The organism is Thermus sp. FJN-A (assembly GCF_054655095.1).
On sequence record NZ_BAAHSC010000209.1, the window covers coordinates 1 to 41,199 of the forward strand.

Below are 41,199 nucleotides of genomic sequence, written 5' to 3' on the forward strand. Positions count from 1 at the left end.
GTTCCCATGGTCATCCGCAGGAGGAACAGCCGGCGGTATCTCCCTTGGATGCAGTACCTGGCCATCGTGGGGCGGAGGGTGGTGGAGACGGTGGGGAGCATGCTCCATCACCTCTTCCCCAGGCGCATCCACGCCGTGACCCAGGAGGGTTTCGTCATCAAAGTTCTCACCTTCGTCCTGGCCCATAACATCAGTCTCCTGACCCAGAAGATGGCTGGGTAGCAACTTGGGTTATCCTAAACCCAGCTCTCATGGGGTGTGTGCTAAAATCCCTTCGTGCTTAGGGCTTTCCGGGTTACCCAAAGAAAAATGGCGCGCCCGAGAGGACTCGAACCTCTGACCTTCGGCTCCGGAGGCCGACGCTCTATCCAGCTGAGCTACGGGCGCACTCAGCGGGAGCTATCCTAGCACGCACAGGAGGAGGCGGTCAAGTGTTTGGCATCAACAAAAAGGTCATCACCATCCTTTTCGGTCTACTGGCCTTGGCCTTTGCCGTGGGGGCCATCCTCCTCTTCACCCCCCAGGCGGGACAGCAGGCGCGGGGCAAGCCCGTGCTGTGGGTGAACGGGAAAGCCGTCCACGAGCTGGACCTTCTCCGGCTCCAGGGGAACGACCCCCTCTATGCGGCCAACCCCGAAGGTCTCCTCAAGACCTTGGTGGACACCCACTTCCTGGAGCAGGTGATCCTCACCGAGGCCCTCAAGCAGGATGCGGCCCGGGTCCGGGTGGGGAGCGCCGAGGTGCGCAAGGAGTTGGACCGCATCAGGGAGCAGTTCGGCCTTAAGGAAAAGAAGGCTTACGAGCAGTTCCTCAACCAGGTGGGCTTCACCGATGCCCGGCTCCGGGCCGAGATCAAGACCCAGCTCCAGATCCAAAAACGCCTGGAGCAGATCCGCTCCTCGGCCAAGCCCACCCCGGAGGAGGTGCGCTTCTACTTCGAGGCGCACCGCGACGATTACAAGGGAGAGGCCCGGGTGAAGGCCAGGCAGATCGTGGTGGACGACCCGAAGCTGGCCGAGGACCTCCTGGCCAAGGCCAAGGCCGGGGAGGACTTCGCCGCCTTGGCCAAGGCGCACTCCAAGGTGGGGGCGGAGCAGGGTGGGGCCCTGGGCGCAGGACCCGGAGAAAGCGAGCCCAAGCCCGTGACCAAGGTGGTCTTCCCCGAAAAGGTGGCGGAAGCGGTCTTCGCCACCAAGGGGCCGGGCCTGGTGGGGCCCATAGAGGCGGGCGGGCGCTACTACCTGGTGCGGGTGGAGGCGTACCTGCCCCCCAAGGCCCCCTCCTTCGAGGAGGTCAAGGACCAGGTGGAAAAAGACGCCCAGGAGGCCAAAGGCAACGGGGCGCTGGAGGCCTACCTGGAGGACCTGCGCAAGAAGGCCCAGGTGCGCTTCGCCGAGGACAGCCCCTACCTTTACAAGAACCCCCCCGTGGCCAAGGTGGACGAGAAGGAAATCCTCCTCTCCCAGGTTCTCCAACCCGTCTTCTCCAACCAGCAGACCGCGGCCCTCATCCAGCAGGGTCTAGGGGAGCTGGCGGTGCAGTTCTTCCTGCCGCAAACCCTGGAAAACCTCATTGACCGGGAGCTTCTGGCGCAGGCAGCCAAGAAAAGCGGCCAACCCTTCCTTGGCAGCAAGGACGAGATCGCCCAGGCCTACTTGCTGTACGAGACCCGGGACCTAACCGCCACCGAGGAGGAGGCGCGGAGGTTCTACGCGGAGAACCCCGCCCTCTTCACCGTGCCCGCCAGCGCGGAGGTGGTGGGGGTGGTCTTCAAGGCCGAGGCCAAGGCCAAGGCCTTCCGGGAAGCCGCCTTGCGGAGCGGGGACCTGCAGGCCCTGGCCAAGGCTCAGGAGGGAACGGTCACCGAGTACGGGACCGTGAACCCCAACCAGCTTCCCGCCGTGCTGGACAGGTTGGTCTTCAAGGTCAAGGAATCCTTCCCCCAGGGCCCCTTGGGCGAGGTCAGCGAGGTGGTGAAGCTGGAGGACGGCACCTTCGCCGTGCTCCTCATCAAGAACCGCCGGGCGGAGGTGCTGAAGCCCTTTGCCCAGGTGGTGGAGGAGGCCAAGGAGGGGGCCATCAACAAGAAGCGACAGGCTAAAGCCCAGGCCCTGATCCAAGAGCTTCGAAAGGCGGCCAAGATCGAAAACCGCCTGAACCAGGTCTTGGCGGAGCTCACCCCCAAGACCGAGGAGAAGAAGGAGACCCCGCCCCGGGAAGAAGCCCCCGCTAAGCCCTAGGGGGAAAGGCGCCGGCCTCCTTAAGCTCAGGCCATGAACCTCCCCAGGCTCCTCACCCTCTACTACGAGGAACGCCCGGACCCCGAAGACCCGTGGCAACGGGTGGCCTTCGGCACGAGCGGCCACCGGGGCACGAGCCTCAAGGGCACCTTCACCGAGGCCCACGTCCTGGCCATGGCCCAGGCCATCGCCGACCTAAGGGGTTCTTGGGGGGCCATGGGGCCCCTTTTCCTGGGCAAGGACACCCACGCCCTCTCCGAGCCCGCCTGGGCCACGGCCTTGACCGTGTTCGTGGCCAACGGCCTCGAGGTGCGCGTGGAGCCGGAAGGAGGCTACACCCCCACCCCCTTGGTCTCCCTGGCCATCCTGGAGCACAACGCCATAAGCCAGGCCCCGGCGGATGGGGTTCTCCTCACCCCCAGCCACAACCCCCCGGAGGACGGGGGGTTCAAGTACAATCCCCCCACCGGGGGCCCGGCGGACACCTGCATCACCAAGGCCATTGAGGAACGGGCCAACCTCCTCCTAAGGGAGGGGCTGAAGGGGGTGCGGCGCCTTCCCCTGCGGGAGGCCCTGCGGCGGGCCAAGCCCTACGATTACGCCGGGCTCTACGTGGAAAGGGTGCGGGAGGCGGTGGACCTGGAGGCCATCCGCGCCTCCGGCCTCAGGATCGGGGTGGACCCCTTGGGAGGGGCGAGCCTCAGGGTCTGGGAACGCCTGGCGGAGCGCTACCGCCTGAGCCTGGAGGTGGTGAACCCCACCCTGGACCCCACCTTCCGCTTCATGCCCCCAGACCACGACGGCCGGATCCGCATGGACTGCTCCAGCCCCCACGCCATGGCGGGCCTCTTAGCCCTCAAGGACCGCTTTGACCTCGCCATCGGCAACGACCCCGACGCCGACCGCCACGGCATCGTGACCCCCAGGGGCCTCATGAACCCCAACCACTACCTGGCGGCGGCCGTCCACCACCTCTTCACCACCCGGACCTGGCCGGGGGCCAGGATCGGCAAGACCGCCGTCACCAGCGCCCTTCTGGACCGGGTGGCGAAGGCGCTCGGGCGGGAGGTGTACGAGACCCCCGTGGGCTTCAAGTACTTTGTGGATGGGCTTCTTCAGGGCTGGCTGGGCTTTGGCGGGGAGGAAAGCGCGGGGGCAAGCTTTCTCCGCCTTGACGGCAGGCCCTTCTCCACCGACAAGGACGGCATCCTCTTAGGGCTTCTCGCCGCCGAACTCATGGCCAAGCGGGACCAGGCCCCAGACGCCCTCTACGGGGAACTGGCCGGGGCCTTGGGCCGTCCCTACTACGCCCGCAAGGACCTGCCCCTGGCCCCGGAGGCCAAGGCCAAGCTCGCCGCCCTCTCCCCCGAGGCCATCCGGGAGAAGGAACTCGCCGGGGAACCCATCCTGGCCGTGCTCACCCGGGCACCGGGCAACGGGGAGCCCCTGGGGGGCCTCAAGGTGGTTACGGAAAGCGCCTGGTTCGCCGCCCGGCCCAGCGGCACCGAGGACGTGGCCAAGGTCTATGCGGAAAGCTTCAAGGGGGAAGCCCATCTAAAGGCGGTGCTGGAGGCGGCTTTGGCCTTGGTGGCGCGGGCCTTGTCCTGATTGGGCTTTCCCACGTGGGCGCCCTGGGGAAGCGCGTTGACAGCCCTGCCCCCCCTGGGTAGGATGGGGGCGGTTTTTAAGGGGGGTCAAGGAGATGCGCGTTCTGCTCGGTCTATCCCGCGCCATAGATGCCCTAAGCGAGAAGGTGGGACGGCTGGTGGTGTGGCTGGTGCTTTTGGTGGCGCTTCTTTCCGCGGGGAACGCGGTCATGCGCTACGCCTTCAGCTACAGCTCCAACGCCTACCTCGAGGCCCAGTGGTACATGTTCAGCCTCATCTTCCTCCTGGGCGGAGCCTATGCCCTTAAGCACAACGCCCACGTGCGCATCGACCTCCTCTACGGCCGCCTCTCCCCCAGGGCCCAGGCCTGGATCGATGTCCTGGGCACCTTCCTTTTCCTCATCCCCATGTCCGTGGGGGTGATCTACTTGTCCTGGCCCTGGTTCCTGAACTCCTTCACCGCCCGGGAGGTCTCTCCCGACGTGGGGGGCCTGCCCCGCTGGCCCATCAAGCTGATAGTCCCCGTGGGCTTTACCCTTCTCCTTCTCCAGGGTCTCTCCGAACTCATCAAGCGGTTGGCCTTCCTTTCGGGGCACCTAGAACTCCCCAAGGAGGAGAAGGAGGTGGTGGAGTGAACCTAGAAGGCCTCCTCCCCCCCCTCATGTTCGCCGCCCTCGTGGTCTTTCTCCTCTCGGGCTACCCGGTGGCCTTCTCCCTGGGAGCGGTGGGCATCGTCTTCGGGTTCTTGGGCATCGCCCTGGACCTCTTCCCGGCGGGGCTACTCCGGGCCATGCCGGACCGCATCTTCGGCATCATGTCCAACCAGCTCCTCCTGGCCATCCCCTTCTTCACCTTCATGGGCATAATCCTGGAAAAAAGCGGCCTGGCCGAGGACCTCTTGGACACCATGGGCAAGCTGTTTGGGCCCCTTAGGGGCGGGCTTGCCCTGAGCGTGGTCTTCGTGGGGGCCATCCTGGCCGCCACCACGGGGGTGGTGGCGGCCAGCGTCATGGCCATGGGCCTCATCTCCCTGCCCGTGATGCTCAAGTACGGCTACAACCCCCGCCTGGCCAGCGGGGTGATCCTGGGTTCGGCCACCCTGGCCCAGATCATCCCCCCCAGCGTGGTGCTCATCGTCCTGGCCGACCAGCTCGGGGTGAGCGTGGGGGACATGTACCGGGCGGCCTTGATCCCCGCGGGGCTCACCGTGGGCCTTTACTTCCTCTACGTGATCTACGTGGCCCTCTTCCGGCCCCGGTGGGTGCCCGCCTTGCCCAAAGAAGCCCGGCCCGAAGCGGGTAAAGAGCCCGAGGCCGCCTTTGCCCTCCTCTCCTACCTTCTGGTGGGGATAGGTTCCTGGAAACTCGGGGAGTTCTTGCACCTGCCGGGGTGGCTCGAGGGCTTAGAGGTCCTCCTGGGGCTTTTCCTCTGGACCCTAGTCCTTCTCCCCAGGATTCGGCGGAACCCCCTTCTCCGCCGGGCCCTCGTCTCCATGGTCCCCCCCCTGGTCCTCATCTTCCTGGTCCTGGGCACGGTCCTCATCGGCTTGGCTACCCCCACGGAGGCCGGGGCCATGGGGGTGATGGGCGCCCTCGTCCTTGCCGCCTTGAACCGCCGCCTCTCCTTCCCCGTTCTCTACGGGGCCATGGAGGGCACCGCCAAGCTCACAGCCTTCGTGATCTTTATCCTTATCGGCTCTACCCTTTTCAGCCTGGTCTTCCGGGGCGTGGATGGGGACCTTTGGGTGGAGGGGTTCCTCACGGGCCTTCCCGGTGGGGAGACGGGCTTCATCCTCTTCGTGATGGTCTTGGTCTTCCTCCTGGGGTTCTTCATAGACTTCTTTGAGATCGCCTTCATCGCCCTACCCCTTCTCGCCATCGGGGCAGAAGCCTTGGGAATAAACAAGCTCTGGTTCGGCCTCCTGGTGGGGGTGAACCTCCAAACCTCCTTCCTCACCCCGCCCTTCGGCTTCGCCCTCTTCTACCTAAGGAACGTGGCCCCCAAAGAGGTTCGGACGGAGGACATCTATCTGGGAGGCATCCCCTTTATTGGTCTGCAGCTCTTGGTGCTCCTCCTCGTCTACTTCCTGCGGGACCCCATCCTCCGCTTGGTGGGAGGAGCCCTGGGTTAAACAAGGCCCCGGGGCCTAAAGCCCCGGGGTTATGCTTTTGGGTTAGAGGGTGGGGAAGGCGAACTGGGCGTAGCCCAGCTCCGCCACCCCAAACCAGCGGTACGTCTCTTCCCGGAAGGCCTTCCAGGCGGTGTAGACTTTACGGTAGGTGGCGTCCTTGGCCGCTTCCTCCTCGTACCACTCAAAGGCCGCCTTTTGGGCTGCCTTCATGACCTCCGCGGGCCACTTCCGCAGGCGGACCCCAGCCTTGACGAGGCGCTGCAGGGCGGGGGCATTGACCCGGTCGTACTTGGCCAGCATAGCGAGGTTGGCCTCCGCCGCCGCCACCTCAAAGGCTTGCTGGTACTCCTTGGGGAGCTTCTGCCACTCCTTGAGGTTCACGTAGAAGGAAAGCTGTGGCCCGGGCTCGTGCCAGCCGGGGTAGTAGTAGTACTTGGCCACCTTGTGGAAGCCCAGCTTTTCGTCGTCGTAGGGGCCCACCCACTCGGCGGCGTCCACCACCCCCCGCTCCAGGGCCGGGTAGATGTCCCCACCCGCCAGCACCTGGGGCACCACCCCAAGCCGGCTCATCACCTGGCCGCCCGGACCAGGAATACGCATCTTGAGGCCCTTGAGGTCCGCCAGACCCTTGATCTCCTTGCGGAACCAGCCCCCCATCTGCGCCCCGGTGTTGCCCCCAGGGAACTGGATGATGCCAAAGTCCGCGAAGATGGGGCGGAAGAGCTCTATCCCGCCCCCATAGTACATCCAGGCGTTCTGCTGCCTGGCGGTGAGACCGAAGGGTACCGCGGTGTCATAGGCGAAGACTTGGGCCTTGCCCACGTAGTAGTAGCTGGCGGTGTGGCCCGCCTCCACCGTGCCCTGCTGCACCGCATCCATCACCTGGAGGCCGGGGACGATCTCCCCCGCCTGGTAAGTGCGGATCTGGAACCTGCCCCCGGTGAGGTCCCGCACCCGCTCCGCCAGCACGTCCGCCGCCCCAAAGATGGTGTCCAGGCTCTTGGGAAAGCTGCTGGCCAACCGCCAGCGCACGGTGGGGGTTGCCTGGGCAAACACCGGACCGAAGGCCGCGCTGGCCGCCACGCCGATACCCGCCTTCCTTAAGAAGTCTCGCCGCTTCATTGTTGACCTCCTTAGCGGTCCGGGGGGATTATACCCCGGGCCCGGGTGGGGGACGCAAGCCCCCTTGCAAGTTCTTGCACACCCTAGCGCAGGTAGAAGTGGGTTTCCACCACCTGGTAACGCCTGGCCCTCGAGGCCTCCAGATACACCCGGAGCCGGGCGTCCCAGTCCGTGTAGACCCCCTCCAGCCGCAAGGCCCCTGGTTCCGTGTCGGTGTACACCGCCCGCACCCGGTGGAGGCCCCGGGGAGGGGTGAGGGTGTAGCGGTAGGCCCCTGGAGGCAAGACGTGGGTGCCCCGGGGGAGGAAAAAGCGGTCCAGCTCGTAGGTGTAGCCGTCCGGGTCCTGGACCACCAGGCTCACCCAACCGGGGCTCTCCAGGGTGAGGAAGAAGCGGATGTCCTCCCCCACGAAGTACGTGGCCCCCGCCCCTCGGTCGGGCTCAAAGCGCAGGATGGCCGGTGTAAAGTCCAGGCGGTAGGTGAGGGTCACCCCTTCCAGGGTCAGGGTGCAGGCGGAAAGAAGTCCCGCCAAAAGCGCCAAAAGAAGCCGCATGGGCACCTCCCCTTACCAGCTTAGACCCCTCAGGCCCTAGACCCCTTCAGGAAACCTTAAGGCCGCCTGGGCCACGGGGCCATAGCGCTTGCGGTGGACGGGGCAAGGCCCCAGGCGGTCCAAGGCCGCTTGGTGCTCCGGGGTGCCGTAACCCTTGTGCCGGGCGAAGCCGTAACCCGGATAGAGGCGGTCCAGCTCGGCCATGATCCGGTCGCGGTGCACCTTGGCCAGGATGCTGGCCGCGGCCACCGTGGGGCTATTCTCGTCCGCCTTGGGGGGGAAGAGGAGGGGAAGGGAGGTGGGAAGGGCGAGGTAGTCGGTGACCAGAGCCTCCGGGGCCAAGGGGAGGGAGGCCAGGGCCCTTTCCGCCGCGAGGAGGGTGGCCTTGAGGACCCCGAGCCGGTCCACCTCCGCCGCCTCCACTACCCCCAGGGCGTAGGCCAGGGCCACCTCCTTGACCCTTTCCGCCAGGCGTTCCCGCGCCTTGGGGGGAAGGAGCTTGGAGTCCTTGAAGGGATACTCCCCAGGGGACAGGATCACCGCCCCCACCACGATGGGCCCCGCCCAGGCCCCCCGGCCCGCCTCGTCTAGGCCAGCCACCAGGAGGCCCGCCCGCCAGAAGGGGGCTTCCAAGGGAGCCTCCACGGACCGCATTATGCCCCACACCCTCACCGGAGAGGCAGGCCTAGAATGGATCTAGGCCATGAGGGGATGGCTCGGAGTGGTGTTCCTGGCAGGCCTGGCCGCAGCCCAAGGCTTCCTTGTCTTCACCCCCTTGGGCCAGGCGGAAGGCCGGTTAGAGGGGGGCGCCATCGCCTTTTATGGGCTCCCCTACGCGGAGGCCGGGCGCTTCCAAGCCCCCAGGCCCCTGGCCGCCTGGCCCCAAGGGGTGGGGCAGGAGCGGGTCGCCTGTCCCCAGGTTCCGGGGACCACGGCGCGGTTGGGGAGCGCCATCCCGCCCCAGCGGGAGAAGTGCCTGGTCCTAAACCTCTATCTGCCCGCCCGGCTCCCGCCCCCGGAGGGCCTCCCCGTGATGGTCTACCTGCACGGGGGCGGCTTCACCTCGGGAAGCGCCGCCGAGCCCATCTACCAGGGCCATCTCCTGGCGCGGGAGGGCGTGGTGGTGGTGGTCCCCAACTACCGCCTGGGGCCCTTGGGCTTCCTGGCCCTTCCCGCCCTGGCGGAGGAAGACCCCGGGGCGGTGGGGAACTATGGGCTTTTGGACGTCCTCGAGGCCCTCCGCTTCGTCCGGCGCTACATCCGCTACTTCGGGGGCGACCCCGAGAACGTCACCCTCTTTGGGGAATCCGCCGGGGGGATGCTGGCCTGCGCCCTCCTGGCCCTTCCCGAGGCCCGGGGGCTCTTCCAGCGGGCCATCCTCCAGTCCGGGGGGTGCGGCTACGTCCGTCCCCTGGAGGCGGGCTTCGCCTTCGGGAAAGCCTGGGCCAGGGCGCGGGGGTGCGACCCTAAGGACCTCCCCTGCCTCCGCGCCCTTCCCCTGGAGAAGATCCTCCCCCAGGAGCCCACCCTGGAGGCCATGGGCCGCCTCCTCTCCCGGCCCTCCATCTTCCTTTCGGGGCCCTTCAGGCCCCACCTCGGCCCCCTCCTGCTCCAAGACCCCCGGCAGGCCCTGAGGGCGGGAAAGGCGGCGGGCATCCCCCTCATCGCCGGGGCCAACGCCGAGGAGGTAAGCTTCCCTGCCCTGCAGGGGCTCCTTGGCCCCAGGACCTGGGCCGAGGCCCAGGCCAGGCTGGAAGCCTCGGGGCTTTCCCCCAGGCAGGTGGAAGCCCTCCTCGCCCTCTACCAAACCCGCTTCCCTGACCCTGAAGCCGCCTGGGGAGCCCTTCAGACCGACCTCACCCTCCTCTGCCCCTCCCTTCAGGTGGCCAGGCTCCAAGCCCCCCACGCCCCCACCTACGCCTACCTCTTCACCTTCCGGGTGCCGGGATGGGAGGGCCTCGGGGCCTTCCACGGGCTGGAGCTCGCCCCCCTTTTCGGGAACCTCACGGCCATGCCCTTCCTGCCCCTTTTCCTGGGCGAGGAGGCCAAGGCGGAGGCGGAGTACCTGGGGCGGAAGATGCGCCGCTACTGGACCTCCTTCGCCAAGGGCGGCGAGCCCGAGGGCTGGCCCCGCTGGCCCCTTTACCGGGAAGGCCACCTCCTGCGGCTGGACGTCCCCGTGGGGCTTCTGCCAGACCCTTACGAAGAACGGTGCGGCGCCCTCGAGGCCTTAGGGCTACTATGAAGGGCATGAAGGCCCGCGCCACCTGCCCCCTGGACTGCCCCGATGCCTGTAGCCTCCTCCTCACCCTGGGCGAGGGGCGCCTCCAGGGGGTGGAAGGGGATCCCCGCCACCCCATCACCCAAGGCTTCGCCTGCGCCAAGACCTACCGCTACCCGGAAAGGGTAAGGGAAAGGCTCCTCTACCCCTTGCGCCGGGTGGGGCGGAAGGGAGAAGGGAGGTTCACCCGGGTCTCCTGGGAAGAGGCCCTGGACGCCATCGCCCAGAAGCTCCAGGAGGTCCTGGACCGATATGGGGGTGAAGCCGTCCTCCCCTACCACTACGCGGGCACCATGGGCCTGGTGGAGAACCAGCACCCCCTGGCCTTCTTCCGGGCCATCGGGGCGAGCGAGCTTCTGGAGACCATCTGCGCCACGGCGGGGAGCGCCGCCTGGGAGATGACCTATGGCCCCCGCCTCAGCCCCGATCCCGAGGACATCCCCGAAAACGCCCGCTACATCCTCCTTTGGGGCATCAACAGCCTCTCCACCAATAGCCACCTCACCCCCTTCCTCAAGGAGGCGAGAAGGCGGGGGGCCAAGGTGGTCCACATAGACCCCTACGAAAACCTCACCTCTCGCTTCGCCGACCTCCACCTCAGGCTCCGCCCCGGCACGGACGCCGCCCTCGCCTACGCCCTGGCCCACGTCCTCTTCCGGGAGGGCCTTTTGGACCGGGACTACCTGGGGAGGGCGGCGGTGGGTCTGGAGGAGTTCCAAAAAGAAGCGGAAAAGTGGCCCCCAGAAAGGGCAAGCGCCCTCACCGGGGTGCCGGAAGCAGCCATCCTCGCCCTTGCCCGGGAGATGGGGGAGGCGAAGCGGGTTTTCTTGCGGGTGGGCTACGGCATGACCCGCCATCCGGGAGGGGGGAACGCCCTCCGCGCCGTGATCCTCCTCCCCGCCCTCCTCGGGGCCTGGCGCTACCCGGGGTGCGGGGCCATGCTCTCCACGAGCGGGGCCTTTCCCTTAAACAAGCGCTTCCTGGGGGGAAGGCACCTCCTCGCGGAGGACCACCCCCACGAGGGCTACTTCCGGCCGAACCCCAAGGCGCGGGCCATCAACATGAACGGGCTCGGCACCGCCCTCGCCGGGCTTGAGCCCCCCATAAGGGCCCTCTTCGTCTTCAACAGCAACCCCCTGGTGGTGGCCCCGAACACGGGGGAGGTGAAGGCGGGGCTTGAACGGGAAGACCTCTTCACCGTGGTGCTGGAACAGGTGATGACGGAAACCGCGGCCTTTGCCGACTACCTCCTCCCCGCCACCTTCTTCTACGAGCACCCCGACCTCTATACCAGCTACGGCCACTACTACCTCTCCTGGAACGAGCCCCTCTGCCCCCCCGAAGGGGAGGCCCGCCCCAACACCTGGGTCTTCCGGGAGCTGGCGAAGAGGCTCGGCCTGAAGGAGCCCACCCTCTACTGGACCGCGGAGGAGGTGGCGCGAAGCCTCCTCGCCTCGGACCACCCTTACCTAAAGGGCCTCACCCTGGAGAGGCTTAAGGAGGAGGGCTTCGTGAAGCTCAACCTCCCCAAGCCCTTCCTCCCCTTCGCCGAAGGCGAGGTGCGCTTCAGCCCCCCGCCCGAGGTGATCCCCACCGAGCCCCTTCCCGAATACCCCCTGATCCTCATCACCCCCCCGGCCCACCGCTTCCTGAACACCACCTACGGCGGCGTCCCGGCCCTGGTGGCGGCGGAAGGCGGGGAGCCCAGGCTCCTCATCCACCCCGAGGACGCCGGGGTGCGGGGGGTGAAAAGCGGGATGCTGGTTCACATCCGCTCCCCCTGGGGCAGGATCACGAGGAAGGCGGAGGTGAGCGAGGCCCCCATCCCGGGGACGGTGGTCCTCGAGGGCACCTGGTGGGAGCGATGGGCCCCGGACGGCAAGGGGGTGAACCACCTCACCTCGGAGGGGCTCACGGACCTGGGGGGAGGGAGCACCTTCCACAGCACCCCCGTGGAGGTGGAGCCCATCCGCCTGGCCTGAGGCCGCCCGTGGGCTTTGCGCCCGGGCCCAAGGCCTGCTACCCTTAGGGGGTGCACGGGGAGGTGCGCCCTTCGGGCGGGCGCCGAGAACGCCCCCACAAGCGCTCCGTGGCCCTGGCCGCCTGGGCCAAGGGGGGCCTGGTCCTGGTGCGACGCCCGCAGGAGGACCCCGAGTTCGGGGGGGCCTGGGGCCTGCCGGCGGTGAGCCTGGCCGAGGGGGAGGCCCTGGAGGCGGCGGCCCTGCGGGTGGCCCGGGAGAAGCTGGGGGCCGAGGTGGCCCTCCGCTTCCCCGTGGCCTTCGGCCGGGAGGAGCGGGCGGCCTACACCCTGGAGCTTTGGGTCTACGAGGCCCACCTCCTCTCCCCGGTCCTCCTTCCCGAGCCCAAACCCGGGAAGACCTTTTACACGGCCTTCCGCTTCGGAAGCCCCGAGGACCTGAGGGAGGCCGCCAGGCGGGGCTCTCTTTGCAGCCGGCTCTACCTGGCGGTCAAGGGCTTTTGCTAAAGCCATGGAAACCCTGGTGCTGGTGAACCTCTTCCACGAGCTGGCCCTGAAGGGGGGAAACCGCCCCGCCTTCCTCCGCAAGGCCAAGGCCCACGTGAAGCGGGCCCTGCGGGGCACGGGGGCCGGCCTCGAGGCGGAGTGGCCCATGGCCCTCCTCTTCCGCCTGCCCGAGGAGGCCTGGCCCGAGGCCCAAAAGCGCCTGGGAGAGACCCTGGGGGTGGAACGCTTCGCCCGGGTGGTGCGCACCCAGGCCGACCTGGAGGCCATGGAGGCCGCCTTGGCCGAGGTTTTGGCAGGCGAGCGCTTCCAAAGCTTCCGCATCACCGCCAAGCGCTCCGACAAGCGCTTTCCCCTCACCTCCCCGGAGGTGGAGCGGGCCTTGGGGGCCTTCGTCAAGGCCCGCACCGGGGCCCAGGTAAGGCTCAAGGGGGCGGAGCGGGAGTTCGTGGTGCGCATCCTCCCCGGGGCGGCCCTCCTGGAGGTGGAGCACCACGCCGGCCCTGGGGGCCTTCCCCCAGGGGTCTCGGGGCGGGTGGTGGCCCTCCTCTCCGGGGGAATAGACTCCCCCGTGGCCGCCTACCGCCTGATGCGCCGGGGAGCGGAGGTGGTCCTGGTCCACTTCCACCCCTTCCCCCTCCTCTCGGGGGCGAGCCGGGAAAAGGCCCGGGCCCTCGCCGAGCGCTTGGTGCGCTTCCAGCACCGCCTGAGGCTCCACCTGGTGCCCTTCAGCGAGGTCCAGCGCCACATCATCGTGGAGGCCCCCACCGCCTACCGGGTGGTCCTCTACCGCCGCTATATGCTCAGGATCGCCGAAGCCATCGCCCGGGAAGAAGGCGCCCTCGCCCTTTGCACCGGGGACAGCCTGGGCCAGGTGGCCTCGCAGACCCTGGAGAACCTCCACGCGGTGAACCAGGCGGCCACCCTCCCCGTCTTCCGCCCCCTCATCGGGTGGGACAAGCAGGAGATCATGGCCGAGGCCCGAAGGATCGGGACCTACGGGATCTCCATCCTCCCCGATGAGGAGTGCTGCACCCTCTTCGCCCCCAGGCACCCCGTGACCCGGGCGGAGCTGGCCGTGGTGTTGGAAACGGAAAGCCGCTTGCCCACCGCAGAGCTCGTGGCCCTCGCCCTGGAGGGCCGAGAGGTGGTGGCCTACGCCTGGCCGGGGCGCAAGCCCCTACAGGAAGAGGGCAGGGGGGCTTTTATAATGGAGCATGGACCTGCTGAAGGCTAAAGCCCTTCTGGAGCGCGGCGAGACCACCCCCCTGGACCTCTTGGAGGAAGCCCTGGAGCGGGCCCGCGTCTTTCAGGACCGGAACGCCTTGGCCTACCTGGACGAGGAGGGGGCCAAAGCCGAGGCCAGGCGGCTCACGGAAGAGCTCAGGCAGGGGAGGGTGCGGGGCCCCCTCCACGGCCTTCCCCTCACCGTCAAGGACCTTTTCCCCGTGAAGGGCATGCCCACCCGGGCCGGAACCCGGGCCCCCCTCCCCCCCCTTCCCGAGGAGGCGAGGGCGGTGCGCCGCCTGCGGGAGGCCGGGGCCCTCCTCTTCGCCAAGACCAACATGCACGAGATCGCCCTGGGGATCACCGGGGAAAACCCCTGGACGGGGCCGGTGCGGAACGCGGTGGACCCCACCCGGCAGGCCGGGGGGAGTAGCGGGGGAAGCGCCGTGGCCGTGGCCCTGGGGATTGGCCTCGCCTCCCTGGGCTCGGACACCGGGGGCTCCATCCGCATCCCCGCGGCCTTCAACGGGGTGGTGGGCTTCAAGCCCTCCTTCGGGCGGGTGAGCCTGGAAGGGGCCCTTCCCCTCTCCCGCTCCACCGACCACGCCGGGCCCCTCACCCAAACCGTGCGGGACGCCCACTTCCTCACGGAGATCCTGGCCGGGGAGGGCATCCCCCTGGAAGGCCCCCAGAACCCCACCTTCGGCGTGCCCCTGGACTTCCTGGAGGGCAGGCTCGGGGTAGGGGTGCGCAAGGCCTTTTCCCGGCTTCTGGAGGACCTGCCCACCCTCCGGGCCGAGGTGAAGGAGGTCTCCTTGCCCCTGAGGGGGGTCTACGAGGTCTACACCCGGCTCACGCGCTACGAGGCAGCCCGCATCCACGAGCGGGCCCTCAAGGAACACCCCGAGGGCTTCTCCCCCAAGGTGCGGGAGGCCCTCCTCGAGGGCCTGGCCCTCACGGAGAAGGACTACCGGGATGCGGTGGCCGAGCGGGAGGTCCTGCGCCTGGAGCTGGTGAAGGCCCTGAGGGGCGTGGACGCCCTCCTCCTCCCCGCCCAGCCCCTCCCCGCGCCCCCTCTGGGCACGGAGGAGGTGGAGCTGGAATCGGGTAAGAAAAGCCACCGGGAGGCCTTTATCATCCTCACCCTCCCCTTCAGCCTCCTGGGGGTGCCCACCCTCACCCTGCCCTTCGCCCGGGTGGAGGGCCTGCCCGTGGGCCTTCAGGTGGTGGGGGCCTACGCCGAGGACGGGAAGGTCTTGGCCATCGGGGGCTGGCTCGAGGCCCGCCTCAAATGAGCCAGGCGTAGAGAAGGGCCAGGGAAGCCAGGGTGAGGGGCAGGCCAAAACGGATGTGCTCCAGAAAACTCACCCGGACCCCTTCCCGCATGGCCCCTTCGGCCACGATGAGGTTGGCCACGCTGGCGAGGAGGGCGAGGTTACCCGCCGCCGTGCTCGCCCCGGCGAGAAGGAGAAAGCCCCTGGGCTCATGGCCTAAGGGGGCAAGGAGAAGAACGGCAGGCACGTTGGAGATGAGCAGGGAAAGCACCACGGTAACCAGGAGAAGCCCCCAGGAGCTCTGGGCCAAGGGCAGGAGGGCCTCGGCCAGGCCCAGGCGGCGGACGCCCTCGGTAAGGATGAAAAGCCCCCCGAACATCACCAAAAGCTCCCAGTCCACCCGCAGGAAGTAGCGCTCGGAGCGAAGCCTTCGGGTGAAGAGGAGAAACCCCGCCCCCACCAGGGCCCCCTGGGCCATGGGATAGCCCAAGAGAAAGGCGAGAAACAGCCCCAGGGCCACCAGGAGGCCCTTGCGGAGAAGCCCGCGGTGGAGGCGGTAGCGCAAGGGCGGCAAGGGAAGGAGAGGCTTCAGGGAGCGGACCTCAGGGTAAAGGAGGGCCAGGAGGAACACCTGGAGGAGAAGCCCCAACAGGCTGGGGAGCCAAAGGGCTTTCAGGAAATCCAGGTATGCGAGGCCGGAGAGGCTGGCTACCACGATGTTCTGGGGGTTCCCCGTGGGGGTCATGAGGCTTCCCGTGTTCACCGCCCCCATGAGGGCGAGGAGGTAGGGGACGGGGTTCAGGCCCAAGCCCTGGGTCACCTGGAGGACTAAGGGGGTGAGGAGGAGGGCCATGGTGTCGTTGAGGAAGAGGGCGGAAAGCCCCCCGGCCCCGAAGGTGAGGAGGAGAAGGAGGGCAAGGGGTGTCCGGGCCAGGCGCAAAAGCCGCTCCGCCACCAGGCCAAAGAAGCCGGCGTAGGCCAGGTGGGCGTTGAGGACCATGACCCCGAAGAGGAAGACCAGGGTCTCGGCGTCCAGGGCCTGCCAGGCCTCCTCGAGGTCCAAGACCCCAAGGAGGACCAGAAAGCTGGCCCCCACCAGGGCCACCCCCGCCCGGTTCATGCGGTAACCGGGAAGTCCCCCAAGGGCGAGCCCCAGATAAGCGAGGAGAAGGACCAAGGCGCTAAGGCCTTCCCGGATCTCCCCCATAGAGCCTTGCCTCCAAGCGGGCCTTCACGGGGGGCCACTCCTCCCGGAGGAGGCCATAGATCACATCGTCGCGAAAGGTGCCGTCAGGAAGCCTGCGGTTTTTCCGCAACACCCCCTCCCGCACCGCCCCCAAGGACTCCAGGGCCCTTTGGCTTCGGGCGTTCCTCAGGTCTACCTTGAACTGGATCCGCTCTACCCTCAAGACCTCGAAGGCGTGACGGAGGAGGAGGTACTTGGCCTCCTTGTTTACCGGGCTTCCCCAAAAGGGCTTGAAGACCATGGTGCCGAGCTCCAGCTTGGCGTTTTCCGGCTCGGGGGCGATCACGGAGATGCGCCCCGCGAGGGTGTCCTCCCGGTAGATGGCCCAGTTCACCCGCCCCGGCTCGGTGAGAAGCCCCTCCAGATGGGCCCTTAAGGCCTCGGGCGTGGCCTCCTGCGGGGCCCGGCTCAGAAAGCGGTAGACCTCGGGGTCGTAGGCCTCGAGGAAACCCGGCAGATGGGCCAGGGAGAGGGGCTCGAGGCGCACGTACCGCCCCTCCAAGACCTGGGGAAAGCGCCACATGAGCCCATTATGCCGTGGTAAAATTCCCCTTGAAAGGAGGCAAAGATGTTACAAAAACGCTTTCTTTCCGCGCTTCTATCGCTTCTGGGCCTTTCCTTTGCCCAGCCCGTCACCATCACCTACTGGCAGTACGAGTTTAAAAGCAAGGTGGAGGCGGTAGACGAGCTCATCCGCCGCTTTGAGGCCCAGAATCCGGGGATCAGGGTGGTGCACCAAACCTTCCCCTACGACGCTTACCAACAGAAGGTGGCCGCGGCCATCCCCGCCGGGCAGGGACCGGATGTGGTGAACCTCTACTACGGCTGGGCCCCCACCTGGGTCAAGGCGGGCTACCTGGTGCCCTTGCCCGAGGACTGGAGCCGGCGGATAGACCAGGACTTTGTGGCCATGGCCCAGGCGGTGAAGATAGAAGGAAGGGTATACGGCGTGCCCACGGCCGTGCGCAGCCTGGCCCTCTTCTACAACAAGGACCTCTTCCGCCAGGCGGGCCTTTCTGGCCCCCCCAGGACCTGGGACGAGTTCCTGGCGGCGGCCAGGAAGCTCACGGTGAAGCAAGGGGGGCGCTTCACCCAAATCGGCTACGGCATCGCCCCCGACGGGCAGGACCACCACCTGGTGCGGGAGGTCCTGGTGCGCCAGTTCGGCGGCCGACCCTATTCCGAGGACGGCCGCAAGGTGCTTTACCTAAACGAGGCTGGCCTGAAGGCCTTTACCTTCTACACCGACTGGGTGCGCAGGCACGAGATCGGGGTGCCGGGCTTCTTTCCCGGCAACAACGGCTACCGGGACGGCTTCATGGCGGGAAGGATCGGGATGATCATAGATGGCTCCTTTGCCATCGGCACCGTCCAACAGGGGGCCCGCTTCTCCTGGGGGGTCACCGAACTCCCCGTGGAGCGGGCGGGAAGCCGGAAGGCCAACTTCGGTTCCTTCTGGATGCATGGCCTCACCCCCTTGGCCACAGGCCCCAAGCGGGAGGCCGCCCTCAGGTTCTTGGCCTTCCTCACCTCGGAGGAAGCCCAACGCTACTGGCTGGAAAAGGTGGGGGAACTCCCCGCCAGCAAGGCCCTCATCCGCGATCCCAAGCTTTCCCTGCACCCCGTTTACGGCCCCTTCATTTTGAGCCTGGGCTACGCCAAGGCCACCCCCTTCGTGGACGAGACCGCCCAGCGCAAGGTGATGGTGGACGCCATCAACCGGGTGCTCCTCCAGGGGATGGACCCGGCCCAGTCCCTGCGCATGGCCGCGGAGGAGGAGCAGAAGATCCTGGACCGCTTCTGGAGGTAGGGTGCGTCTCACCCTCGGCCAGCGGGAAGCCCTTTGGGCGTACGCCTTCTTGGCCATCCCCCTGGCTTTCTTCCTCTATTTCCGCATTTTCCCCGCCTTCCAGGCCCTGGGGCTCTCCCTCTACGAGTGGCACGCCGACCCTTCCGCCCGGCGGTTTGTGGGTTTGGAACACTACGCCCACCTCCTCGAGGACCCTCTCTTCCGCAAGGCCTTGGGCAACACCTTCCTCTATACCCTCTTAGGGGTTCCCGCGCAGCTCCTCCTGGGCCTCGCCCTGGCCCTCCTTCTCCAGCGGGTACCGGTAGCCCGGGATTTCTTCCGGGCGGTCTACTTCGCCCCCTACGTGACCCCCGCGGTGGCCGTGGCCTGGGTGTGGAGCTGGATGCTTTCCCCCCACTTCGGCCTGGTAAACGAGATCCTCATCCTCGCCGGCCTTCCACCCCAGCCCTTCCTGCAAAGCCCCAGCCAGGCCTTGCCCACCGTGACCTGGGTGGTGGTCTGGCAGAACCTGGGCTTCCAGGTGGTCCTTTTCCTGGCGGGCTTAGAAAGCATCCCCCGCCAGTACTATGAGGCGGCCCGGATCGATGGGGCGGAGGGGTGGCGGCTTTTCCGGCACATCACCTGGCCCCTCCTAAACCCGGTCCTGGTCTTTTCCGCGGTCATCGCCACCATCGGCTACCTGCAGCTTTTCACCCAGGTGGTGAACCTTAACTTCACCGACCAAGGGGGGCCCTTGAACAGCACCTTGACCCTGGCCCTTTACATCTACCAGCTGGCCTTTCTCCGCTTCCAGCTGGGGTATGCGGCGGCAGTCACCGTGGTGCTCTTCGCCCTTATCCTCCTCATCACCCTCCTCCAGCTCCGGATCTTCACGCGGAGGGTGGAGCTATGAGGGCCCAAAGGCGGCTTGGGAACCTCCTGGCCCTGGTCCTTTTGGCCCTGGGAAGCGGGGTCATGGTTCTCCCCTTTCTCTGGATGGTCCTCACCTCCCTCAAACCCTTTCCCGAGCTCTTTACCCTTCGCTTCCTGCCCCAAGAGCCCACCCTGGAAAACTACCGGCAGGTCCTCTGGGGAACGGGGTTTCCCCGCTGGTTCCTGAATAGCCTGCTGGTGGCCGCGGTAACCACGGCCTCCGTGCTCTTCTTTGACAGCCTCGCGGGCTACACCCTGGCCCGGCTCCGCTTTCCCGGGAGGGGCCTCCTCTTCGTGCTGATCCTCTCTACCCTCATGGTGCCCACGGAGATGCTGGTCATCCCCTGGTACGTGATGAGCGCGGAAAAGGGGTGGATCAACACCTACTTCGGCCTCCTCTTCCCCGGCCTCGTCACCGCCTTCGGCGTCTTCCTCATGCGGCAGTTCTTTGAGACCCTGCCCCAGGATCTCTTCGACGCCGCCCGGATTGACGGGCTTTCCGAGTTTGGGGTTTTCTGGCGGGTGGGCCTCCCCCTGGTGCGCCCGGCTTTGGCCGCTCTGGGCATCTTCACCTTCCTGGGCAACTGGAACGCCTTCCTCTGGCCCCTCATCGTGGTGCAGACCCCGGAGATGCGCACCCTGCCGGTGGGGATCGCCCTCTTCTCGGGGGAGGCGGGCACGGCCTGGAACCTGATCATGGCCGCCTCGAGCCTGGCCATCCTACCGGTCCTGGTGGTCTTCTTCTTCTTCCAGCGGCAGATCATCGAGGGCGTGGTCCTGACGGGGCTCAAGGGCTGACCCGGGGAGCGTGATAGGCTAAGGGCAATGTTCCGCGTGGGCATCCTCACCGTTTCCGACAAGGGCTACCGCGGGGAAAGGGAGGACACCACCCACCTCGCCCTGCGGGAGGCCCTCCTGGGGGGGCCTTACCAGGTGGTGGCCTACGAGCTGGTCCCCGACGAACCCCCCCTCATCAAGAAGGTGCTCCGGCTCTGGGCGGACCGGGAGGGGTTAGACCTCGTCCTGACCAACGGGGGCACGGGGCTTGCCCCCAGGGACAAGACCCCGGAGGCCACCCGGGAGGTGCTGGACCGGGAGGTGCCGGGCCTGGCCGAGCTCATGCGCCTGAAGGGCCTGGAGAAGACCCCCATGGCCGCCCTCTCCCGGGGGGTGGTGGGGGTGCGGGGGAAGACCCTCATCCTCAACCTGCCGGGAAGCCCCAAGGGGGCCCGGGAGTCCCTGGAGGCGGTTTTGCCCGTCCTGCCCCACGCCCTCTCCCTGGTGACGGGCAAGCCCTGGCGGGAGGGGCACCATGAGTAGGGTACCCGAGCCCTCCGTCTTCCTGGTGGTGGACGAGGCCAAACGGAGGGCCCGGGAAAAGGGCACGGGACTCATAGACCTCTCCATCGGCTCCACCGACCTCCCGCCCCCCGAGGCCCCCCTAAAGGCCCTTGCCGAGGCCCTGAAGGACCCCACCACTTACGGCTACTGCCTGAAGAGCTGTACCCTCCCCTTCCTGGAGGAGGCGGCCCGCTGGTACGAGGGGCGCTACGGGGTGGGCCTGGACCCCAGGCGGGAGGCCCTGGCCCTCATCGGCAGCCAAGAGGGCCTGGCCCACCTCCTTCTGGCCCTCACGGAGCCCCAGGACCTGCTCCTATTGCCCGAGGTGGCCTACCCCAGCTACTTCGGGGCGGCCCGGGTGGCCTCCTTGCGGACCCACTTCATCCCCTTGCGGGCCGACGGCCTTGCGGACCTGGACCGCGTTCCCGAGGTGCTCTGGAAGGAGGCCAAGGTCCTCCTCCTCAACTACCCCAACAACCCCACGGGGGCCGTGGCGGACTGGGACTACTTTGAGAAGGCCCTGGAGCTCGTGCGGCGGCACGGCCTCTGGCTCATCCACGACAACCCTTACGTGGACCAGGTCTACGAGGGCGAGGCCCCTTCCCCCCTGGCCCTCCCTGGGGCCAGGGAGCGGGTGGTGGAGCTCTTCTCCCTCTCCAAGAGCTATAACCTGGCGGGCTTCCGCCTGGGCTTCGCCCTGGGGAGCGAGGAGGCCATCGCCCGCCTGGAGCGGGTGAAGGGGGCCATAGACTTCAACCAGTACGCGGGCATCCTGCGCATGGGCATGGCCGCCCTGAGGACGCCCAGGGAAGCCCTCTCGGGCTTCGCCCAAACCTACCGGGAGCGCGCCTTGAGGATGGCCCAAGCCCTGGAAGGGGCCCTGGCCCTCCTTCCCCCCAGGGCCACCATGTACCTGTGGGGCAGGCTTCCCCACGGGGTGGACGACCTGGAGTTCGTCTTAAGCCTAGTGGAAGAGGGCGTGGCCCTCGCCCCGGGCCGGGGGTTTGGGCCGGGCGGGAAGGGCTGGGTCCGGATCGCCTTGGTCCGGCCCCTGGAGGAGCTCCTAAAGGCCGCCCAGGCCATCCGCCAGGCCCTGGACTAGGGGCTCCTTTATTTCCCCCCTCGTTCGCCCCTTGGCTCCGGCAATCCCCACCGGGGTGGTGCTACTGCCACCGTTCCTCCGGGGGAAGGCCCTTGAGGCCCCGCAGGACCTCCCCCACCAGGTAGAGGCTTCCCGCCACCACCACCCGCTCCCCCAGGACGAAGGCCTTCTCCAAGGCCCTAGAAGGCTCTTCCTCCACCACCGCCCCTGGGAAAAGGGGAAGGAGGGCCTTGGGGTCGGCGCTCCGGGGGGAAGCGTACCGGGTCAGGACCACGGGGCCCAGGTCCTTCAGGGCCTGGGCCATGGCGGCGTGGTCCTTCTCCCGGCTGAAGGCGAGGACGAAGGCGGCGGGGAGAAACCCGTGAAAGCGGAGGGCCTCCCTGAGGGCCAGGGCGCCCTCGAGGTTGTGGGCCCCGTCCAGGATGAGCTCCCCCTTCCCGTAGGGAAGGCGCTGTAGCCTCCCCGGGTTCACCGCCCGGGCGAGGCCCCGTTCCACCGCCTCCCAGGAAGCCCCAAGAAGCCTCCCCCCCACCGCCGCCAGGGCCAGGTTCTCCGCCTGGTGGGGGCCCAAAAGGCGCGCCCGCAAGGGGCGGGCCTCCCCCGTCCCCTCCAGGTGGAGGACGAAGGCGAGGCCCTCCGGCAGGGCCTCCACCCCTTCCACCCGGAAGGCCTCCCCCAAGGCCCAAAGGGGCGTTCCCCGGGCTTTGGCCTCGGCCTTTAGCGTGGCAAGCCCCACCCCCTTGGCGGCGGTGAGGGCAGGAACCCCGGGGCGGAAAATCCCCGCCTTCTCCCGGGCCACGTCCCCCAGGGTGGGCCCGAGGCGGTCCAGGTGGTCGTGGCCGATGTTGGTAACCGCGGAAAGCAGGGGTTCCGTGGCGTTGGTGGCGTCCAACCGCCCCCCCAGGCCCACCTCCAGCACCGCGAACCCCACCCCCTCCCGGGCGAAGTGGAGGAGGGCCAAGGCGGTGGCTACCTCAAAGAAGCTGGCCCCCACCCGCTCCGCATGGGGGCGAACCTCTTCTAAGAGGGAGAAAAGCAAGCCTTCAGGGATGGGCTCTCCCCCCACCGCCACCCGCTCCGCAAACGCCTCCAGGTGGGGACTGGTGTAGAGCCCCACCTTCAGCCCCGCCTCCTCCAGGATGGCCGCCAGGGCCCGGGCGGTGGTGCCCTTGCCGTTGGTGCCCCCCACCAGGGCCACGGGGTAGGCCTCCTCCGGGTTACCTAGGGAATGGAGAAGGGCCCGGATCCGCTCCAGGCCCATGACCACCACGTCCTGGCGGGCATAGAGCCAGGCCAAGGGGTCCATCTAGCCCTTCAAGACCGCCTTACAGGTGGGGCAGAGCCCCCTAAAGGTCACCTCGGCGGCGTGCACCTCCACCCCGGGATGGGCCTCCTGGGCCAAAACCACCAGGTCCGGCAAGGCCACCTCCAGGTCCACGATCTCCCCGCAGGCCTCGCACACCAGGTGCAGGTGGGGGTGGAGGTTGGCGTCGTAGCGGGTGGCCTCCCCCGCCTTGGTGATGGGGATGAGGTACCCCTCCTCCACCAAGGCGTCCAGGGTGCGGTAGATGGTGCCCAGGCTCACCTTGGGCACCTCTTTGCGGACCTCCTGGTAGATCCAGGCGGCGTCGGGGTGGTTTCGGGCCCTCCGCACCACCTCCAAGACGGCCCTACGCTGGCGGGTCAAGCGCTTGAGCGCCATCGGCTCCACTATACCCCAGATGGGGGGAAAACTCCACTAAACCTGTCGGGTTTGGGCCAGAAGCTCCCGCCCCCCCTGCTCCAGGACGTCCTGGGCCAGCTCCAAGCCCAGCTCCTCCGCCTCCGCGGCCTCCCCCTCGATCTCCGCCCGGATGAAGCTCTTCCCGTCCGGGGAGAGGATGGCCCCCTCCAGGAGGAGGGTGCCGTCCTCCGCCACCTGGGCCAAGGCCCCCACCGGGGCCAGGCACCCGGCGCCAAGCCCCCTCAGGAAGGCCCTTTCCGCCCGCACCCGGTCCGCGGAAGGGTGGTGGTGGAGGGCGTAGGCCAGCTCCTCGGCCAGGTCGTCCCCCTGCCGGACCTCGAGGGCCAGCGCCCCTTGCCCAGGGGAGGGAAGCATGACCTCGGGCTCCAGGAACTGGTCGATGCGGTTGCGCAGGTCTAAGCGGATAAGCCCCGCCGCCGCCAGGACGATGCCGTCGTACTCCCCGTTCCCCAGGGCCGCCAAGCGGGTGTCCACGTTGCCCCTCAGGTCCTTCACCACGAGGTCGGGGCGGTAGGCGAGAAGCTGGGCCTTGCGCCTAACCGAGCTCGTGCCCACCACCGCCCCTTGGGGGAGGTCTTCCAGGCGCTTGTAGGTCTTGCCCAGGAAGACGTCCCGGGGGTCCTGCCTCCGGGGGATGGCGGCGATCTTGAGGCCAGGGGGCTCCTCGGTGGGGAGGTCCTTGAGGGAGTGGACGGCGATGTCGATCTCGCGGGCCAGGAGGGCCTCCTGCAGCTCCTTGACGAAGATGGCCTGCTCCAGGGGGCTCACCCCCTGGTCCCCCCGGGTCTTCACCGTCTTGACCTTAAACTCCGCCTCGGGCCAGCTCTCCTTCAGACGCTCCACCACCCACCGGGTCTGGGCCAGGGCCAAGGCGCTGCCCCGGGTTCCCACCACGATGACGCGCATACTTTCCCATACTACACGAGAACCCGGCAAAGCCCCCTCCTCACGCCCCTGCCTCCAGAAACCCCCGCCGGAGCCTTGCACCGGGGCCCCCATGCTGGCCCAAGCCAGCATGGGGTGGTATTACTCCAGGGCCAGGCCCAAGGGGTCTTCCAGGAGCGCCGCCAGGTGGCGGCAGAAGCGGGCGGCCTCGGCCCCGTCAATCAGGCGGTGGTCGTAGGTGAGGCCGAAGGGCATGACGAGCCTGGGAGCGAAGGCCTCCTTCTCCGCATCCCAGACCGGCTTCACCTGGGAACGGGAAACCCCCAGGATGGCCACCTCCGGCCAGTTGACGATGGGGGTGAAGCCGGTGCCCCCGATCCCGCCCAGGTTGGAGAGGCTGAAGGTTCCCCCCTGCATGTCCTCGGGGGCAAGCTTCCGCTCCCTGGCCTTCTCCGAAACCTCCTGAAGCTCCCGGGCCAGGCGCAAGACCCCCTTCCGGTCCACGTCCCGGATGACCGGCACCAGAAGGCCATGGGGGGTGTCCACCGCCACCCCGATGTGCACGTAGTCCTTGTAGATGACCTCGGCCTTTTCCGGGTCTATGGAGGCGTTGAACTTGGGGAAGGCCCTTAAGGTGAGGGCCAGGGCCTTGAGGAGGAAGGCGGTGAGGGTAAGCCTATAGCCCCGCTCCTCCGCCCGCTTGGCGTAGCGCTTGCGCAAGGCCTCCAGCTCGGTGATGTCCGCCTCGTCAAAGTGGGTGACCATGGGCACCTGGGCCCAGGCCTGGCCCATGGCGCGCAGGGTGGCCTTGCGAACGCCGCTCATGGGCTCACGGCGCACGGGACCCCACCTGCTGAAGTCGGGAAGCTTGGGCGCCGGGGCGGGAAGGGCCTCCTCCTTAGGAACAAGCCCCGCCGCCCGGCGCACGTCCTCCTCGCTGATGCGCCCGGCAAGCCCCGTGCCCCGGACCTGGGCCAGGTCCACCCCGAGCTCCCGGGCAAGCCGCCTCACGGAGGGCGCCGCGGGGATGAGACGGCGCTCCCCAGGAGCCGGCGCAGGTTGGGACGGGGCCTGGGGCGCCGAGGGGGTGGGCTTGGCCGGGGCTGGGGGAGGCGCCTCGAGGCGCTGGGGCACCGGAGGGGCCGCCCCTGCCCCTTCCTCGGCTAGCTCCAGGAAGGGCTGGCCGGGGCGCACCTCCTCCCCCACCTTCACCAATACCCGCCGCACCACGCCGCCCGCCTCCGCGGGCACCTCCATCACCGCCTTGTCGGTCTCCAGCTCCAGGAGGGGCTGGCCCGGGGAGACCTGGTCCCCCTCCTTGACCAGGATCCCCACCACCGTGGCCGTGCTCACGTTGTCGCCCAGTTCGGGAAGCTTTAGCTCCATCCTTACCCCCTACCGCCTGTGGGGCGGCGTTTCCTCCAGCTTAAGGCCGAGCTCGCCCCGGGCCCGGTCCACCAGGGCCGCCTCCACCTGGCCCGCCTCCGCCAATAGGGCCAAGGTGGCGTAGGCGATGTGCCGGGCATCCACCTCAAAGAAGTCCCTCAGGGCCTCCCGGGTGTCGGAGCGGCCGAAGCCGTCCGTGCCCAGGGCGCAGAAGGGCCGGTCCAGGTAACCCCGGATGAGGTTGGGTAGGGCCTTCAGGTAGTCGGTGGCGGCCACCACGGGGCCCTCGTGCCCCTCCAGGGCCTCCACCACGTAGGGCTTGCGGGCCTTCCCCAAAAGCCTTCGCTCCCGCTCCGCCTCCAGGGCGTCCACGTAGAGGGCCTTGTAGCTGGTGGCGCTCCACACGTCCGCCACCACCCCGTACCCGGCCAGGACCTCCTGGGCCTTCACCGCCTGGGGCAGCATGGGCCCCGAGCCCAGAAGCTGCACCCTGGGCCCCTGGCCCTCCCCTTGGCGGAAGAGGTAGAGGCCCCGGAGAATCCCCTCCTTGACCTTTTCCCGCGGCTCGGGCATGGGGGGGTGGGGGTAGTTCTCGTTCTCAATGGTGATGTAGTAGAAGACGTCCTCCCCTTGGCCGTACATGCGGCGGAGGCCGTCCTCCAGGATCACCGCGAACTCGTAGGCGAAGGCGGGGTCGTAGGCCAGGAGGTTGGGGGCAGCCAGGGCGTAGACCTGGCTCTGCCCGTCCTGGTGCTGCAACCCCTCACCCTCCAAGGTGGTGCGCCCCGCGGTGGCCCCCAGGAGAAAGCCCCGGGTGCGCTGGTCCGCTGCCGCCCAGACCAGGTCCCCGATCCGCTGCAGGCCGAACATGGAGTAGGTGATGAGGAAGGGAATGGTGGGGATGCCCCAGTGGGCGTAGGCGGTGCCGGCGGCGATGAAGTCGGCCATGGCCCCGGCCTCGGTGATGCCCTCCTCCAGGATCTGCCCCTCCTTGCTCTCCTTGTAGGCGGTGAGGGTGCCCGCGTCCACGGGGATGTAGAGCTGCCCCTGGGGGGAGTAGATGCCCACCTGGGCGATGAGGGCCTCCATGCCAAAGGTCCGGGCCTCGTCGGGCACGATGGGCACGATGAGCTTACCCACCACCGGGTGCCGCAGGAGCTTGGCCAGGATGCGCACGAAGGCCATGGTGGTGGAGATCTCCCGTCCCCCCGTGCCCTCGTAGAACTCCCGGAAGAACTCCTCCCCCGGCACCTCGAGGCCCCCCCTGAAGCGCACCCGCCTCTCCGGAAGGAAGCCCCCCAGGGCCTTGCGGCGCTCCAAGAGGTACCGCACCTCGGGGGAGTCGGGCCCGGGATGGTAATAGGGAAGCTCGGAAAGCTTCTCCTCGGGCACGGGGATCCCCAGGAAGGCCCGGGCCTCCTTGAGGTCCTCCTCGGTGAGCTTCTTCACCTGGTGGGCCACGTTCTTGGCCATGGCCGTGGGCCCCATGCCGTAGCCCTTGATGGTGCGGGCCAGGATGACCACGGGGCTCCCCTTGTGCTCCACCGCCCGCTTGTAGGCGGCGTAGATCTTGACCATGTCGTGCCCGCCCCGGCTCTGGGTGAGCTCGGTGAGCTCCTCGTCCGTCATCTCCTGGATGAGCTCTTTGAGCTCGGGGGTGTTGAAGAAGCGCTCCTTTAGCTCCTTGGCCCCGAAGGCGGCGTAGCGCTGGCTCTCCCCGTCCACCAAGGCCTCAAAGCGGCGCAGGAGGTGGCCGCCCTTGTCCTTGGCGATGAGCCGATCCCAGGCCGAACCCCACACCACCTTGATGACCTGCCAACCCGCCCCCCTGTAGAGCCTTTCCAGCTCCTGGATGATCTTGGAGTTGCCCCTTACGGGCCCGTCCAGGCGCTGGAGGTTGCAGTTCACCACGAAGACCAGGTTGTCCAGGCCCTCCCGGGCGGCGAGGTGGAGCGCCCCCACGGTCTCCGGCTCGTCGTGTTCCCCATCCCCCAGGAAGGCCCAGACCTTGGCGGTGCTCTTGGGCTTCAGGCCCCGGTCCTCCAGGTAGCGCATGAAGCGGGCCTGGTAGATGGCCTGGATGGGACCAAGGCCCATGGAGACCGTGGGGAACTCCCAAAAGTCCGGCATGAGCCAGGGGTGGGGGTAGCTGGAAAGCCCCCGGCCCCCCGCCACCGGGGGGTGGACCTCCCGGCGGAAGTTCTCCAGGTCGGCCTCGCGGAGCCTCCCCTCCAAGAAGGCCCGGGCGTACACGCCGGGGGAGGCGTGGCCCTGGAAGAAGACCAGGTCCCGGTCCAGGCCCGCCTCGGGCCCCCGGAAGAAGTGGTTGAAGCCCACCTCGTAAAGCTCCGCGATGGAGGCGTAGGTGGAGATGTGCCCCCCGATCCCCTCCGCCTTCTTGTTGGCCCGGGTGACCATCATGGCGGCATTCCAGCGGAGGATGTTGGCGATGCGCTTTTCCAGCTCCAAGTCCCCGGGGTAAGGGGGTTCCTGCCCCTTGGGGATGGTGTTCAGGTAGGGCGTGGAGAGGCGGTTGGGCAGGGAGTACCCCTCGAGGTAGAGGTACTCATCCAGGAGGCGGAAAAGCTCCTCCACCCGCGGGAAGCCCTCCACCCGGAGCACGTACTCCAAAGACTCCAGCCACTCCCGGTTCTCCACCTCTCTAAACCGGGCCTTCTCCTCTTCGGAGAGGGCCTCTAGAGCGTTTTTCAGCGCGTTCTCCGTCATGCTACCCCCTTGGCGCCCAACTACACTACACCGACTCACCCTTAAGTGTGGGGCAAGCCGGGAGCCTTGTCCAATAGGAAGCGCCGGGGCAACGTGATAAGATTTGTTTATCATGGACCTGCGCCGCTTGCGGCTTTTCCTCCTTCTGGCCGAGGAGAAGAACTTCCACCGGGCGGCGGAAAGGGCCTACCTCTCCCAGCCCGCCCTCTCCCAGCAGATCCAGGCCCTGGAGCGGGAACTGGGGGTGCGGCTCCTGGAGCGCCGGCCCTTCCGCCTGACCCCCGCGGGCGCGGTGCTCTTGGAGGAGGGGAAGAGGCTCTTGGAAGAGGCCGAGGCCCTGAAGGAAAGGGTGCGCCGCGCCGGGCGGGAGGAGCTCCGCTTCGGCGTGCCGGAGAACCTCCTGCCCGACCTCATGCCCCTCCTGGACCACCTGCGCCGGGGCCTGGGCCAGGCGGTGGAGGTCCTGGAAATGCACACCCCGGAGCAGGTGAAGGCCCTGAAGGAGGGCCGCCTGGACTACGGCCTGGCGGGCCTCAAGGTGGAGGACCCCGCCATCGGCCAGGATCCCCTCCTGGAGGTGCCCATCGTGGTGGCCCTCCCCGAGGGCCACCCCCTGGCCTCCTGGGAGCGGGTGCCCCTCCGGGCTCTCAAGGAGGAACCCTTCCTCCTCCTGCCCAAGGAGGCCCTTCCCCCCCTGTACGAGGCCTTCATGGAGGTCTTTCGCCGGGCTGGCTTCACCCCGAAAGGGGTACGGGAGGTGGCCCGCTTCCCCCAGGCGGTGAGCCTGGTGGCGGCCGGGGTGGGCGTCCACCTCACCCTGGCCCCTTACCGCATCTTCCCCCACCCCGGGGTGGTGCTTAGGCCCCTGGCGGAGGAAGCCGCCCTCCAGGTGTCCCTCATCTACCGCAAAAACCCCCCTCCCCCGAGGCTTACCGAGGTGCGGGAACTCCTGCGGGCCTTGGCCCTTTAAGCCTGGAGGCCGGGGGGATCGGCCTCCCCCCAGGCGAGTTCCACCAGGCCGATAAGCTCCTCCACGGGGAGGCCGTAGTCGCGGGAGAGGCGGCTGATCTCGTGGCCCAGCCTCCGCAGGTGGGCGAGCTGGGCGGGATCGGCCCCCTTGGCCAGGTCCAGAAGCCAGGTGAGGAGGGTTTCCGCCTCCTCGTCGGTGAGGCCATCCGTGAGGGCCTCGTCTTCCAAAAGGAGTTGGGCCGGGTCTTCCCTCATCGCCTCTTCAGTATCTCCTCCCGCCGCACGAAGCCAAGCCTGCGGGCCAGGGCCTCGAGGTGGGCGGGGTCCTGGGCAGCCTCCACCTCGGCCTGCAACCGGGCCACCCGGGCCTCCGCCTGCCTGATGGCCTCCGCCAACCGGGCCTTCTCCTGGGCCAGCTGGTGGGCCCGCACCGCCTCCTGCCCCAGGAGGAAGAAGGCGTGGGCCAACCCCAAGGCGAAGACCAGGTGCAGGACGCGGTAGATGGGCCGCTCCAAGGTGGCCCTATTATACCCGGGAGGAGGACATCCGCACCTTGCCAAGACCGGGAATTTATCCTAATATAGGAGGAAGGCCCGAGGAAAAACCGGCTCCCAAAAGGCAAAGGGGGGCCGCAAACCATGATGATACGATCTTTTATCTGCCTCAAGTGTTGCATTTGCACACGGCATGTGTATACTGGAATCGTAAGGAAGGAGGAGCCATGCCAAGGATGCGGGAAAAGGAGAACTACCGGGCGCGGCTAAAGGCGGTAGGCCTGCGGCACACCCTGCCGCGGGAGCGGATCCTGAGCTACCTGGACCGCAAGAACGTGCACCCCACCCCCGAGGAGCTCTACAACGGCCTGAAGAAGCGGGGCTACGACATCGGGCTCTCCACGGTCTACCTGAACCTGCACGTCCTGCGGGAACACGGCCTTATCTACGAGTTCAAGGACCCTAAGGGCTACACCCGCTACGATGGCTACAACGAGCCCCACGTGCACCTGGTCTGCACCTCTTGCGGCAAGGTGGAGGACCTCCTCTTGAAGAACCTCCCCGAACTGGACCTTTCCCAGGCCCAGCAGGCCGCCGGGGAGAAGAGCGGCTGGGCCCTGGAGGGCTTCCGCCTGGAATTCCGCGGCAAGTGCCCTAACTGCCAAGGCTAAGGCCACCCTGAAGGAGGGTGGGGGGATTTCCGGATCCCCCAGGGGGAGCGAAACAAAGAGCGCAGCGGGGCCCGGGGGTGCTCCCGGGCCCTCTTCTATTCCGCCAGGGCCTCCGCCGCCTCAAGGATCGTGCGCACGCCGAAGCCCGTCCCCCCCTCGGGGCCCAGGGCGTGGGCCTTTTGGGCGAAGGCGGGCCCGGCGATGTCCAGGTGGACGAGGGGCACCCCCACGAACTCCGCCAGGAAGAGGGCCGCGGTGATGGCCCCTCCTTGGCGGTCCCCCACGTTCTTGAGGTCGGCCACGGGGCTTTTCAGCTTCTCCCGGTAGCCCCTCTCCAGGGGCATGGGCCAGACCTTCTCCCCCGCCCTCTCCGCGGCCTCGCGCACCCTCTCCCCCCACGAGGGCTCGGTGGTGAAGAGGGCCGCCACCTCCTCCCCCAGGGCCACCACCGCGGCCCCCGTGAGGGTGGAAAGCTCCAGAATGCGCTCCGCCCCCTCCCTTTCCGCGTAGGCCAGGGCGTCCGCCAGGGTGAGGCGGCCCTCGGCGTCGGTGTTCATCACCTCCACGGTCTTGCCGGAAAGGGTCTTGAGCACGTCCCCCACCCGGTAGGCCCGGCCCGAGACCAGGTTCTCGCAGGCGGCGATGTAGCCCCTCAGCTCCACGGGAAGGCCCAGGAGCGCCGCCCCCTTGAAGGCCCCGAGGACGGCCGCCGCCCCCGCCATGTCCCCCTTCATGGTGGCCATGCCCTCCGTGGACTTCAAGGAGTAGCCGCCGGAGTCGAAGGTGAGGCCCTTCCCCACCAGGTCCAGCCGGGCCTTGGCCCCTTCTGGGGCGTAGCGGAGCTTGATGAAGCGGGGCGGGTTCTCCGAGCCCTGGGCCACCGCCAAAAAGGCCCCCATGCCCAGGGCGGCGATGGCCCCCTCATCCAGGACCTCCACCTCCACCCCCAAGGACCCCAAGGAGAGGGCGGCCTCCGCCAGGGCCTCGGGGGTCAGGAGGTTAGGGGGCTCGTTCACCAGGTCCCGGGCGAAATAGACCCCCTCCGCCACCCTCCGCGCCCGCTCCACGTCCTCGAGCCGGGCCCCGGAAAGGTGGAGGCTTGGGACCTTCTCCTTGCGCTCGCCCTTGTGCCGCTCAAAGCGGTAGGCCCCGAGGAGGAGCCCCTCGGCCAGGGCATAGGCGTCCTCCAAAGGCTCCACCAGCACCTCGGGGAAGGCAAGCCTGAGGAGGGCCTGGGCAAGCCTTCCCCCTGCGGACCGGGCGTCCTCGTCCAGGCCGAAGAGGAGAAAGTGGCCCTCGGGGGCGGCCAGGAGGAGGCTCTCCCCCGCCTCCCCCCTAAACCCCGCCCCCTCCATGGCCCGGCGGAGGAGCCCCCCCAGGCGGGCATCCAGGGCCTCCCCTTGGGGGAGGAGCCCCCCCTTTTTGACCCAGAGGACCTTAAGGGGGGCCTGGCCTTCGGCCAACGTGGCTTGGGTGGTGTTCAGGGTGATCACGCCTGGAGTTATACCACGGCCCCGTGGCAAAATGGTGGGGATGCGCCCTCTCTTCTTCCTACTGGCCAAGCAGGCGACCCTCGGGGGGGCGGCGGCCCTCGAGGGGGTCATGATGAAGGCCCCCTGGGCCTGGGCCCTGGCGGTGCGCCTGCCTGGCGGCCAAATCCACGTGGAGCGCCACGAGGAAAAGGCCCTCACCGAGCGCTACCCCTGGGCCAGGCTCCCCCTCATCCGCGGGGTAGTGGCCCTATGGGACGCCCTCTCCGTAAGCTACCGGGCCCTGGCGCGGAGCGCCGAGCTGGCGGGGGAAGGGGAGGAGGTGCCCAAAGGGGCCCTCTGGGGCACGGTGGCGGTGAGCCTCCTCTTGGGCCTCGCCCTTTTCATCGTCCTCCCCGGCTTCCTCTCGGGGCTTTTGCTGGACCCGGCCCGCCACCCCCTCCTCTACAACCTCCTGGCGGGGCTTATCAAGGTGGGGATCCTCGTGGGCTACCTCCGCTTCATCGGCCGCATGCCGGAGATCCGGCGCTTCTTCATGTACCACGGGGCGGAGCACAAGGCCATCCACGCCCACGAGAAGGGCCTTCCCCTCACGGTGGAGAACGTCTTGGCCCAACCCCGCTTCCACCCCCGGTGCGGCACCACCTTCATCGCCTTCGTCATCGTGGTTTCCGTGCTGGTCTACAGCTTCATCCCCGCCCCCGAGGTCCTCTGGTGGCGCCTCCTCGCCCGGGTCTTCTTCCTCCCCCTGGTGGCCGCCTTGGCCTATGAGCTCCTCTACTTCTCCGCCCGGCACCAAGACCCCTTCTCCCGGCTCTTCCGGGAGCTCGGCTTCCGCTTCCAGGCCCTCACCGTGGCCGAGCCCACCCCCGACATGGTGGAGGTGGCCATAAGGAGCACGGAGGCCGCCTTGGGCGAACAGGTGGTGGCATGAAGCGGGTCCTCGTGGCCATGTCCGGGGGGGTGGACTCCTCCGTGGCCGCCCTCCTCCTCAAGGCGCAGGGGTACGAGGTGGTGGGGGCCATGATGCGCTTCTGGCCCGACCTGCCGCCCCCGAGCCTGGAAGGGGGGAAGCCCCGGGCCTGGGAGAGCTGCTGCACCCCCGATGCCGCCTACGAGGCGCGGCGGGTGGCGGACCTCCTCGGCATCCCCTTCTACCTCCTGGACTACCGGGAGGTCTTTGAGGAGGAGATCATCGCCCCCTTCCTCCAGGACTACGCCCGGGGCCGCACCCCGAACCCCTGCGCCCGGTGCAACACCTTCGTCAAGTTCGGGGCCCTCCTGAAGCAGGCCCAAAGGCTCGGCCTGGACTACGTGGCCACGGGCCACTACGTGCGCCGGGAAGGGGAGGCGCTCCTCAGGGGGGTGGACCCCAACAAGGACCAGACGTACTTCCTCTGGGGGACGCCGAAGGAGGCCATCCCCCACCTCCTCTTCCCCGTGGGGGGACTCACCAAGCCCGAGGTGCGGGCCATCGCGGAAAAGGCAGGCCTGCCCACGGCGAGAAAGCCCGAAAGCCAGAACCTCTGCTTCGTGGCCGGGGACCTCAAAGGCTTCCTCAAGGAGCGCCTGAAGCCCAGGCCCGGCCCTCTCGTGGACGCCCTCACGGGGGAGGTGGTGGGGGAGCACGAGGGAGCGAGCCTCTACACCCTGGGCCAGAGGAAGGGCCTGGGGCTTTACAAGCCCCACCTGGAGCGTTACGTGGTGGGCGTGGACCCCGAGAGGAACGTGGTCTACGTGGGCCCCAAGGAGGCCGCCTTCTGGGAGGGGCTGGAAGGGGAAGAGGCCAACCTCCTCGGCCCCCTTCCCGAGGAGGTGGAGGTCCAGGTGCGCTACCGTACGCCCCCCGTCAGGGCCAGGGTGGAGTCCCTGAACCCCTTGCGCCTCCGCTTCGCTAGCCCCGTCTTCGCCGTCACCCCAGGGCAGAGCGCCGTCTTCTACCAGGGGGAGAGGCTTCTTGGGGGCGCGGTGATCGTGAGGGGGCTTTACAACCTGGCGGGCCTGGACCAGGGCACGGCGGAGAGGGTCTTGACCTTCTCCTGACAAAGGGCTGCAAGAGTACGGGTGGGAGGTTTGAGATGCGGAAAGCACTCCTAGGAATCTTGGCCTTGGCTAGCGTGGGCCTGGCCCAGCAGACCATCACCCTGGTGGGGGCGGGGGCCACCTTCCCCTACCCCCTCATGGCCAAGTACGGCGACGAGTACACCCGGCTCACCGGGGGCAAGGTGCGCATCAACTACCAGTCCATCGGTTCCGGAGGCGGCATCCGCCAGTTCCTGGAGCAGACCGTCCACTTCGGGGCCTCCGACGCGCCCCTGGACGACCAGCGCATGAAGCAGATTCGGGACCAGTTCAAGACCAACGCCCTGAACATCGGCTACGCCCTGGGGGCGGTGGTCCCCACCTACAACCTTCCCGGCATCCGGGAACCCCTGCGCTTCACCGGGGAGGTCCTGGCGGGGATCTACCTGGGCAAGATCAAGACCTGGAACGACCCCGCCCTGCAGGAGCTTAACCCCGGCGTGAAGCTTCCCCCCATGCCCATCACCGTGGTCCACCGCTCCGACGGTTCGGGCACCACCTTCGTCTTCGCCGACTACCTCTCCAAGGTGTCCCCTGAGTGGGCCCAGAAGGTGGGCCGGGGCACCAGCCTCCAGTGGCCCGTGGGCGTGGGCGCCAAGGGCAACGAGGGGGTGGCCGGGGTGGTGCGGCAGACCCCAGGGGCCATCGGCTACGTGGAGGTGACCTACGCCAAGCAGAACAACCTGGCCTACGGGGCGGTGCAGAACAAGGCGGGGCGGTTCGTCCTGGCCGACCTCCCCTCCATCAAGGCGGCGGCCAACGTGCCCTTGCCCGGGGACATGCGGGTCTCCCTCACCGACACCCAGGCCCCCGATGGCTACCCCATCGCCAGCTTCACCTACCTCCTCCTTTACGAGAACCTCTCCGTCAACAAGGCGGTGAAGTCCGAGGAGGAGGCCCGGGCCCTGGTGGAGTTCGTCAAGTGGCTCCTCACCGAGGGGCAGAGGTTCAACGAGCCCCTCACCTACGGGGCCCTTGCCCCGGTGGCCCAGCAACGGGCCCTGGCCCTCCTCTCCCGGGTCACCTACGGGGGCAAGCCCATCGGCAAGGAGATCGTGGGCCGCTAACCCCGGCCCGGCCTAGGGGTGGCCTTTCCCGAGGCCACCCCTTATCTTGGAGAGGGGTTGTATGCGCCGGCTCTACACCCATTTTGGCGACCGGGTCTTCGCCTTCCTGCTCCTCCTTTTGGCCCTGGGGGTCGTGGTCTTGGCCCTCCTCATGGCCTACGAGCTCTACCAAGGGGGTAGCCTCGCCCTCCGCCGCTTTGGCCTTCTCGGGTTTGCCCTGGGGCGGGAATGGGACCCGGTGATCCAGAAGGTCTTCGGGGCCTGGCCTTATATCCTGGGCACCCTCATCGTAAGCCTCTCCGCCCTTTTCCTCTCCTTTTTTCCGGCTTTGGCCGCCGCCATCTTCGCCGCAGAATACGCCCCCAGGTGGCTTGCCCAGATCATCAACTTCCTCTTGGACCTCATGGCCGCGGTGCCCAGCGTGGTCTATGGGCTTTGGGGGATTTTCGTCCTGGCCCCCTGGATCCGGGACAAGGTGCAGCTCCCCTTCTACATGTGGGCGGCGGAAAACGCCCCGGGGCTTCTGCCCTTTCTCGGCGTGCCCACGGGATACGGGCTCATGACCGCGGTGCTCATCCTTGCCTCCATGGTGGTGCCCTACACCGCCGCCTTGGCCCGGGACGCCATCGCCTTGGTGCCCAAGGAGCACCGGGAGGCGGCCTATGCCCTGGGGGCCACGCGCTGGGAGGTGATGCGCCTGGCCATCCTGCCCCTGGCCCGGGGCGGCATCATCGCCGGGGCCTTTCTGGCCCTGGCCCGGGCCGTGGGGGAGACCATGGCGGTCACCATGGTCATCGGGAACTCCCACAAACTCCCCTATACCCTCTTTGGCGGGGCCGCCACCATGCCCAGCGTGATCGCCAACGAGTTCACCGAGGCGGTGGAGGACCTCCACCTCTCCGCCCTGATCGCCGTGGGCTTCCTCCTCTTTCTGGTTTCCATGGCGGTGAACTTCACCGCGGCCTATGTCCTCCGGCGTCAGGAGCGCCTGGTCAAGGGGGTGCTATGAGGACCCTGGAGAAGGACCTGGCCCTAAGGCGCCGCTACCGGGTGGAGCGCTTCATGATGGGCCTGGTGGCGTTGGGCACGGTGCTTTCCTTCCTCCTTCTCTTCTTGGTCCTGGTCTACGCCTTAGCCCAGGGGGCAGGGGCTCTGAACCTGGACTTTTTTCTCAAGGACATGCGCCCCCCCGGGGAGACGGGCGGGGGTCTCAGGCAGGCCATCGTGGGCACCCTGATCGTGGACGGGCTAGGCCTCCTCATCGCCTTGCCCTTCGGGCTCGCCGCGGGCATCCTCCTGGCGGAATACCCGGACCACCCGGTGAACCCCTACCTCCGCCTCCTCTCCGACACCCTAAACGGGATGCCCGCCATCCTCTTCGGCCTTTTGGCCTTCGTCCTAATCGTGAAGCCCATGGGGGGGTTTTCCGCCCTTTCTGGAGCCTTCGCCCTGGGCTTCCTCATGATTCCCATCCTGGCCCGGAGCACCGAGGGGGTGCTCTCCCTGGTGCCCAAGGAGATCCGCGAGGCGGGGCTGGCCCTTGGGCTTCCCCGCTGGCGGGTCATCCTCTCCCTGGTCCTGCCCGCCGCCCGGGCCGGGCTCATCACGGGGGTACTCCTGGCCTTCGCCCGGGCGGCGGGGGAGGCGGCCCCCCTGCTTTTCACCGCCTTCGGCAGCCCCCTTTTGGAGCTCAACCCCCTGAAGCCCATGGACACCCTGCCCTTGCGCCTCTTCGCCTTCGCCATCAGCCCCTACGAGGACTGGCACCGCCAGGCCTGGGCCGCGGGGTTGGTGCTCTTCGGGCTCATCACCCTGACAAGCCTGCTGGCCCGGTGGGCCTCGAGGAGGTTCTAAATGGTCAAGGAAGCCGTGGACGTGCACATGGAGTCCAAAAACCTGGTGGTCCGCTACGGGAACCGGGTGGGGGTTGGGGTTGGGGGCGGGGTGAACCTTCCCCTCTACCGCCACCAGGTCACGGCCCTCATCGGCCCCTCCGGGTGCGGGAAGACCACCTTCTTGCGGGCCCTCAACCGCATGCACGACCTCACCCCCATCGCCCGGGTGGAGGGGGAGGTGCTCTTGGACGGGGAGAACATCTACGCCCCCGGGGTGGACCCCGTGCTGGTGCGCAGGCGGGTGGGCATGGTCTTTCAAAAGCCCACCGCCTTCCCCACCATGTCCATCTACGACAACGTGGCCGCCGGGCTTAAGCTGGTGGGGGTCCGGGACAGGCGCCGACTGGACGAGGCCGTGGAGCGGGCCTTGCGGGGAGCCGCCCTTTGGGACGAGGTGAAGGACCGCCTGCGCGCCCCGGCGAGCGGCCTCTCGGGCGGCCAGCAGCAACGCCTCACCATCGCCCGGGCCCTGGCGGTGGAGCCCGAGGTGCTCCTCATGGACGAACCCACCGCCAGCTTAGACCCCATCTCCACCCAGGCCATTGAGGACCTCCTCCTCTCCCTGAAGGAACAGGTCACCATCGTGATCGTCACCCACAACATGCAGCAGGCCGCCCGGGTTTCCGACTACACCGCCTTTTTCCTCAACGGGGAGATGGTGGAGTTTGGCCCCACGGAAACCCTCTTCACCAAGCCCAAGGACCCGCGCACGGAGGCCTACATCACCGGCCGCTTCGGCTAGGCCGGTAAAATCGGCGCTATGTCGCCCCTTGCCCTGCTCTTCCTCACCCTTTTCAACAGCATCCTGGGGCTTTCCATCCTCTTCCCCATCCTGGGGCCCTTGGGGCGCGAGCTGGGCCTTTCCGAGGTCCAGGTGGGCCTCTTCTCCACGGGCTACGCCCTCATGCAGTTCCTCCTCGCCCCCTACTGGGGAAGGCGGAGCGAAAGGGGCCGGAAGCCCGTTCTCCTCCTGGGCATCCTGGGCTTTGCCGCAAGCTTCCTCCTCTTCGGCCTTTTCGCCCTCCTGGGGCAACGGGGCCTTCTCGGCCTGGGGCCGCTCTTCCTCCTCCTCCTCGCCGCCCGCCTCCTCGGCGGGGCCTTCAGCTCCGCCACCCTGCCCACGGCCCAGGCCTACGTGGCCGACGTCACGGGGCGGGAGAGCCGCACCGCCGGGATGGCCCTTCTGGGGGCGGCCTTTGGCCTGGCGGTGATCCTGGGGCCCGCCTTGGGGGCGGGGCTTGCCGCCCTCTTTGGCCTCCTGGCGCCGGTCTTCTTCTCCGCAGGGGTCGCCTTGGTAAACGCCCTCTTCGTGTACCTGGCCCTGCCGGAGTCTAGGCCTAGGGGGACCCAGGAGGCGAAGCGGCTTTCCCCGTGGGACCAGAGGGTCTTCCCCCTCCTCCTCCTGGGATTCGCCCTGAACCTCTCCGGCGTGGCCCTGGAGCAGACGGTGGCCTTCTACTTCCAAGACCGCCTGGGCCTAGGCGGGGTGGAAACCGCAAGAAGCGTGGGCCTGGCCCTGGTGCTTTACGGCCTGGTGGCGGTCTTCATCCAGGGCTTCCTGGTGCGCCAGCGCTCCTGGCCCCCCAGGACCCTCCTCCTCCTGGGCCTGCCCCTGGGTACCCTGGGCTTTTTGGTTCTGGTCCTGGGCCATAGCTTCTGGGCCCTGGCCCTAGGCCTGGCCCTTCAGGGGGCGGGGGCGGCCCTGGCGGGGCCGGGGGTGACGGCCGCCTTGTCCCTGGCGGTAGGGGAGGGGGAGCAGGGGCTGGTGGCGGGCCTCAACAGCTCCGCCCAGGCCCTGGGCCGGATGCTGGGGCCCGTCTTGGGCACGGGGCTTTACCGCCTGGCCCCCGAGGCCCCCTTCCTCCTGGGGGCAGGCCTCCTCCTCCTGGCCCTCCTTTTCCTCCCCGCCCTTTTCCGTCGGGTGAGGCTCTAGATGCGGCTTCGCCTCTTCCGCCAGAAAAACTTCCGCAACCTGGCCCAGGGCACCCTCCATCCCCCGGCAGGCCTCTTCGCCCTGGTGGGGGGGAATGCCCAAGGCAAGACCAGCTTTCTCCTGGGCGTCCACCTGGCCCTCGGGGGGGAGGTGCGGGCCCCCTTGGCCGACCTGATCCGCTTCGGGGAAAAGGAGGCCTGGCTTTACGCCGAGGTGGAAACCGAGCTCGGGCTTTACCGGGTGGAGCAGCGCCTGACCCCGGATGGGCGGGAAGTTTTCTTGAACGAAAAGGCGGTAAGCCTCCGCGCCCTGTACGAGCTACCCGGTTCGGTCCTCCTGCTTCCCGAGGACGTGGAGGTGGTCCTGGGGGCCAAGGAGGAGCGCCGGGCCTTTTTGGACCGCCTGATCGCCCGTTTCTCCCGCAGGTACGCCACCTTGCTCTCCGCCTACGAGAAGGCCCTGCGCCAGCGAAACGCCCTCTTGAAGGCCGGGGGCAACGGGCTTTCCGTGTGGGACCAGGAGCTCGCCCGCTACGGCTCGGAGATCATGGCCATGAGGCGGCGCTTCCTCAAGCGCTTCCTGCCCATCTTCCAGGGAACCCACCGGAGCCTGGCCCCCGGGGAGGCGGGGCTCCTTCTGGAGGAAACCGCCCAGGGGGATTTCCTGGAGGCCTTAAGGGCGCGGCGGGAGGAGGAGCTCGCCCGGGGGCAGACCCTGGTGGGCCCCCACCGGGACGATCTGGTCTTCCTCCTCTCCGGGCGCCCCGCCCACCGCTTCGCCAGCCGGGGCGAGGCCAAGGCCTTGGCCCTGGCCCTGCGCCTGGCAGAGCACCGCCTCCTCGCCGAGCACCATGGGGACGCTCCCCTCCTCCTGGTGGACGAGTGGAGCGAGGAACTGGACGAGGCCCGGCGCCAAGCGGTCCTGGCCTACGCCCGGGAGCTTCCCCAGGCCATCCTGGCCGGGCTCCTGGCTCCCGAGGGGGTGCCGGTATGCTGGGTGGAAGGGGGGGTGGTGGTGTGCCCTGGCGGCTAAGGGAACTCATCCCCCAGGCCCTGAAGAAGGCCGGGGGGAAGGAGCGGCTGAAGCGCGGCCTGGTGCTCTCCGCCTGGAAGGAGGTGGTGGGCAAGGAGCTTTCCCGGCTCACCGAGCCCGTGGCCCTCGAGGCGGGCACCCTCACCGTCCGGGTGGCGGACCCCGTGACCGCCCACCAGCTCACCTATAGCCGCTTAGCCCTCCTCAAGCGGTACGAGGAGCGCTTCCCCGGGGTGGTGAAGGAGATCCGCTTCCTGGTGGGCCCCCTGGAGGAGGTGGCGCCCCCGCCCCCTAGGCCTCCGGAAAACCCGGAGGCCGCCCGCAAGGCCCTCCTGTTGGCCCAGGAGGCGCCCCCTGAGCTGCGGGAGCGGGTAGCCCGGGCCGCCCTGGCCCTCTTCCAAAGGCAGCGGGGCGACCCCTGCCCCATCTGCCAGGTTCCCAGCGAGACCCACCCCTGCCCCACCTGTAGGCGGCTTCTCGCGACCCCCGGGGTGCGCAAGGAGGCGGAAAGGCTGTACCGGGGAAAGCCCCCCCGCCTCGAGGGGGAGGCCCTTCTGGTGGCCCGGCACCTGGCCCGGGAGCGGCTTCTTGGCGAGATGCGCGACCTCTTCCCCGAGGCCCTGCGCGAGGAGGGCCTGAGGCCCCTCCTCGCCGACCTGGTCCAGCGCTTCCGGGCCCTCTTCCCCGGGGAACCCCTACCGGTAGCGGTGCAAGGCCTTCTGGACCGGAAAGGATGAAGGGAAAAGCGAGCTCCCGCTTGCGTATCCGCCCTCGGGAAAGGGCCAGGGGCCGGCTGTGGGTCCACGACCTCCGGGACCCCTGGGCCACCCTGGCCCTCTCCCGGGGCATCCCCCCATCACCCTGAACGTCTACCGGCACCTCCTGGAGGAGGAGCGCCGGGGGTACGTGCTGAACCTTAGCGAACTTCTAGGAAGCCCCAAGACAAGACCCCGGGCTTGAACTATAAGCCCCCAAAGGACCTTCCCCACGCTATCACAGGGGGAAGCTTTGTGTCCTGGAGCTTGTGAGCGGCGCAGGACTTTAACGTGTGAGGTCTGCCCTCTCCCCCACCTGACCCCCGAGATCCGTTGCCCGGAGGCAACACTCTCCCTTCCGTGGTGTCAGGAACAAGACCGAAATCGCCCCCGGTCCGGGCAGATAAGGGGTAGCGCCGGAGCCCCGTCCGGGACGGCGTTCTGAGAAGCGGTTCGCCTCCCCTTGGGAAACAAGGGGAAAACTTGGGAGAGAGGACATTCCCATAGTATAACCCAAGTTGCTACCCAGCCATCTTCTGGGTCAGGAGACTGATGTTATGGGCCAGGACGAAGGTGAGAACTTTGATGACGAAACCCTCCTGGGTCACGGCGTGGATGCGCCTGGGGAAGAGGTGATGGAGCATGCTCCCCACCGTCTCCACCACCCTCCGCCCCACGATGGCCAGGTACTGCATCCAAGGGAGATACCGCCGGCTGTTCCTCCTGCGGATGACCATGGG

At 68.1% G+C, this 41,199-nt stretch carries 38 protein-coding genes, 1 tRNA gene and 3 pseudogenes; 27 read left to right on the top strand and 15 right to left on the bottom strand.

Annotated features, from left to right (window positions below; all coding sequences use genetic code 11):
- Positions 1-222: pseudogene (locus ACYQ0J_RS10070) on the top strand (IS982 family transposase); the annotation flags it as partial.
- Between the two features lie 88 nt (positions 223-310).
- On the opposite strand, the gene ACYQ0J_RS10075 reads toward ACYQ0J_RS10070, so the two are convergent.
- Positions 311-387, bottom strand: a tRNA-Arg gene (locus ACYQ0J_RS10075).
- Between the two features lie 44 nt (positions 388-431).
- On the opposite strand from ACYQ0J_RS10075, the gene ACYQ0J_RS10080 reads away from it, so the two are divergent.
- The 4 genes from ACYQ0J_RS10080 to ACYQ0J_RS10095 all read left to right on the top strand — a co-directional run bounded on the left by ACYQ0J_RS10080 (position 432) and on the right by ACYQ0J_RS10095 (position 5,978).
- Complete coding sequence (locus tag ACYQ0J_RS10080) at positions 432-2,240, top strand: peptidylprolyl isomerase (RefSeq protein WP_460171988.1); 1,809 nt, start codon at positions 432-434, stop codon at positions 2,238-2,240.
- A 33-nt stretch (positions 2,241-2,273) separates the two neighbouring features.
- Positions 2,274-3,848 (top strand): phosphoglucomutase, encoded by a 1,575-nt coding sequence (locus ACYQ0J_RS10085; protein ID WP_460171989.1) that lies wholly within the window; start codon positions 2,274-2,276, stop codon positions 3,846-3,848.
- A 94-nt stretch (positions 3,849-3,942) separates the two neighbouring features.
- On the top strand, positions 3,943-4,482 hold the full coding sequence (locus tag ACYQ0J_RS10090) for a TRAP transporter small permease subunit (RefSeq protein WP_460171990.1): 540 nt from the start codon (positions 3,943-3,945) through the stop codon (positions 4,480-4,482).
- A gap of 26 nt (positions 4,483-4,508) precedes the next feature.
- Positions 4,509-5,978, top strand: a complete 1,470-nt coding sequence (locus ACYQ0J_RS10095) for a TRAP transporter large permease (protein ID WP_460172025.1) — start codon at positions 4,509-4,511, stop codon at positions 5,976-5,978.
- 42 nt (positions 5,979-6,020) lie between these two features.
- Here the strand turns inward: ACYQ0J_RS10095 and ACYQ0J_RS10100 are convergent, their stop codons facing one another.
- The 3 genes from ACYQ0J_RS10100 to ACYQ0J_RS10110 form a co-directional block, all read right to left on the bottom strand.
- Positions 6,021-7,100 (bottom strand): TRAP transporter substrate-binding protein, encoded by a 1,080-nt coding sequence (locus ACYQ0J_RS10100; RefSeq protein WP_460171991.1) that lies wholly within the window; start codon positions 7,098-7,100, stop codon positions 6,021-6,023.
- Positions 7,101-7,183: 83 nt separating this feature from the next.
- Positions 7,184-7,654 (bottom strand): DUF4384 domain-containing protein, encoded by a 471-nt coding sequence (locus ACYQ0J_RS10105; protein ID WP_460171992.1) that lies wholly within the window; start codon positions 7,652-7,654, stop codon positions 7,184-7,186.
- A gap of 36 nt (positions 7,655-7,690) precedes the next feature.
- On the bottom strand, positions 7,691-8,308 hold the full coding sequence (locus ACYQ0J_RS10110) for a ribonuclease HII (RefSeq protein WP_460171993.1): 618 nt from the start codon (positions 8,306-8,308) through the stop codon (positions 7,691-7,693).
- 49 nt (positions 8,309-8,357) lie between these two features.
- Between ACYQ0J_RS10110 and ACYQ0J_RS10115 the strand changes: the two genes are divergently transcribed.
- Genes ACYQ0J_RS10115 through ACYQ0J_RS10135 form a run of 5 tightly spaced genes read left to right on the top strand, consistent with a single transcriptional unit; the run spans position 8,358 to position 14,939 of the window.
- The gene (locus ACYQ0J_RS10115; protein ID WP_460171994.1) at positions 8,358-9,899 is read left to right on the top strand and encodes a carboxylesterase/lipase family protein; all 1,542 of its coding nucleotides are present in this window, start codon (positions 8,358-8,360) and stop codon (positions 9,897-9,899) included.
- 5 nt (positions 9,900-9,904) lie between these two features.
- Positions 9,905-11,917 (top strand): molybdopterin oxidoreductase family protein, encoded by a 2,013-nt coding sequence (locus ACYQ0J_RS10120; RefSeq protein ID WP_460171995.1) that lies wholly within the window; start codon positions 9,905-9,907, stop codon positions 11,915-11,917.
- A 50-nt stretch (positions 11,918-11,967) separates the two neighbouring features.
- Positions 11,968-12,420 carry an NUDIX domain-containing protein gene (locus ACYQ0J_RS10125; RefSeq protein ID WP_460171996.1) on the top strand — a complete coding sequence of 151 codons (453 nt, stop codon included), beginning with the start codon at positions 11,968-11,970 and terminating at the stop codon, positions 12,418-12,420.
- A gap of 4 nt (positions 12,421-12,424) precedes the next feature.
- Positions 12,425-13,654, top strand: a complete 1,230-nt coding sequence (gene thiI, locus ACYQ0J_RS10130; protein ID WP_460171997.1) for a tRNA uracil 4-sulfurtransferase ThiI — start codon at positions 12,425-12,427, stop codon at positions 13,652-13,654.
- Positions 13,635-14,939 carry an amidase gene (locus tag ACYQ0J_RS10135; protein ID WP_460171998.1) on the top strand — a complete coding sequence of 435 codons (1,305 nt, stop codon included), beginning with the start codon at positions 13,635-13,637 and terminating at the stop codon, positions 14,937-14,939. Before thiI ends, ACYQ0J_RS10135 begins: the two co-directional genes overlap by 20 nt.
- Here the strand turns inward: ACYQ0J_RS10135 and ACYQ0J_RS10140 are convergent.
- Entirely contained in the window at positions 14,932-16,125 is a 1,194-nt protein-coding gene (locus ACYQ0J_RS10140; protein ID WP_460171999.1) for an SLC13 family permease, read from the bottom strand. The genes ACYQ0J_RS10135 and ACYQ0J_RS10140 overlap by 8 nt on opposite strands.
- The gene (locus tag ACYQ0J_RS10145; protein WP_460172000.1) at positions 16,100-16,687 is read right to left on the bottom strand and encodes a GNAT family N-acetyltransferase; all 588 of its coding nucleotides are present in this window, start codon (positions 16,685-16,687) and stop codon (positions 16,100-16,102) included. The genes ACYQ0J_RS10140 and ACYQ0J_RS10145 overlap by 26 nt, the downstream gene beginning before the upstream one ends.
- A 45-nt stretch (positions 16,688-16,732) precedes the next feature.
- Here ACYQ0J_RS10145 and ACYQ0J_RS10150 point away from each other — a divergent pair, with 45 nt between their 5' ends.
- From ACYQ0J_RS10150 to ACYQ0J_RS10170, 5 genes are read left to right on the top strand one after another with little or no spacing between them, the layout of a single operon-like run.
- Positions 16,733-17,974 (top strand): extracellular solute-binding protein, encoded by a 1,242-nt coding sequence (locus ACYQ0J_RS10150; protein ID WP_460172001.1) that lies wholly within the window; start codon positions 16,733-16,735, stop codon positions 17,972-17,974.
- A gap of 1 nt (position 17,975) precedes the next feature.
- A complete protein-coding gene (locus ACYQ0J_RS10155; protein ID WP_460172002.1) occupies positions 17,976-18,866 on the top strand; it encodes a carbohydrate ABC transporter permease in 891 nt (296 codons plus the stop codon).
- Positions 18,863-19,684 (top strand): carbohydrate ABC transporter permease, encoded by an 822-nt coding sequence (locus ACYQ0J_RS10160; protein WP_460172003.1) that lies wholly within the window; start codon positions 18,863-18,865, stop codon positions 19,682-19,684. The genes ACYQ0J_RS10155 and ACYQ0J_RS10160 overlap by 4 nt, the downstream gene beginning before the upstream one ends.
- A 27-nt stretch (positions 19,685-19,711) precedes the next feature.
- A complete protein-coding gene (locus ACYQ0J_RS10165) occupies positions 19,712-20,206 on the top strand; it encodes a MogA/MoaB family molybdenum cofactor biosynthesis protein (protein WP_460172004.1) in 495 nt (164 codons plus the stop codon).
- A complete protein-coding gene (locus ACYQ0J_RS10170) occupies positions 20,199-21,329 on the top strand; it encodes an aminotransferase class I/II-fold pyridoxal phosphate-dependent enzyme (RefSeq protein WP_460172005.1) in 1,131 nt (376 codons plus the stop codon). The genes ACYQ0J_RS10165 and ACYQ0J_RS10170 overlap by 8 nt, the downstream gene beginning before the upstream one ends.
- 61 nt (positions 21,330-21,390) lie before the next feature.
- Here the strand turns inward: ACYQ0J_RS10170 and ACYQ0J_RS10175 are convergent, their stop codons facing one another.
- The 5 genes from ACYQ0J_RS10175 to aceE all read right to left on the bottom strand — a co-directional run bounded on the left by ACYQ0J_RS10175 (position 21,391) and on the right by aceE (position 28,071).
- The gene (locus ACYQ0J_RS10175; protein ID WP_460172006.1) at positions 21,391-22,635 is read right to left on the bottom strand and encodes a bifunctional folylpolyglutamate synthase/dihydrofolate synthase; all 1,245 of its coding nucleotides are present in this window, start codon (positions 22,633-22,635) and stop codon (positions 21,391-21,393) included.
- Complete coding sequence (perR, locus tag ACYQ0J_RS10180; protein WP_460172007.1) at positions 22,636-23,031, bottom strand: manganese-dependent transcriptional regulator PerR; 396 nt, start codon at positions 23,029-23,031, stop codon at positions 22,636-22,638.
- 36 nt (positions 23,032-23,067) lie between these two features.
- Positions 23,068-23,979 carry a hydroxymethylbilane synthase gene (gene hemC / locus ACYQ0J_RS10185; RefSeq protein ID WP_460172008.1) on the bottom strand — a complete coding sequence of 304 codons (912 nt, stop codon included), beginning with the start codon at positions 23,977-23,979 and terminating at the stop codon, positions 23,068-23,070.
- A 120-nt stretch (positions 23,980-24,099) separates the two neighbouring features.
- Entirely contained in the window at positions 24,100-25,344 is a 1,245-nt protein-coding gene (locus tag ACYQ0J_RS10190) for a 2-oxo acid dehydrogenase subunit E2 (RefSeq protein WP_460172009.1), read from the bottom strand.
- Between the two features lie 9 nt (positions 25,345-25,353).
- Positions 25,354-28,071, bottom strand: coding sequence for a pyruvate dehydrogenase (acetyl-transferring), homodimeric type (gene aceE / locus ACYQ0J_RS10195; protein WP_460172010.1), 2,718 nt, complete (start codon positions 28,069-28,071; stop codon positions 25,354-25,356).
- Positions 28,072-28,183: 112 nt separating this feature from the next.
- Here aceE and ACYQ0J_RS10200 point away from each other — a divergent pair, with 112 nt between their 5' ends.
- Complete coding sequence (locus tag ACYQ0J_RS10200; protein WP_460172011.1) at positions 28,184-29,041, top strand: LysR family transcriptional regulator; 858 nt, start codon at positions 28,184-28,186, stop codon at positions 29,039-29,041.
- On the opposite strand, the gene ACYQ0J_RS10205 is transcribed toward ACYQ0J_RS10200, so the two are convergent.
- Positions 29,038-29,295 carry a hypothetical protein gene (locus tag ACYQ0J_RS10205; RefSeq protein WP_460172012.1) on the bottom strand — a complete coding sequence of 86 codons (258 nt, stop codon included), beginning with the start codon at positions 29,293-29,295 and terminating at the stop codon, positions 29,038-29,040. The two genes, ACYQ0J_RS10200 and ACYQ0J_RS10205, sit on opposite strands and share 4 nt — an antisense overlap.
- Entirely contained in the window at positions 29,292-29,555 is a 264-nt protein-coding gene (locus ACYQ0J_RS10210; RefSeq protein ID WP_460172013.1) for a septum formation initiator family protein, read from the bottom strand. The genes ACYQ0J_RS10205 and ACYQ0J_RS10210 overlap by 4 nt, the downstream gene beginning before the upstream one ends.
- A gap of 206 nt (positions 29,556-29,761) precedes the next feature.
- Between ACYQ0J_RS10210 and ACYQ0J_RS10215 the strand changes: the two genes are divergently transcribed.
- Positions 29,762-30,205: a Fur family transcriptional regulator gene (locus tag ACYQ0J_RS10215; RefSeq protein WP_460172014.1), complete on the top strand. Its 444-nt coding sequence runs from the start codon at positions 29,762-29,764 to the stop codon at positions 30,203-30,205.
- A 95-nt stretch (positions 30,206-30,300) separates the two neighbouring features.
- Here ACYQ0J_RS10215 and ACYQ0J_RS10220 read toward each other — a convergent pair whose 3' ends face one another.
- Positions 30,301-31,698, bottom strand: a complete 1,398-nt coding sequence (locus tag ACYQ0J_RS10220) for a leucyl aminopeptidase (RefSeq protein ID WP_460172015.1) — start codon at positions 31,696-31,698, stop codon at positions 30,301-30,303.
- A gap of 31 nt (positions 31,699-31,729) precedes the next feature.
- On the opposite strand from ACYQ0J_RS10220, the gene ACYQ0J_RS10225 reads away from it, so the two are divergent.
- The 10 genes and pseudogenes from ACYQ0J_RS10225 to ACYQ0J_RS10270 form a co-directional block, all read left to right on the top strand.
- On the top strand, positions 31,730-32,629 hold the full coding sequence (locus ACYQ0J_RS10225; protein WP_460172016.1) for a DUF1385 domain-containing protein: 900 nt from the start codon (positions 31,730-31,732) through the stop codon (positions 32,627-32,629).
- Positions 32,626-33,738 carry a tRNA 2-thiouridine(34) synthase MnmA gene (gene mnmA / locus ACYQ0J_RS10230; RefSeq protein WP_460172017.1) on the top strand — a complete coding sequence of 371 codons (1,113 nt, stop codon included), beginning with the start codon at positions 32,626-32,628 and terminating at the stop codon, positions 33,736-33,738. The genes ACYQ0J_RS10225 and mnmA overlap by 4 nt, the downstream gene beginning before the upstream one ends.
- A 35-nt stretch (positions 33,739-33,773) precedes the next feature.
- Positions 33,774-34,844, top strand: a complete 1,071-nt coding sequence (pstS, locus tag ACYQ0J_RS10235; protein ID WP_460172018.1) for a phosphate ABC transporter substrate-binding protein PstS — start codon at positions 33,774-33,776, stop codon at positions 34,842-34,844.
- Positions 34,845-34,905: 61 nt separating this feature from the next.
- A complete protein-coding gene (gene pstC, locus ACYQ0J_RS10240) occupies positions 34,906-35,853 on the top strand; it encodes a phosphate ABC transporter permease subunit PstC (RefSeq protein ID WP_460172019.1) in 948 nt (315 codons plus the stop codon).
- Positions 35,850-36,698: a phosphate ABC transporter permease PstA gene (pstA, locus tag ACYQ0J_RS10245; protein ID WP_460172020.1), complete on the top strand. Its 849-nt coding sequence runs from the start codon at positions 35,850-35,852 to the stop codon at positions 36,696-36,698. Before pstC ends, pstA begins: the two co-directional genes overlap by 4 nt.
- Positions 36,699-37,481: a phosphate ABC transporter ATP-binding protein PstB gene (gene pstB, locus ACYQ0J_RS10250; protein WP_460172021.1), complete on the top strand. Its 783-nt coding sequence runs from the start codon at positions 36,699-36,701 to the stop codon at positions 37,479-37,481. It begins immediately after the preceding gene.
- Between the two features lie 18 nt (positions 37,482-37,499).
- Positions 37,500-38,672 (top strand): MFS transporter, encoded by a 1,173-nt coding sequence (locus ACYQ0J_RS10255; protein WP_460172022.1) that lies wholly within the window; start codon positions 37,500-37,502, stop codon positions 38,670-38,672.
- Complete coding sequence (gene recF, locus ACYQ0J_RS10260; RefSeq protein WP_460172023.1) at positions 38,673-39,704, top strand: DNA replication/repair protein RecF; 1,032 nt, start codon at positions 38,673-38,675, stop codon at positions 39,702-39,704.
- Positions 39,689-40,441: a DciA family protein gene (locus ACYQ0J_RS10265; protein ID WP_460172024.1), complete on the top strand. Its 753-nt coding sequence runs from the start codon at positions 39,689-39,691 to the stop codon at positions 40,439-40,441. The genes recF and ACYQ0J_RS10265 overlap by 16 nt, the downstream gene beginning before the upstream one ends.
- A gap of 29 nt (positions 40,442-40,470) precedes the next feature.
- Positions 40,471-40,664, top strand: a pseudogene (locus ACYQ0J_RS10270) (site-specific integrase); the annotation flags it as partial.
- A gap of 316 nt (positions 40,665-40,980) precedes the next feature.
- On the opposite strand, the pseudogene ACYQ0J_RS10275 reads toward ACYQ0J_RS10270, so the two are convergent.
- Positions 40,981-41,199: pseudogene (locus tag ACYQ0J_RS10275) on the bottom strand (IS982 family transposase); the annotation flags it as partial.

Bases quoted from the DNA above. Each gene is read 5' to 3' on its own strand.
- pstA (WP_460172020.1), top strand. From the start codon at position 35,850: ATGAGGACCCTGGAGAAGGACCTGGCCCTAAGGCGCCGCTACCGGGTG.
- ACYQ0J_RS10150 (WP_460172001.1), top strand. From the start codon at position 16,733: ATGTTACAAAAACGCTTTCTTTCCGCGCTTCTATCGCTTCTGGGCCTT.
- ACYQ0J_RS10100 (WP_460171991.1), bottom strand. From the start codon at position 7,100: ATGAAGCGGCGAGACTTCTTAAGGAAGGCGGGTATCGGCGTGGCGGCC.
- ACYQ0J_RS10255 (WP_460172022.1), top strand. From the start codon at position 37,500: ATGTCGCCCCTTGCCCTGCTCTTCCTCACCCTTTTCAACAGCATCCTG.
- ACYQ0J_RS10120 (WP_460171995.1), top strand. From the start codon at position 9,905: ATGAAGGCCCGCGCCACCTGCCCCCTGGACTGCCCCGATGCCTGTAGC.
- ACYQ0J_RS10205 (WP_460172012.1), bottom strand. From the start codon at position 29,295: ATGAGGGAAGACCCGGCCCAACTCCTTTTGGAAGACGAGGCCCTCACG.
- ACYQ0J_RS10175 (WP_460172006.1), bottom strand. From the start codon at position 22,635: ATGGACCCCTTGGCCTGGCTCTATGCCCGCCAGGACGTGGTGGTCATG.
- ACYQ0J_RS10135 (WP_460171998.1), top strand. From the start codon at position 13,635: ATGGACCTGCTGAAGGCTAAAGCCCTTCTGGAGCGCGGCGAGACCACC.
- ACYQ0J_RS10105 (WP_460171992.1), bottom strand. From the start codon at position 7,654: ATGCGGCTTCTTTTGGCGCTTTTGGCGGGACTTCTTTCCGCCTGCACC.
- ACYQ0J_RS10215 (WP_460172014.1), top strand. From the start codon at position 29,762: ATGCCAAGGATGCGGGAAAAGGAGAACTACCGGGCGCGGCTAAAGGCG.
- hemC (WP_460172008.1), bottom strand. From the start codon at position 23,979: ATGCGCGTCATCGTGGTGGGAACCCGGGGCAGCGCCTTGGCCCTGGCC.
- ACYQ0J_RS10115 (WP_460171994.1), top strand. From the start codon at position 8,358: ATGAGGGGATGGCTCGGAGTGGTGTTCCTGGCAGGCCTGGCCGCAGCC.
- ACYQ0J_RS10225 (WP_460172016.1), top strand. From the start codon at position 31,730: ATGGTGGGGATGCGCCCTCTCTTCTTCCTACTGGCCAAGCAGGCGACC.
- ACYQ0J_RS10140 (WP_460171999.1), bottom strand. From the start codon at position 16,125: ATGGGGGAGATCCGGGAAGGCCTTAGCGCCTTGGTCCTTCTCCTCGCT.
- ACYQ0J_RS10110 (WP_460171993.1), bottom strand. From the start codon at position 8,308: ATGCGGTCCGTGGAGGCTCCCTTGGAAGCCCCCTTCTGGCGGGCGGGC.
- pstS (WP_460172018.1), top strand. From the start codon at position 33,774: ATGCGGAAAGCACTCCTAGGAATCTTGGCCTTGGCTAGCGTGGGCCTG.
- ACYQ0J_RS10145 (WP_460172000.1), bottom strand. From the start codon at position 16,687: ATGTGGCGCTTTCCCCAGGTCTTGGAGGGGCGGTACGTGCGCCTCGAG.
- ACYQ0J_RS10200 (WP_460172011.1), top strand. From the start codon at position 28,184: ATGGACCTGCGCCGCTTGCGGCTTTTCCTCCTTCTGGCCGAGGAGAAG.
- ACYQ0J_RS10095 (WP_460172025.1), top strand. From the start codon at position 4,509: ATGTTCGCCGCCCTCGTGGTCTTTCTCCTCTCGGGCTACCCGGTGGCC.
- aceE (WP_460172010.1), bottom strand. From the start codon at position 28,071: ATGACGGAGAACGCGCTGAAAAACGCTCTAGAGGCCCTCTCCGAAGAG.
- ACYQ0J_RS10085 (WP_460171989.1), top strand. From the start codon at position 2,274: ATGAACCTCCCCAGGCTCCTCACCCTCTACTACGAGGAACGCCCGGAC.
- ACYQ0J_RS10170 (WP_460172005.1), top strand. From the start codon at position 20,199: ATGAGTAGGGTACCCGAGCCCTCCGTCTTCCTGGTGGTGGACGAGGCC.
- ACYQ0J_RS10190 (WP_460172009.1), bottom strand. From the start codon at position 25,344: ATGGAGCTAAAGCTTCCCGAACTGGGCGACAACGTGAGCACGGCCACG.
- ACYQ0J_RS10165 (WP_460172004.1), top strand. From the start codon at position 19,712: ATGTTCCGCGTGGGCATCCTCACCGTTTCCGACAAGGGCTACCGCGGG.
- pstC (WP_460172019.1), top strand. From the start codon at position 34,906: ATGCGCCGGCTCTACACCCATTTTGGCGACCGGGTCTTCGCCTTCCTG.
- mnmA (WP_460172017.1), top strand. From the start codon at position 32,626: ATGAAGCGGGTCCTCGTGGCCATGTCCGGGGGGGTGGACTCCTCCGTG.
- perR (WP_460172007.1), bottom strand. From the start codon at position 23,031: ATGGCGCTCAAGCGCTTGACCCGCCAGCGTAGGGCCGTCTTGGAGGTG.
- ACYQ0J_RS10090 (WP_460171990.1), top strand. From the start codon at position 3,943: ATGCGCGTTCTGCTCGGTCTATCCCGCGCCATAGATGCCCTAAGCGAG.
- thiI (WP_460171997.1), top strand. From the start codon at position 12,425: ATGGAAACCCTGGTGCTGGTGAACCTCTTCCACGAGCTGGCCCTGAAG.
- pstB (WP_460172021.1), top strand. From the start codon at position 36,699: ATGGTCAAGGAAGCCGTGGACGTGCACATGGAGTCCAAAAACCTGGTG.
- ACYQ0J_RS10160 (WP_460172003.1), top strand. From the start codon at position 18,863: ATGAGGGCCCAAAGGCGGCTTGGGAACCTCCTGGCCCTGGTCCTTTTG.
- recF (WP_460172023.1), top strand. From the start codon at position 38,673: ATGCGGCTTCGCCTCTTCCGCCAGAAAAACTTCCGCAACCTGGCCCAG.